Genomic DNA, 41,876 nt, shown 5'->3' with positions numbered 1-41,876 from the left:
CGGCCCCGCCGCCTGCTGTGGCCCCACCGCCCGCCATCGGTTTCGCATTCGCCGCCTCGGCGCCGGCGTACGCGTTGCCCGCGGAGTTCATCGCTTGGACGAACTGCTGATGCAGATTCGCCGCTTGGGCGCTCATCTGCTGGTACTGCTGCGCATGCGAACCGAACACGTTGGCCATGGCGGTCGAAACCTCGTCAGCGCCGGCGGCCAGCACGCTCGTGGTGGGCAGCGCGGCCGCTGAATTGGCCGCTGTCAGCGATGACCCGATACCCGCCAAATTCGTCGCAGCCTCCGCCAGCAACTGGGGCTGTGTAAACACAAATGACACGGCATCACACCTCGGACATACCGGCGTTCGGAACCTACGAACCGTAAAGCAAAAGCGCTGGTTGGTCGGGTGCTTTTATTCGTCCGCAGTCGAAACGTTATAAGAGTGTTATCGACGACGACGCGGCCGTAAAAAAGCTTTACAACCGATATCAATTCATAAGCGCGCCCGAAGGGATTCGAACCCCTAACCTTCTGATCCGTAGTCAGATGCTCTATCCGTTGAGCTACGGGCGCCGGCATTCTTCAGTTGTCGTCAGGCAGTGGTCTAACAGGTGTTGCCTGGCGGAGGCGAGAGGATTTGAACCTCCGGTCCCCTTTGAGGGGGACAACTCATTAGCAGTGAGCCCCATTCGGCCGCTCTGGCACGCCTCCATGGCCTTCCAAAGGTTACCCGACCCCGGAACCCGGAGCCGCCGGAGGCATAGCGTACACAGCTGCGACATATGCTGTCGAAGTGACCGCCCGCCTGCGGCCCGCGCTGGCGGGGCTGCCCGTTTACGTTCCCGGCAAGACCGTGCCGGGTGCGATCAAACTGGCCAGCAACGAGACGGTGTTCGGCCCGCTGCCCAGCGTTCGCGCGGCCATCGAACACGCCACCGATCTGATCAACCGCTACCCCGACAACGGCTGCGTGCAGCTCAAGGCCTCGCTCGCCCGCCATGTCGGGCCGGGCTTCGCCGCCGAGCACATCGCGGTCGGCTGCGGCTCGGTGAGCCTGTGCCAGCAACTCGTGCAAATTACCGCCTCGGTCGGTGACGAGGTGGTCTTCGGCTGGCGCAGCTTCGAGCTGTACCCGCCGCAGGTCCAGGTGGCCGGGGCCCTGCCCGTCCAGGTGCCGTTGCAGGACCACACCTTCGACCTCGACGCGATGCTGGCCGCAATCACCGACCGGACCCGGCTGATCTTCGTCTGCAATCCCAACAACCCGACATCGACCGTCGTCGACCCGGACGCGCTCACTCGCTTCGTCGAAGCGGTGCCATCGGACATCCTGATCGCCATCGACGAGGCCTACGTCGAATACATCCGCGACGGTATGGCACCCGACAGCCTGGGCCTGGTCCGCGCACACGACAACGTGGTGGTGCTGCGCACCTTCTCCAAGGCCTACGGTCTGGCCGGTCTGCGGGTGGGGTATGCGATCGGGCATCCCGAGCTGATCACCGCGCTGGACAAGGTCTACGTCCCGTTCACCGCGACCAGCGTCTCCCAGGCCGCGGCCATTGCCTCGCTGGAAGCAGGTGACGAACTGTTGGCCCGCACCGACGCGGTGGTGGCCGAGCGGGTGCGGGTCAGCGCCGAACTGCGCGCGGCCGGCTTCACCCTGCCGGATTCGCAGGCCAACTTCGTTTGGTTGCCGTTGGGTCCCCGGACGCGGGACTTCGTCGAACAGGCCGCCGACGCGCTGATCGTGGTCCGCCCCTACGGCAGCGACGGTGTGCGCGTCACCGTCACCGCCGCCCCGGAAGAGAACGACGCCATGCTGCGGTTCGCCCGCAAATGGATTTGAGGAGTCTTGCGATGAGCACGGCCCGTGAGAAGTTCACCGAGTTCAAGGAGCGCGACGGGGACATCCCGGACAGCGAGCTCGACGAGTTCTGGGCATCGCTGGCACCGGCCACCATCGACGGCATGCTCGGGGAATGGCGCGGCGGCGAGTTCGTCACCGGCCACAAGATGAACCACCAACTGGAGAAGGCCGGGTGGTTCGGCAAGACCTTCAAGTCCGCCGTCGACGTCCAGCCGCTGGTGTGTGTGGATGCCGACGGCAACAAGTTCTCCAACCTCAAGATGGGCAACGGCGAGGCCAGCCTGTGGTTGGAGGAGTTCCGCGGCGAGGTGACCGCGACGATGGTCTACGACGGCCAGCCGGTCCACGACCACTTCAAGGTGATCGACGAGGACGCGGTGATGGGCATCATGAACGGCAAGGGCGTCGTACACGACGGCCGCTACTTCTACTTCTATCTCGAGCGGGCCTAGGCCGGGTTGCGGCCGGTGAAGGCGACCAGCCGGTCCAGACCCCGCGCATCGTCGGCCACCTCGACGGGATCGTCGAAGCCGGCCCCGCCCCGCCGTTCGGGCCTGATGAGTTGGTGCGCCAACCCCAGCACGTATTCCGCCAGCGAATCGGGGACCTCGACGTCGCGCCCCAACGCGACCGCGTAATCCCAGGCGTGCACCAGAAATTCCAGCGACAGCACGGCCGCCGCGACCTGTGCCGGCATTTCGTTATCGCCGAGCTGCACGGTGCCGTCCAGGCCATGCCGATGCCAGGCGTCCAGGGTCGGCCGGGCCCGCAGGATGATCTGTCGCTCGACCGAGTCTTCGTCGTCGGGCTCCGGAAGTTCGGCGCCCACCATGCCGCCGATCGCCGTGATGGAGTTCAGCAGGTGCTTGGTCAGCGCCGCCACGTCGAACTCCGTGCAGGGGGTCTGTCGGGTCAGGTCCTCCCGGGCAATGGTCTTGACCACTTCTTCCAGGATCCCCAGTGTCAATTCCGCGCTGCGTAGCTCGTCGTTTGGCGGAGAATCGGGTCCGGGGCGCAAGTCTGCGGGCATATTCGCCACGCTACGGTCTCGGGTATGGGCGAGGCATCTGAACAGGCATACGAATCTGTGACCGTCGAGGTCAAAGACCGGGTCGCACAGGTGACGCTGATCGGACCGGGCAAGGGCAATGCGATGGGTCCCGCGTTCTGGGCAGAGTTGCCCGAGCTGTTCGCCGCGCTCGACGCCGACCCCGAGGTCCGCGCCATCGTCCTGACCGGATCGGGCCGCAACTTCAGCTACGGCCTGGACGTGCCGGCCATGGGTGGCTCGTTCACGCCCCTGTTGTCCGGCGAAGCGCTGGCCGGCCCGCGGGCGGTGTTCCATCGCGAGGTCAAGCGCATGCAGGCCGCCATCACCGCGGTCGCCGACTGCCGCACACCCACCATCGCCTCGGTGCACGGCTGGTGCATCGGCGGCGGCGTCGACCTGATCTCGGCCGTCGACATCCGCTACGCCAGCGCCGACGCGAAGTTCTCGGTGCGCGAGGTCAAGCTGGCCATCGTCGCCGACGTCGGGAGCCTCGCCCGCCTGCCGCTGATTCTCAACGACGGACACCTGCGCGAACTGGCTTTGACCGGTAAGGACATCGACGCCGCCCGCGCCGAGAAGATCGGCCTGGTCAACGACGTCTACGACGACGCCGAGGCCACGCTGGCCGCCGCGCACGCCACCGCCGCCGAGATCGCCGCCAATCCCCCGTTGACGGTGCACGGCATCAAGGACGTGCTGGATCAGCAGCGCACCTCGGCGGTGTCGGAGAGCCTGCGCTACGTCGCCGCCTGGAACGCGGCGTTCCTGCCGTCGAAGGACCTCACCGAGGGCATCTCCGCGACGTTCGCCAAACGCCCGCCGCAGTTCACCGGCGAATAGCGCTGAACCACAGCGCAATAGCCAGCCAGCCCGTCGAGATCGCCAGTCCGGCGAATTCCAGCCACCCGACGGTTTGGCCGGCGCGGTGGTTGGTGTCGATGAGGTGGCTGAGGGCGTGCAGCGCCCAGTGCGCCGTCGCGAACGCCAGCGCGGGGACTCGCCAGGACGGCCACCGCAGGGCCGCGAGCAGCATGAGGCCGAGCGGCAACTCGAATGACGCGTTGTCGAAGATGTAGTGGGTGTTGCGGATCCCGAAGGCGCCGAGAGTGTCGAAGAAAGTCTCGGGTGCCAGCCACTGGAATAACCCCAGGCCGACCGAGTAGGCGCCGAACACGAGCAGGATCACCTCGACGTAGCGCAACCGGGCGGCCATGCCTGTAAAGCTAGGCTGTCGGCGATGACGTCAACACCCGATGGCCGGATCCGTGTGCCCGACGACCTGGACGCCGTCACGGCGATCGGCGAAGAAGACCACTCCGAAATCGGCAGCGCCGCCGTCGAACGGATCTGGCAGGCCGCGCGGCACTGGTACCGGGCCGGCATGCACCCCGCCATCCAGCTGTGCCTCCGGCGCAACGGCCGGGTGGTGTTGAACCGGGCCATCGGGCACGGCTGGGGCAACGCCCCCACCGACGAACCCGACGCCGAAAAGATTCCCGTCACCACAGACACCCCGTTCTGCGTGTATTCGGCGTCCAAAGGGATCACCGCGACCGTCGTCCACCTGCTCGTCGAACGCGGGGTCTTCGACCTCGACGACCGGGTCTGCGAATACATCCCGAGCTACACCAGCCACGGCAAGGACCGCACCACGATCCGGCACGTGCTGAACCACAGCGCGGGCGTCCCGTTTCCCACCGGACCCCGTCCGGACCTCAAGCGCGCCGACGACCACGAATACGCCCAGGAACAGCTGGGCAAGCTGCGTCCGCTGTACCGGCCGGGTCTGGTGCACATCTATCACGCGCTCACGTGGGGGCCGCTGATGCGGGAGATCGTCTACGCCAGCACCGGCAAGGACATTCGCGACATCCTGGCCAGCGAAATCCTCGAGCCACTGAACTTCCGGTGGACCAACTTCGGCGTGGCAAAGCAGGACATTCCCCTGGTTGCGCCCAGTCATCCGACCGGCAAGCCGTTGCCACCGGTGATCGCCGCGATCTTCCGCAAGGCGATCGGCGGGACGGTGCACGAAATCATCCCGTACACCAACACCCCGGCGTTCCTGACCACCGTGGTGCCCTCGTCCAACGGCGTTTCGACCGCGGACGAGCTGTCGCGGTTCGCCGAGATCTGGCGCCGCGGCGGCGAACTCGACGGCGTACGGATCATCAGCGCGGAACGCATGTACAACGCCGTGCAGGAGGCCCGACGGCTGCGGCCGGATTTCGCGGTGGGACTGCAGCCGGCCCGGTGGGGCACCGGCTTCATGCTTGGCACTGACCGCTGGGGTCCGTTCGGGCGCAACGCTGCGGCCGCGTTCGGAAACCTCGGGCTGGCCAACATCGCGATCTGGGCGGACCCGGCGCGCGGTCTGGCGGGTGGCGTGATCAGCAGCGGGAAGCCCGGCAAGGACCCCGAGATCAAGCGGTACACCGCGCTGATGGACACCATCGCCGCGTCGATCCCGCGGGTGTGAGCGTTTGTCGGTGGACTAGGCGGGCATCCATCGAAACATGGATTCCGAACGCTTCCGAAAACTGCTGAACACCCCCGGACCCTTTGCCTCCGTCTACTTCGACGACTCACACGACAGCCATGACGCCGCAGCTCAACTCGACCTGAAGTGGCGCGCGGTGCGTGAGGAACTCGAGCGGCAGGGCGCAGACGAATCCGTCGTCGAAGAGATCGAGCGCGCCGTCATGGATCTGCAGCCGCCGATCGGTCGCAGCGGACGGGCGGTCGTGGCCGGCCCTACCGGCGTCCTGATCAACGAGCATTTGGTGCGCCCGCCCGCCGCCACCGTGACACGGGTGTCGCAACTGCCCTACCTGGTCCCGGTCCTCGAACTCGGCATGGACGAGCCGAATTACGTGCTGGCGATCGTCGACCACACCGGCGCCGACCTGACCGTCCGCGACAACAACGGGCTGCGCTCGGAGACGGTCGACGGCGGCGGCTACCCCGTTCACAAGGCCGCCGGCGCCGAGACCGCCGGATACGGCGACCCGCAACCGCGCACCGAGGAGGCCGCCCGCAAGAACATGCGCGCCGTAGCCGACCGCATCGCCGAGCTGACGGACCAAACCGGCTCCGAGGCGGTCTTCCTGGTCGGCGAGGTGCGGTCCCGCAGCGACCTGCTGGCGGAACTGCCCGAGCGGATCGGCGAGCGGGCCGTGCCCCTAGAGGTCGGCGCGCGGCACAGCGGGCACGACTTCGACGAGGTGCAACGCGAGATCGAAACCTGGTTCGCCAAACGGCAATTGCAGATCCTCGAAGACGCCGCCGAGCGATTCACCGCCGAGGTCGGGCGGCAATCCGGACTGGCCGCCGAAGGGTTGGATGCCGTGTGTTCGGCGTTGCGGCAGGGGGCGGTCGAGACGCTGATCGTTGGGGACATCGGCGATGCCACGGTGGTCGCCGACGAGGGATTGACCACCGTAGCGCCGAACGAAAACGTGCTGTCCGAACAGGGCGCCGCACCCGACAAAACGTTGCGCGCCGACGAGGCGCTGCCGCTGTTCGCCATCTCGGTCGGAGCGTCGCTGGTACGCACCGACGAGCGGATCTCGCCGGCCGACGGCATCGCCGCGGTGCTGCGCTACGCGCCGACGCTGCACTAGCTTGGGGCGTCGCTTAGTCGCGAGCGTGCACAAAATGCCGGCCGCGGCGGCGTGTCGCTGTACCGACACGCACGCTCGCGGCCCCAGAAAATTTGCGGTGGCGGAGGGATTTGAACCCCCGGACGGTTTTAGCCGTCTCTCGCTTTCAAGGCGAGTGCATTAGGCCGCTCTGCCACGCCACCCGAACATCGGTAAGGCAAGGGTAGCGGTGCCGGTAGCGTGACCGACATGCGTGCCATCGTCGCCGAATCCGCCGAACAGTTGGTCTGGCAAGAGGTCCCGGATGCGTCCGCCGGGCCGGGAGAGGTGCTGATCAAGGTCGCCGCGGCCGGCGTCAACCGTGCGGACGTGCTGCAGGCAGCGGGCAAGTACCCACCCCCGCCGGGCGCCAGCGAGACCATCGGCATGGAGGTGTCCGGCGTCGTCGCCGACGTCGGTGCGGACGTGACGCAATGGAGCGTCGGACAGCAGGTGTGCGCGCTGCTGGCCGGCGGCGGCTACGCCGAGTACGTCGCCGTCCCGGCCGGCCAGGTCATGCCGATCCCGGCACCCGTCGAGCTGGTGGACGCGGCCGGGATACCTGAGGTGGCGTGCACGGTCTGGTCCAACCTGGTGATGACCGCACACCTGGGCCCCGGCCAGCTGCTGCTGGTGCACGGCGGGGCCAGCGGCATCGGAACCCACGCCATCCAGGTGGCGCGGGCCCTCGGCGCCCGGGTGGCGGTTACCGCCGGATCACCGGAAAAGCTGGAACTGTGCCGTGAGCTGGGCGCTCAGCTCACCATCTCCTATAAGGACGAGGATTTCGTCGCCCGCCTCAGGCAGGAGACCGACGGAGCCGACGTGATCCTCGACATCATGGGCGCGGCCTATCTGGACCGCAATATCGATGCGCTGGCCCCCGACGGACAACTGGTCATCATCGGCATGCAGAGCGGGGTCAAGTCCGAGATCAACTTGGGCAAGCTGCTGGCCAAGCGGGCGCGGGTCATCGGCACCACGCTGCGGGCCCGCCCGGTCAGTGGCCCGAACAGCAAGAGCGCGGTCGTGAGCGCGGTGATCGCCTCGGTATGGCCGATGTTCGCCAGCGAGCAGGTCCGGCCGATCATCGGAAAGCGATTGCCAATCCAGCAGGCCGCGGAGGCGCACCAGCTGCTTCAGTCCGGCGGCACCTTCGGAAAGATTCTGCTGACGGTCTAGTTCCCTGCGCGAGCGGGCTAACGGAACCTAACCGAGCGAGGCGAGCGCGCGCACCAACTGATCGACCTCGGCCATCGTCGAGTAATGCGCCAATCCGATGGTGACCGCGCCACCAATGTCGTTGACGCCGAGCACGTCGAGTACGCGGGAGTTGGCGTTGGCGATCGCCAAAATCCCGTTGTCCGCCAACCGCTGCACCACCCGGTCGGCGGGCACCTCGTTGACGGCGAAGCTGACCACCGGTATCCGCGCCTCCGGACGGCCGAGCAGGATGACCAGCGGCAGCGACCGCAACGACGTCATCAGGTAGTCGTAGATCCGGTTCAGATACGCCGAGGCGGAGTGCATCGACACCGACAGCCGCTCACGCCGGGTCCCGCGCGCAGACTCGTCCAGCGACGCCAGGTATTCGACGCTGGCTACCACACCGGCCAGGAAACCGAACTGATGCACGCCAACTTCCAGGCGCCCGGGGCCGGTGGCATAGGGGTTGGTCGAGACGGAGCTGAACGTGTTGATCAGCGCCGGCTCCCGGAACACCATCGCCCCGATCGGCGGTCCGCCCCAGCCGACCGCGTTCACCGCCACCACGTCGGCGTCGGTCTCCTTGATGTCGATAAGCCGATACGGCGCCGCGGCGGAATGGTCGACGACCACCAGCCCGCCGACGTCGTGTACCAGCTTGGTCATCGCGCGCAGGTCGGTGACCGCCCCCAACGTCCCCGACGCCGACGTGACCGCCACCAGGCGGGTCGCCTTGTTGATCAGGCTTTCCCACTGCCAGGTCGGCAGCTCACCCGTCTCGATATCGACTTCGGCCCACTTGACCTTCGCCCCGTACCGGTGCGCCGCGCGCAGCCACGGGGCGATATTGGCCTCGTCGTCCAAGCGGCTGACGACCACCTCGTAGCCCAGCCCGGACCGCGCGGAAGACGCCTCGGCCAGTGAGGACAGCAGCACCGCCCGGTCCGCACCCAGCACCACGCCGCTCGGGTCGGCGTTGACCAGGTCGGCCACCGCCTCGCGGGCCGCCTCCAGCACCGCCGCGCTGCGCCGGGCCGACGGGTGGGCGCCCACGGTGCTGGCCGCGGACCGGCGGAAGGCAGTCGAGACGGTGGTGGCCACGGAATCGGGGATCAGCATGCCCTCGGGTGCGTCGAAGTGCACCCACCCGTCACCAAGCGACGGGTGCAGTCCACGCACCCGGGCGACGTCGTAGGCCATGCCAGCCACCTTAGAGCTATTGCGTGCTTCGAAAGCTACGGCCATTTTCGAGGATGGGTGCCGGTGGCGGGTGCGCCATGGACGTGCCAGCCGTCACGGCCCTCCGAGTCAGGTCACCCGGCCAGCCATACTAGTCGAGTGAGCTTGTGCTTCGGAACGCTGATCGCATTGGTTCTGCTGATCGCACCGGGTGCCACCATCGCACGTATCGCGCAGTTGAGCTGGCCGATCGCCATTGCGGTCGGCCCGCCGCTGACGTACGGCGTTGTGGCACTGGCGATCATCCCCTACGGCGCACTCGGCATTCCCTGGAACGGTTGGACAGCGCTTGCCGCCTTCGCTGTGGTGTGTGCGCTGGCGACGGCGCTGACGCTGCTACTGGCCCGGTTCCGGGACAAGGACGCGGAGGCGCGCGGGGTCAAACCCGGACCGGCCATCGTGGTCGCGGCCGGCGTGCTGCTGGGTGCCGTCTTGATCGGCTGGGCGGCGGTCACCGGCATCCCGCATTGGCAATCGATCCCGAGCACCTGGGATGCGGTGTGGCACGCCAACACCGTGCGCTGGATCCTCGACGTCGGCCAGGCGTCGCCCACCCATATGGGCGAGTTGCGCAACGTCGAGACGCATGCGCTGCTGTACTACCCGTCGGTCTTCCACGCCCTAGCGGCAGTCCTGTGCCAGCTGACCGGCGCCGCCGCCACCACCGGCTACACCCTCACCTCGGTGGCGGCGGCGATCTGGCTGTTCCCGGTCAGTGCTGCGGTACTTGCCTGGACGGTGTCGCGCAGCCACACCACCGAATGGCGCAGCGCGGCCGTCGCGGCCACCGCGGCCGCGCTCTCCGCCTCGTTCACCGCGGTGCCCTACGTCGAGTTCGACACCGCGGCCATGCCGAACCTGGCGGCCTACGGCGTCGCCATACCGACCATGGCGCTGATCGCCTCGACGTTGGGGCACCGGGACCGTATCCCCGTGGCGGTGCTCGCCCTGGTCGGGGTCTTCTCGGTGCACATCACCGGCGGCGTCATCACCCTCTTGCTACTGGGCGGCTGGTGGCTCTTCGAGGCGCTGTGGCGCCCGGTGCGAGGCCGCATCCGCGACCTGGCGGTGTTGGCCGGCGTCGGGGTGACGGCCGGGCTGATCCTGCTGCCGCAATTTCTGAGCGTCACCAAGCAGGAAGACATCATCGCCGGCCACTCCTTTCTGACGTACCTGAGCATGCGACACGGCCTGTTCGATGCCGTATTCATGCACTCACGGCATCTCAACGACTTCCCGTACCAGGTCGCGCTGAGTTTTCTGTGTGCCGTCGGCGGCTTCATATTGCTGTTGGACGGGATTACCTGGAACCGCACGGTACTGAAGCTTGCCTGGCCACTGGCGCTGCTGAAGGTGCGATGGCCGCTGATGGTCTGGCTGCTGTTCATCGTGATCAACGTCGACGCGGGCACTCCGCTGTGGGGTCCGCTCGGCCGGCTGGCAGGAGCCGTCGGCGAGTTCTTCTACAAAGATCCGCGCCGCATCGCCGCGGCCACGACCCCGTTGTTCAACCTGATGGCCGCCGTCGCGCTGGTCTGGCTGGTAGCGGGGGCGATTGCCCTGGCCAAGAAGTTCACCCAGGGGCACAAACCGCTGCCAAACCGTTTCTGGGCCACGGCCACCGCGGTGCTGCTGGTGGGTGTCAGCGTTGGGCTTGCGGTGCTCTACTTCCCCCGGCACCGGTTTCTGTTCGGCGACAAGTACGACTCGATCATGGTCGACCAACGTGACCTCGACGCCATGGCCTACCTCGCCAAGCTGCCCGGCGCGCGTGACACCCTGATCGGCAACTCCAACGTCGACGGCACCAACTGGATGTACGCCGTGGCGGGCCTGCACCCGCTGTGGACACATTACGACTACCCCGTGCAAATGGGTCCGGGCTATCACCGCTTCATCTTCTGGGCCTACGCCAGGAAGGGCGACACCGACAAGCGGGTCCCGGAGGCGATCAAAGCCCTGAACATCCGCTACGTGTTGGCCAGCGGCCCGACTGTCCGGGGGTTCAAGATTCCCGACGGACTAGTCTCACTGGACAAGTCGCCGTACTGGACGATGATCTACGACAACGGCGGCGCCCAGATTTACGAATGGCACGGCGATACGCCGGTACATCCCTAGCAGCACAAGGACGGTGATTGAGTTGGGTACGGGCAACGACGACCCGAACGATGACGGCATCGAGGTCATCGGCGGCGTCGACCCGCGTCTGATGGCGCTTCGCCAAACCGATGACGACGAGGACTCCGACGACCGCTCCCTGACCGACCTGGTCGAGCAGCCCGCCAAGGTGATGCGCATTGGCACCATGATCAAGCAGCTGCTCGAGGAGGTGCGCGCGGCACCGCTGGACGACGCCAGTCGCAGCCGGTTGCGTGACATCCACGCCACCAGCATCCGCGAGCTGGAGGACGGTCTGGCACCGGAACTGCGTGAGGAGCTCGAACGGCTCACCCTGCCGTTCAACGAGGAGACGCCGCCGTCGGACGCCGAGTTGCGGATCGCCCAGGCCCAGCTGGTCGGCTGGCTGGAGGGGCTCTTCCACGGCATCCAGACCGCGTTGTTCGCCCAGCAGATGGCTGCCCGCGCGCAACTCGAGCAGATGCGTCAGGGTGCGCTGCCGCCGGGGGTGAGTCGGCCGGGCCACCACGGACCCGGCACCGGACAGTACCTCTGAGCCGTGCCGAGCGGTCCGCACATCGAGACCCGTGACGCGTGGGTCGAGTTCCCGATCTTCGACGCCAAGTCGCGGTCGCTGAAGAAGGCGTTCCTGGGTAAGGCCGGCGGCGCGATCGGCCGCAACAGTTCCAACGTGGTGGTCATCGAGGCGTTGCGGGACATCACCATGTCGCTGGAACTCGGTGACCGCGTGGGGCTGGTCGGGCACAACGGCGCCGGAAAATCCACCCTGCTGCGGCTGCTCTCGGGCATCTACGAACCCACGCGTGGGTGGGCGAAGGTCACCGGCCGGGTGGCGCCCGTGTTCGATTTGGGCATCGGCATGGACCCGGAGATCTCCGGCTACGAGAACATCATCATCCGGGGCCTGTTCCTCGGGCAGACCCGCAAACAGATGCTGGCCAAGGTGGACGAGATCGCCGAGTTCACCGAGCTGGGCGATTACCTGTCCATGCCGCTGCGCACCTACTCCACCGGCATGCGGGTGCGGCTGGCGATGGGTGTGGTCACCAGCATCGATCCGGAAATCCTGCTGCTCGACGAAGGCATCGGTGCCGTCGACGCGGAGTTCTTGAAGAAGGCCCAGTCGCGACTGCAGAGCCTGGTGGAGCGCTCCGGGATCCTGGTGTTCGCCAGCCATTCCAACGAATTCCTGGCCCGGCTGTGCAAGACCGCCATGTGGATCGACCACGGCGTCATCAAGCAGAGCGGTGGTATCGAAGACGTGGTGCGCGCCTACGAGGGCGACGACGCGGCCCGGCACGTGCGCGAAGTTCTCGCCGAGACCGCGCGTGAGTGAATCCGTTTTCGCCGTCGTCGTCACCCACCGGCGCCCCGAGGAACTCGCCCGCTCGCTTGACATCCTGTCCACCCAGACCCGCGTGCCGGACAAGCTGATCGTCATCGACAACGACGACTCCGGCGACAGCCGGGTGCACTACCTCGTGGCCGGACAGGAGATTCCGTCCATCTACCTCAACTCGCGCCGCAACCTCGGCGGCGCGGGCGGGTTCGCGCTCGGCATGCTGCTGGCGTTGGCCCATGGTGCCGACTGGATCTGGCTCGCCGACGACGACGGTCATGCGCACGGCACCGAGGTGCTGCAGACGCTGCTGGATTGCGCGGCCAAACACGGCCTGGCCGAGGTGTCCCCGATGGTCTGCGATATCGACGACCCGGAGTCGCTAGCGTTTCCGCTGCGCCGCGGCCTGGTGTGGCGCAGGCGGGTCAGCGAATTACCCACCGAACCAGGACAGGACCTATTACCCGGCATCGCATCGCTGTTCAACGGCGCCCTGTTCAAGGCGTCCACGCTGGAGGCGATCGGGGTCCCGGACCTGCGGCTGTTCATCCGCGGCGACGAGGTGGAGATGCACCGCCGACTGGTCCGTTCCGGCCTGCCGTTCGGCACCTGCCTGGACGCGGTCTACCTGCACCCGTGCGGCTCCGACGAGTTCAAGCCGATCCTGGGCGGCCGTATGCACACGCAGTACCCGGACAACCCGACCAAACGCTTCTTCACCTATCGCAACCGCGGTTACGTGCTGTCCCAGCCCGGCCTGCGCAAGCTGCTGTTTCAAGAATGGGTGCGGTTCGGCTGGTTCTTCCTGGTGACCCGCCGCGACCCCAAGGGTCTGCTGGAATGGTTCCGGTTACGCCGGCTGGGACGCCGGGAGCAATTCGGACGGCCTGGAGGTGCGACATGACATTCATCGATGCGGCGGCGCAGTCCAAGACGTTCGCCCGCGCCCGCGGCGACCTGGTCGACGGGTTCCGGCGGCGCGAACTGTGGCTCCACCTGGGCTGGCAGGACATCAAGCAGCGCTACCGCCGCTCGGTGTTGGGGCCGTTCTGGATCACGATCGCGACGGGCACCACCGCGGTGGCGATGGGCGGGTTGTACTCCAAGCTCTTTCATCTGGACCTGGCCGTGCACCTGCCCTACGTGACGCTGGGGTTGATCATCTGGAACCTGATCAACGCCGCCATCCTGGAGGGCGCCGACGTCTTCGTCGCGAATGAAGGTCTGATCAAGCAGTTGCCGACGCCCCTGAGCGTGCATGTCTACCGGCTGGTGTGGCGGCAGATGATCCTGTTCGCCCACAATATCGTCATCTACGTCGTCGTTGCCCTGATCTTCCCCAAGCCGTGGTCCTGGGCGGACTTGTCCGTGCTGCCGGCGCTGGCACTGATCATGCTCAACGCCGTCTGGGTGTCGCTGTGCTTCGGCATTCTGGCCACCCGCTACCGCGACATCGGTCCGCTGCTCAACTCGCTGGTGCAGCTGCTGTTCTTCATGACGCCGATCATCTGGAACGACGACACGCTGCGGCAGCAGGGTGCGGGGCGCTGGTCGAAGATCGTCGAGCTCAATCCGCTACTGCACTACCTGGATATTGTGCGGGCGCCGCTTTTGGGTGCCCATCAGGAACTACGGCACTGGGCGGTGGTGTTGGGGCTGACGGTTGTCGGATGGGTGCTGGCCGCCATCGCAATGCGCCAGTACCGCGCCCGCGTGCCGTACTGGGTATAGGGACTTTATGAGTCAGCCCGGCCGGGTCGACGCCAGGCTGCTGAGCGGCGTGTCGGAAACAGCACTGTTCACCTTGCGCGGCCGGGCATACCAGGCCGGCCGCCCGGACGCGATCATCGACGACCCGATGGCCGTGCGGCTGGTGGAGTCCATCGATTTCGACTTCGACAAGTTCGGTCGCCGCAAAGGCCAGGAGATGGCGTTGCGCTCACTGGCGGTGGACCGGTGCGCGCTCGCCTATCTGGCCAAGCACCCCCGCGCCACCGTGGTCGCGCTGGCCGAAGGGTTCCAGACCAGCTTCTGGCGGTTGAGCAGCGCGCTGCCCGATCCCCAATTCAGTTGGGTGTCAATCGATCTGGCCCCGATCATCGAGCTGCGGCGCCGGCTGCTGCCGCGCTCGCCGCGGATCACCGAGCTTGCGCAGTCCGCGCTGGACTACGGCTGGATGGACGAGATCGACACCCGCGACGGGGTCTTCCTCACCGCCGAGGGTCTGCTGATGTACCTGCAACCGCACGAGGCGCTGGGACTGATCAGCAAGTGCGCCGAACGTTTCCCGGGGGGCGAGCTGTTCTTCGACGTGCCGCCGACCATCGTCAAGAAGGTGGCGCCCAACGGGATGCGTTCGTCCAAGCACTACCGGGTGCCGCCGATGCCGTTCAGCCTGTCCCCTCGTCGACTGGCTCAGCTGGCCGACACGGTGCCCGGGATCCGTGCGGTGCACGATGTGCCCATGCCCAAGGGCCGGGGCTGGTTCTTCGGTACGGCCTATCCGGCGCTCTGGCAGTTCCCCCCGGTCAAGCCGTTCCGCGGCGCCTACACCCTGCTCGAGTTCGGTTAACGGGTCTCGGCCGTCACCACCATCTGGTCCCCGCCGGTGGCCCAGGCGGCGCGAAAGACGTCGATCGGCACCGTCTCGTCCCGGCCGCGGGGGTTGCCGCTGTCGTTGAGGTGCACCGTGCCGTGGGCCAGGTCGACGCCGGTGACCACCACCGCGTGGTCGCCGGTCGGGTTGCCGCTCTCGTCCCGGTTCTGCACCGGCAGGCCCCACAGCAGCTCCGCGTTCACCCCGGCGATCACTTTGTGCCCCTCGGCCAGGTACCGCTCCAATGCTTCCCTGCCGGAGTCGAGGCCGCCGTGGATGCCGTACTGAGCCAACAGCAGCGGGATGTCGGCGGGTTCGGTGCCATACCCTGCGGCATAGAGCGGCCCGGGACGTACCTGGCTGGGCAGCCGTTGCGCCACGGCGATCACGTCCTGCTCGGCCGGCTCCAGGCCGGTGAGCTGGCCAATCACGTCTGCGGCCGCCATCAACGCGCAGTCGTCAAACGATTGCAACCGCCAGTACGGCGCCGCGGCCGCCGGGTCGCCGTACATACCGGTGGCGTTCGCGGCTTGGCACAGGGCCACCGATCCCGCAGCCGCGGCGGCGATGCCGGCCGCGACAATGACGGTCGCCGCCACTTTCCACCAAGTCCTCATGCTTAGCAGGCTCGGGCGCCAGCCTCTGGGAAAGCTCTACGAAAGCTCGGCGATTTCTTGTCGCGGCGGCGTTGAGAATCCTCCAAGAATCCTTCAAGAATCCGTCAAGGACCCGCCGGGACGCTATGCCGGTGCAAGCAACACTCGTACGCCACTCCGAAATTGTGTTGGTGCGTCCGATCCCATTCCACGGGCTCTGCGAGCAGCACCTGCTGCCGTTCTACGGTGTCGTGCACATCGGTTATGTGCCCGGCGAAAAGCGATTGCGCTACGACGAATTCGCTCAGATAGTGGAGGCCTGCTCGGGCGGAATTCGGGTGCAGCAGAAGATGACGACCCGGATCGGGCTGTGGCTCGATCACCAACTCGGCGCACCCGGGCTGGGCGTACTGCTCGAAGGCGGCTACGCCTGCACACCGGTGCGCGACGGCGCCGCTCTGGCCGGGCCCACGACCACCATGGCCTTCTACGGCTCGATGCGCGACAGCGCCCACCAACAGCGTGAATTCCTGACCCTGACCCGAAAAACAACCGAATCGAAAGACGAGTGACCCTCATGACCACCCTTGCCTTTGAGTTTCCCGATACCGTCCAAAGCGCCACCCTGCATCGCGACGATGCCCCGCCGGGCCGGACGGCGAAGTTTCACCTGCGCAAGCGGTTCAGCGATCTCGCCTGCTGCCATCGCTCGTGGACCGGCGCCGGCAAGAACTTCTTCCTGCACGGTTACGAGCAGCGGTTCGAGATCGAATTCGCCTGCGCGGAACTCGATCCCGATACCGGAATGGTCGTCGACGCCGATTGCCTCGAGCAGGTACGCAACGCGCTGCGCCGCCAGTTCGACCACACCACGCTGATCGCGGCCGAGGACCCGCAGCGCGACCTGTTCGAGCTGCTGGCCGCCCAGGGGGCGATCGATCTTCGGGTCATGCACTGCCCCGGCATGGAAGCCTCAGCCGCCTGGGTGTTCGACACCGTGGAGCGCATCGTCGCGAAGGCCAGCGGGGGCCGAGTCTGGGTGTCGCGGGTCGAAGCCCGAGAGAATCGCAACAATAGGGTCACCCTGATGGCAGACTGACTGGCCGTGAGCCTGTCGGTCGTCGGCTGCGTAGGGACCGTGATCGTACCGACCCGCGGCGCCGCCGGCGCCGGCGAGGTCCTGGTCACCGTGCGCGGATACAAGGAAGCCTTTCTGGCCCGTTCCGATGACCCGCTACCCAAGGGCGCCAAGGTGCTCGTCGTCGCGACGCACGGTCCCCGGACGGTGATTGTCGAACCCTGGCACGACCCCACTGAACTTCTCCGTTAGAAACCGAAAACACAAGGAGTGCAACCATGCTCGGATACCGGGTGCCCGCGCCGGACGAGGCGATGCTCATCTCGGGCGGCAAGGTCAAAGGCAACGTCCCGTTCCGGGTCGTCACCGGCCACGGCGCCTTCGTTATTCCGTTCTTTCGCAAGGCGGCATTCCTGACCCTGGCGATGTGCGAGGCGGAAGTGGCCGAGAAATGCGTCACCCAGCAAGGCATCACGCTCAACGTCCGCGCTGTCATCGCGTTCAAGGTCGGCAACGACCCGGAGAGCATCATCGCGGCGGCGCAACGCTTCCTGTCCGAGCAGGACCAAATGCAGGTGCTGACGGGACGCATCTTCGCCGGCCACCTGCGCTCGATCATCGGCTCGATGACCGTCGAACAAATCATTCGGGAACGGCAGAAACTGGCGACGGAGGTGCTCGACGGGTCCAAGGAGGAAATGGCCCGGATCGGCCTCAACGTCGACGCGCTGCAAATCCAGTCGATCGACGACGACGGACTCGGATATATCAAGGCGATGTCAGCACCGCACAACGCCGCCGTCCAGCAACAGGCGCAGATCGCCCAAGCCCAGGCGAACCAGGCGGCCGCCGAAGCCGAGCAGGAGTCGCAGCGCAAGCAAGCCGAATTCGCCCGGCAGACCGCGATCGTCAAGGCACAGTACAAGGCCGAGGTGGACAAGGCGCAGGCCGAGGCCGCCCAGGCGGGTCCACTGGCCGAGGCGGAGGCACGGCGGGAGGTGCTGGCCATGCGCACCGAACTGGCCCAGCGTGCCGCGGAATTGCGGCAGCAGGAGCTGGTGGCCGAGGTGGTCAAACCCGCCGAGGCCGAAGCCGAACGCGTCCGGATCCTCGCTCTCGCCGACGCCGAGAAGATGAAGATCCAGGCGGAGGCGGCGGCGTCGCACAACCGGGTGGCGCTGGACCGCATGATCATCGATCAGCTGCCCGAGATCGTCGACAAGGCGGCCCGCGGGCTGGCCAACTCCAACCTGACCGTGCTCAACGGAGCCGAAGGGCTCAGCCAGGTGACCAGCGGCCTGGTCTCTCAGGGCCTGGCCATCTTCGACGCGGTACGCAACGGGCTGAACCAGTACGACGACGTCGGCGTCGGGCTCAGCGAAGGGGAAGAGGTGGTGCCATTCACCCCGAAGGATGGTTCCGCCGGCTAGGGGTGTATCACTGATACGCCATACACCAACAGCGGCGAAAGGTCGTGCCAGGTGAGCGAGGAATCTCAGTCAACGGACCTGGCGGCTGCGGCGCGGGAGAATCTCGCCGCCGAGTTGGACCGGCTCAAGCAGCGGCGCGATCGACTCGAAGCTGAGGTGCGCAACGACCGCGGCATGGTCGGAGACCACGGTGACGCGGCCGACGCGATCCAGCGCGCCGAAGAACTGGTGGTGCTCGGCGACCGGATCAACGAACTGGACCGGCGGTTGAAAGCCGGGCCGGCCGATGGGGATCCGTCCGATGTGCTGCCCGGAGGTACCGAGGTCACGTTGCGGTTCGCCGACGGCGAGGTCGTCACCATGCACGTCATCTCCATCGTGGAGGAGACGCCGGTCGGCCACGAAGCGGAGACCCTGACCGCGCGCAGCCCGCTGGGCCAGGCCCTGGCCGGGCACCAGGCCGGTGACACGGTGACCTACTCCACTCCGCAGGGACCCACACAAGTCGAACTGATCTCGGTGAAGTTGCCGTCATAGCGCGGGGAATCGCCACCGTTAGACTCCCCCGATGGCCGATCCCACGCCAGGAGCTGTGCCGCCATCGGTGCCGCAACCGCTGAGCCTGAAAACCCAGGTGCTGCGTTTCGTGGTCACGGGCGGCATGGCCGGCATCGTCGACTTCGGCCTTTACGTCGTGCTTTACAAGGTGCTGGGCGTCCAGGTCGACCTGGCCAAGGCCGTCAGTTTCATCATCGGCACCATCACCGCGTACCTGATCAACCGCCGCTGGACGTTCCAAGCGTCGCCCAGCACGGCCCGGTTCGTCGCGGTCATGGTCCTGTATGCGATCACGTTCACCGCGCAGGTCGGGCTCAACCATCTCTCCCTAGCGCTGCTGCACTACCAGAGCTGGGCGATACCCGTCGCCTTCGTGATCGCGCAGGGCACCGCAACCGTCATCAATTTCATCGTGCAGCGAGCCGTGATCTTCCGCATCCGCTGAGCCCACCCGGCAGGCGGTACCCTCTGTGACGATGTCAAGCACCCCTGAGCCCGCCTCGGGCACCACCCTCACCCGGCTGACCGGGTGGGGACGAACGGCACCCTCGGTGGCGCAGCTGTTGCGCACGCCGGACGCCGAGGTGATCGCCAAGGCCGTCGCCCGAGCCGCCGACTCCGAAGGTCGTGGCGTGATCGCCCGCGGACTGGGCCGCTCGTACGGCGACAACGCGCAAAACGGCGGCGGCCTGGTGATCGACATGAGTGTGCTCAACAAGATCCACTCGCTGAGCGCCGACAGCAGGCTCGCCGACGTCGACGGCGGTGTCAACCTCGACCAGCTGATGCGGGCGGCGCTCCCGTTGGGACTGTGGGTCCCGGTGCTGCCCGGCACCCGCCAGGTGACCATCGGCGGCGCCATCGCATGCGACATCCACGGCAAGAACCATCACAGCGCCGGCAGCTTCGGCAACCACGTGCGCAGCATGGACCTGTTACTGGCCAGCGGCGAAGTCCGGCGCATCACGCCCGACGGCGAGGACGCGGAACTGTTCTGGGCCACCGTCGGAGGCAACGGCCTCACCGGGATCATCCTGCGCGCCACCATCGAGATGACCCCCACCGAAACGGCGTATTTCATCGCCGACGGCGACGTCACCTCGAGCCTGGACGAGACCATCGCCTTCCACAGCGACGGCAGCGAGGCCAACTACACCTACTCCAGTGCCTGGTTCGACGCGATCAGCCCACCCCCGAAGCTGGGCCGGGCGGCGATCTCCCGCGGGTCGCTGGCCACCCTCGACCAGCTACCCGCGAAGTTGCAGCGCAATCCGCTGAAATTCGATGCGCCGCAATTACTTACGTTTCCCGACGTGTTCCCGAACGGGCTGGCCAACAAGTACACGTTCATGCCGATCGGCGAGCTGTGGTACCGCAAGTCGGGAACCTACCGCGGCAAGGCGCAGAATCTGACGCAGTTCTACCACCCGCTCGACATGTTCGGAGAGTGGAACCGCGCGTTCGGCTCCGCCGGGTTCGGCCAGTACCAGTTCGTGGTACCCACCGACGCGGTCGAGGAATTCAAAGGGATCATCCGAGACATCCAAAAGTCCGGGCATTACTCGTTTCTCAATGTGTTCAAGCTGTTCGGCCCGGGCAACCAGGCGCCGCTGAGCTTCCCGATTCCGGGCTGGAACGTGTGCGTCGACTTCCCGATCAAGCCCGGCCTCAACGAGTTCCTCAACGAGCTCGACCGCCGCGTGCTGCAGTTCGGCGGCCGGCTCTATACCGCCAAAGACTCGCGGACCACCGCCGATACCTTTCATGCCATGTACCCGCGCATCGACGAATGGATCGCCGTGCGCCGCAAGGTGGATCCCAACGGAGTGTTCGCCTCCGACATGGCCCGACGTTTGGAGCTGCTCTAGATGGTGCTTGATGCCGTGGGAAACCCGCAATCGATCCTGCTGCTCGGCGGCACGTCCGAGATCGGGCTGGCCATCTGCGAGCGGTACCTGCGCAACGCGGCCGCGCGAATCGTATTAGCCTGCCTGCCCGACGACCCGGGCCGCGAGGACGCGGTCGCGCAGATGAAGGCCGCGGGCGCCCCGTCGGTGGAACTGATCGACTTCGACGCGGTGGACACCGACAGCCATCCCAAGGTGATCGACGAGGCCTTTGGAAACGGTGACATCGATGTCGCTATCGTCGCGTTCGGTCTGCTCGGTGACGCCGAGGAGCTCTGGCAGAACCAGCGCAAGGCCGTGCAGATCGCCGAAATCAACTACACCGCAGCGGTTTCGGTGGGTGTGCTGCTCGGGGAGAAGATGCGCACGCAGGGCTTCGGTCAGATCATCGCGATGAGCACGGTGGCCGGTGAGCGGGTGCGCCGGTCGAACTTCGTCTACGGCTCCACCAAGGCCGGCCTGGACGGCTTTTACCTCGGGCTGTCAGAAGCCCTGCGGGAGTACGGAGTTCGGGTGCTGGTGATCCGGCCCGGCCAGGTGCGCACCCGGATGAGCGCGCACGTCAAGGAAGCCCCGCTGACCGTCGACAAGGAGTACGTCGCCGAACTCGCGGTGACCGCGTCCGCGAAAGGTAAGGAATTGGTTTGGGCGCCAGGAGCGTTTCGCTACGTGATGATGGTGTTGCGGCACATCCCGCGGAGCATCTTCCGCAGGCTGCCCATCTGACCATGCGTAACGCGCTGGCCACCCTGGGCCAGATGGCCGTGGCGGTCCTGGTGGCCATCGTGGTCTCGACGGTTTCGCTGCTCGCCATCTCCCGCGTGCAGTGGCCGGCCTTTCCGTCCTCCAATCAACTCCATGCGCTGACCACCGTCGGGCAGGTCGGCTGCCTGGCGGGCCTGCTCGCCGTGGGACTGGTATGGCGGCACGGGCGCTTCCGCCGACTGGCGCAACTGGGCGCGCTGGTGTTCGTATCGGCGTTCAGCGTGGTGACACTCGGTATGCCGTTGGGTGCCACCAAACTTTATCTGTTCGGCATCTCCGTCGATCAGCAATTCCGTACCGAGTACCTGACCCGGCTCACCGACAGCCCCGCCCTGCGCGACATGACCTACCTCGGGTTGCCGCCGTTCTACCCGCCGGGCTGGTTCTGGCTCGGCGGGCGTGCGGCGGCGCTGACCGGAACACCCGCCTGGGAGATGTTCAAGCCGTGGGCGATCACCTCGATCACCATCGCGGCGGCGGTAGCGCTGGTGCTGTGGTGGCGGCTGGTCCGCTTCGAATACGCGCTGCTGGTCACCACCGCCGGCACCGCGGTGACGCTGGCCTACAGCTCGCCGGAGCCCTACGCCGCGATGATCACCGTGCTGCTGCCGCCGGTGCTGGTGCTGACCTGGTCGGGTCTGCGCGCCGGGGCGCCTATCGTGCCCGCCGAGCGTGACGCTGGCCGCACGCTCGACGCCGAACGTGAAGCTAGCCACACGCTCGGCGGAAGAACGGGCTGGGGCGCCATCGTGGGCGCCGGCCTGTTCCTGGGCTTCGCCGCGACCTGGTACACCCTGCTGGTCGCCTACAGCGCGTTCACGGTCTGCCTGATGGCGCTCGGGCTGGCCGCCTTGCGCTGGCGGGCGCACGGCTTGCGGGCGGCGCTCGATCCCCTGCGCCGCCTGCTCGTCATCGGTGTCATCGCGTTGGCCGTCGCGTCCATCACCTGGCTGCCTTTCCTGCTCCGTACGTTGAGCGCCCCGGTCAGCAACACCGGTAGCGCCCAGCACTACCTACCCGCCGACGGCGCCCAGCTGACCTTCCCGATGTTCCAGTTCTCGCTGCTGGGTGCGATCTGCTTACTCGGCACCCTTTGGCTGATCGTCAAGGCGCGGTCGTCGGTCCGGGCCGGCGGGCTAGCCCTGGGCGTGCTGGCGGTGTATCTGTGGTCGCTGCTGTCGATGCTGACCACGCTGGCTCGCACCACGCTGCTGTCGTTCCGGTTGCAGCCGACCCTGTCGGTGCTGCTGGTGACCGCGGGTGTGTTCGGCTTCGTGGAAGTGACCCAGGCGCTGCGCCGGGACTGGATCGGCAGCCGCGCGGTGCTGCCGGTGGCCGCGGCGATCGGCCTGACCGGCGCCATCGCCTTCAGCCAGGACATCCCCGACGTGCTGCGACCGGACCTGACCATCGCCTACACCGACACCGACGGCGACGGACAACGCGGCGACCGGCGGCCGCCCGGCTCGGAGAAGTACTACCCGGCGGTGGACGCCGCGATCCAGCGGATCACCGGCAAACCGCGCGATGAGATCGTGGTGTTGACCGCCGACTACAGCTTCCTGTCGTTGTATCCCTACTGGGGCTTTCAGGGATTGACGTCGCACTACGCCAACCCGCTGGCCCAGTTCGACAAACGCGCAGCCCAGATCGAGTCGTGGTCCAAGCTCAAGACGGCCGACGAGTTCGTCGGTGCCCTGGACAAGCTGCCGTGGCCACCGCCGACCGTCTTTGTGATGCGCCGCGGCGCGAGCACCACCTACACGCTGCGGCTGGCCGAAGACGTCTACCCCAACCAGCCCAACGTCCGCCGCTACACCGTGGACTTCAAGGCCGCGCTGTTCAATGATCCACGGTTCGCCGTCGAAAACATCGGCCCCTTCGTGGTGGCCGTCCGCAAGCCGGTACCGAGCCCCTGATGGCCACCGAAACCGCACCGGGCGAGACCAGCCAACTAGCATCTACCCCCGTGAGCGACGCGGGAGCCAACTACCGGATCGCTCGCCTCGTGGCGGTGGTCGCCGGTCTGCTCGGAACCCTCCTTGCCCTCGCGACGCCACTGCTGCCCGTCAACCAGACCACCGCCGAGCTGAACTGGCCGCAGAACGGCACGTTCGCCAGTGTCGAGGCGCCGCTGATCAGCTACGTGGCCACCGACCTGAACATCACCGTGCCCTGCCAGGCCGCCGCCGGGCTGGCCGGGCCGCAGAACGCCGGCAAGACGGTGCTGCTGTCCACGGTGCCCAAGCAGGCCCCCAAAGCGATCGACCGCGGGTTGCTGCTGCAGCGGGTCAACGACGATCTGGTGCTGATCGTGCGCAACGTCCCGGTCGTGACCGCGCCGATGAATCAGGTGCTCGGCCCGGACTGCCGGCAACTGACCTTCACCGCCCACGCGGACCGGGTCATCGGCGAATTCGTCGGGCTCAAGCAGGGCCCGACCAGTGAGCATCCTGGCGACCCACTGCGCGGTGAGAAGAGCGGCTACGACTTCCGGCCTCAGATCGTGGGCGTGTTCACCGACCTGTCCGGGCCGGCGCCGCCGGGCCTGACCTTCTCCGCCGTCGTCGACACCCGCTACAGCAGCAGCCCGACGACGCTGAAGATGGCCGCGATGATCCTCGGTCTGGTGCTCACCGCCGCCGCTCTGGTCGCGTTGCACGTCCTGGACACCGCCGACGGCACCCGGCACCGACGGTTCCTGCCGTCGCGGTGGTGGTCGCTCGGCGGGCTGGACGCCCTGGTCCTCGCCGTGCTGGTCTGGTGGCACTTCGTCGGCGCCAACACATCCGACGACGGCTACATCCTCACGATGGCCCGGGTCTCCGAACACGCCGGGTACATGGCCAATTACTACCGTTGGTTCGGCACCCCGGAGGCGCCGTTCGGCTGGTACTACGACCTGCTGGCGGTGTGGGCGCACGTCAGCACCGCCAGCATCTGGATGCGACTGCCCACCCTCGCGATGGCGGTGACCTGTTGGTGGGTGATCAGCCGCGAGGTCATCCCGCGACTCGGTTACGCGGTGAAGCGGAGCCGGGCCGCGGCGTGGACGGCCGCCGGCATGTTCCTGGTGGTCTGGCTGACGCTGGACAACGGATTGCGTCCCGAACCGATCATCGCGTTGGGGATCCTGCTGACGTGGTGCTCGGTGGAGCGCGCGGTGGCGACCAGCCGGTTGCTGCCCGTGGCGATGGCCTGCATCATCGGCGCGCTCACGCTGTTCTCCGGTCCGACCGGCATCGCCTCCATCGGTGCGCTGCTCGTCGCCATCGGGCCGCTGCGGACCATCCTGCACCGACGCTCGAAACAGTTCGGCTTGCTGCCGCTGCTGGCGCCGATCCTGGCCGCAAGCACCGTCACCGCGATCCTGATCTTCCGCGACCAGACCCTGGCAGGCGAGGTCCAGGCCAGTGGATTCAAGAAGGCCGTCGGGCCGAGCCTGAAGTGGTTCGACGAGCACATCCGCTACGAGCGGCTGTTCATGCCCAGCCCGGACGGGTCGGTGGCGCGCCGCTTCGCGGTGCTGGCGCTGCTCGTCGCGCTGGCGGTGGCGGTGGCGATGTCGTTGCGCAAGGGGCGGATTCCGGGGACGGCGGCCGGGCCGAGTCGCCGCATCGTCGGCATCACCGTGATCTCGTTGTTCGCGATGATGTTCACCCCCACCAAGTGGACCCACCACTTCGGGGTTTTCGCGGGGCTGGCCGGCTCGTTAGGGGCGTTGGCCGCTGTCGCGGTCACCGCAGCGGCCATGAAATCGCGGCGTAACCGAACCATGTTCGCCGCCGCGGTGCTGTTCGTCATGGCCATGTCGTTCGCCAGTGTCAACGGCTGGTGGTATGTGTCGAATTTCGGTGTGCCGTGGTCGAATTCGTTCCCCAAGCTGAGGTGGTCGCTGACCACCGCGCTACTGGAACTCACGGTTGTGGTGCTGTTGGTGGCGGCGTGGTTCCACTTCGTGGCCACCGAGGACCGCCCGCCCAAGACCCGCGTCGGCGCCCGGCTGGCCGGGCTGGTCCAATCGCCGCTGGCGATCGCGACGTGGCTGTTGGTGCTCTTTGAGGTCGTGTCGCTGACCCAGGCGATGGTGGCGCAATACCCGGCGTGGTCGGTCGGCCGGTCCAACCTGCAGGCGTTGACCGGTAAGACCTGCGGGCTTGCCGAGGACGTGCTGGTGGAACTGGATCCAGATGCCGGAATGTTGCCACCGGTGTCCGCTCCGGTGGGTGAGGCGCTGGGCGCCGGCCTCTCGGAAGCGTTCACGCCCAACGGAATTCCCGCGGACGTCTCGGCCGACCCGGTGATGGAGCGTCCGGGCGACCGTAACTTCGCCAGCGACGACGGGGTGGTCACCGGCAGCGACCCGGGCACCGAGGGCGGGACCACCGCGGCCCCGGGGATCAACGGCGCCCGCGCCCGGCTGCCGTTCAATCTCGACCCGGCGCGCACGCCGGTGTTGGGCAGCTGGCGTTCGGGAATCCAGGTGCCGGCCATGCTGCGCTCGGGCTGGTACCGGCTGCCGCCCAAGGAACAACGAGGTAAGTCCGCGTTGCTGGTGGTGACCGCCGCCGGCCGCTTCGATCCCCGTGAGGTCCAAGTGCAGTGGGCCACCGACGACGAGGCGGCCGCCGGAAAGCACGGCGGCTCAATGGGATTCGCCGACGTCGGCGCGGTCCCGGCGTGGCGTAACCTGCGTGCGCCGCTGTCCGCCATCCCCGAATCGGCGACCCAGGTACGACTGGTGGCCGATGACGACGACCTGGCACCACAGCACTGGATCGGCCTCACCCCGCCGCGCGTGCCACGGCTGCGCACCCTGCAGGACGTCGTCGGCTCGAAAGACCCGGTGTTCCTGGACTGGCTGGTGGGCCTGGCGTTTCCATGTCAGCGGCCGTTCGGCCACCAGAACGGCGTCGACGAGGCGCCCAAGTGGCGCATCCTGCCCGACCGGTTCGGCGCCGAGGCGAACTCGCCGGTGATGGACAACCTCGGCGGCGGGCCGCTGGGCATCACCGAATTGCTGGCCCACGCGACCACGGTGGCCAGCTACCTCAAGGACGACTGGTTCCGGGACTGGGGTGCGTTGCAACGATTGACCCCTTATTACCCCGACGCGGGTCCCGCCCGCCTCGAGTTGGGCACCGTCACCCGCAGCGGATTGTGGAACCCGGCGCCGCTACGCAAGAGTTGACGCCGGTCAGGCTTGCTGAACCTCGAACCTGAACTCACATCCACCGATACAGATGCGGTCACCGTCGGCTAGCGTGGCGCTGCCCCGGATCGGCTGACCACCCACCTCGACGCCGTTGGTGGACCGCAGATCGGTGATCACGAAAGCCGTTCCGGTGTCGGCGATCACGGCATGGTGCCGGCTGACGTCGGTGTCGTCGAGCACGATGTCGTTGTCAGCCAGCCGGCCGATGCGGGTGACGGCGCCGTTGAGCCGGTATTCGCGCCCGGCGCTGTCGCGTAACGCGGCGACCAACGTCGGCGCGGCCGGAGCGGCGGTGGTGTCCCGGTACGCGCCGCGTTTGCGGGTGCTGGCAACGGCCTGCTTGGTGACGATGGGTTCCTGACGCAGGATGCGCTCATGCAGGGCGGTGACGGTGGGACCGGGATCGATGCCGAGCCCCTCGGCGAGCGCAGTCTTGAGCTGCCGGTAGGCGCCCAGGGCGTCGGATTGACGCTCAGTCACGTAATAGGCGGTGATGAGCTGCGCCCAAAGCGGTTCCCGGTAGGGATGCTCAGCGGCCAGCGACTCCAGTTCACCGATGACGGCATCGGCTCGGCCGCAAGCGATCTCGGCTTCGGCGCGGGCGCTGTGCGCTCCCACCTTGTCCTCGACCAGCTTGGTGGCGAAGGCGTCGACGAATTCGAAGTCCCGCAGGTCGTCGAGCACCGGGCCGCGCCACTGCGCCAGCGCTTCGGACAGGTGCTCGCTGGCCTCTTCGAACCGGCCCGCGGCGGCGGCCTGCACCCCGGCGGTTTTCGCGGCCGCGAACCGGCCCAGGTCGTAGTCGCTGTCGGCGACGGTGAGCTGATAACCCGGCGGCGCGCTGGCCAGCACTCGTGCCGGGTCGACGCCGCCGGTGGTCCGCAAGAGGCGGCGCAGATTGGAGATGTGGGACTGGATGCTGGTGCGTGCCGCCGGAACCGGTGAGCCGTCCCATACCGCGTCGGTCAACGAGTCCACCGATACCGGCCGGTTGCGGTTGATCAGCAGCATCGCCAGCACCGCCCGCTGCTTGGCGGCACCGACCGGCACCGGGGTGCCGTCCACCAGCAGTTGCAGCGGTCCCAGAACACCAAACCCCAGAGGCGTGTTCGTCATCGCGCTGCCAGCCTTCCGATCATCCAGGCCGTTGGCTATATCTATGTACCCATTGTGATCGTTACACGCGGCGGGGCCTCTCCCCGGCCCCGCATCCAATAGTCACTTACTCGCGTCGCCTACGATCGACCATCGTGTCCCCCGACGGTAATGAGCGATCCCACCGGATCGCCCGGCTGGTAGCCGTCGTCTCGGGAATCGCCGGTCTGGTGTTATGCCTGCTGGTTCCGTTGCTACCGGTGCGGCAGACCACCGCCACCATCGTGTGGCCGCAGGGCACCGGCGCCGACGGCAGCATCACCCAGATCACGGCCCCGCTGGTGTCCGGGGCGCCGCAGGCACTGGACATCTCCATCCCCTGTTCTGCGATCGCGACCCTGCCCGCCAACGGCGGCCTGGTGGTCTCGACCCTGCCGACCGACGGCTTCGAGACCGGCAAGCACGGGCTGTTCGTGCGCGCCAACAAGGACACGGTCGTCGTCGCATTCCGCGACACGGTGGCCGCGGTCGCGCCGCGCCCGGCGATCGCGGCGGGCGGCTGCCAGGTGCTGCACATCTGGGCCGACGCCGGCGGCGCGGGCGCCGATTTCATCGGTATCCCCGGTGCCACCGGCAAGCTGGCGCCCGAGAAGAAACCCCAGGTCGGCGGCATCTTCACCGATCTGAAGGTGCGGGCCCAGCCCGGCCTGTCGGCACGCGTCGACGTCGATACCCGGTTCATCCTCGCGCCCACCACGCTGAAGTCGCTGGCCATGGGCCTCGGCGCACTCGCCGTACTGGCTGCCATCCTCGCGCTGGCCGCGCTGGACCGCCTCAGCCGCGGTGACTCGCTGCGCAACTGGCGTTCGCCGATGGCGCTGCTGGCCCGCTACCGGCCGCGATTGCGCAGCGGCCCGCACGCGGGGCTGGCGACGTGGCTCGCCGACGCCGCAGTCATCGCGACGCTGCTGCTCTGGCACGTCATCGGCGCCACCACGTCCGACGACGGTTACAACCTCACCATCGCCCGGGTGGCGCCGAAGGCCGGATACATCGTCGACTACTACCGCTACTTCGGCACCACCAACGCGCCGTTCGACTGGTACTTCAGCGTGCTGGCCAAGCTCGCGGCGGTCAGCAGCGCCGGGGTGTGGATGCGGCTGCCCGCCCTGCTGGCCGGCATCGGCTGCTGGCTGCTGATCAGCCACTGCGTGCTGCGCCGGCTCGGGCCGGGCCGCGGCGGCCTGGCCGGTAACCGGGTCGCCCTGTACACCGCCGGCGCGGTGTTCATCGCCGCGTGGCTGCCGTTCAACAACGGCCTGCGGCCCGAACCGTTGATCGCCCTGGGCGTGCTGCTCACCTGGATCCTGGTGGAGCGGTCGATCGCGCTGGGCAGGCTCGCCCCGGCCACGCTGGCCATCATCGTGGCCGCGCTGACCGCCACGCTCGCACCGCAGGGTCTGATCGCCGTCGCAGCGTTGTTGACGGGTGCCCGCGCGATCGCGCAGATCATCCGGCGGCGGCGGGCCACCGACGGCCTGCTGGCGCCGCTGGTGGTGCTGGCCGCGTCGCTCTCGCTGATCACCGTGGTGGTGTTCCGCTCGCAGACGCTGGCCACCGCGGCCGAATCAGCCCGCATCAAGTACAAGGTCGGCCCGACGATCGCCTGGTATCAGGACTTCCTGCGGTACTACTTCCTCACCGTCGAGAGCAATGCGGACGGTTCGATGGCGCGGCGGTTCGCGGTGCTGGTGCTGCTGCTGTGCATGTTCGGAATGCTGTTCGTGCTGCTGCGCCGCGGCCGGGTGGCCGGCCTGGCCACCGGGCCGGCCTGGCGGCTGTTGGGCACCACCGCGATCGGCCTGCTGCTGCTGCACTTCACCCCGACGAAATGGGCCATCCAGTTCGGCGCGTTCGCCAGCCTGGCCGGCGCCCTGGGCGCCGTCACCGCCTTCACCGTCGCGCGGATCGGCCTGCACAGCCGACGCAACCTCGCCCTGTACGTCACCGCGCTGTTGTTCGTGCTCGCGTGGGCCACTTCCGGCATCAACGGGTGGTTCTACGTCGGCAACTACGGGGTCCCCTGGTACGACATCCAGCCGGTCGTCGCCAGCCATCCGGTCACCTCGATGTTCCTGACGCTGTCGATCCTGACCGGCCTGCTGGCCGCCTGGTACCACTTCCGGATGGACTACGCCGGGCACACCGAGGTGAAGAACAACCGGCGCAACCGTGTGCTGGCCTCGGCGCCGCTGCTGGTGGTGGCGGTGATCATGGTCCTGGGTGAGGTCGGCTCGCTGGCCAAGGGCGCGGTATTCCGCTACCCGCTGTACACCACTGGCAAGGCCAACCTGGCCGCCCTGACGTCAGGCCTGTCGCCGACGAGCTGCGCCATGGCCGACGACGTGCTGGCCGAGCCCGACCCAAACGCCGGCATGCTGCAGCCGGTGCCGGGTCAGCAGTTCGGTCCCGACGGGCCGCTCGGCGGCGTCAACCCGCTCGGCTTCAAGCCCGAGGGCGTCGGCGAGGACCTCAAGTCCGACCCGGTGGTCAGCAAGCCCGGCGTCGTCAATTCCGACGCCTCACCCAATAAGCCCAACGCCGCCATCACCGATTCCGCCGGTACCGCCGGCGGCAAGGGTCCCGCCGGCCTCAACGGGTCCCACGCGTTCCTGCCGTTCGGACTGGATCCCGCCCGCACCCCGGTGATGGGCAGCTACGGCGAGAACAACCTGGCGGCCCGGGCCACCTCTGCCTGGTACCAGCTGCCGCCGCGCCGGCCCGACCGGCCGTTGGTGGTGGTCTCGGCCGCCGGCGCAATCTGGTCCTATAAAGAGGACGGCGACTTCATGTACGGCCAGTCGCTCAAGCTGCAGTGGGGCATCTCCCGACCGGACGGGAAGTTCACCCCGCTCGGCGAGGTGTTCCCGATCGACCTCGGTCCGCAACCGGCCTGGCGCAATCTGCGGTTCCCGCTCACCTGGGCGCCGCCGGAAGCCAACGTGGCCCGCATCGTCGCCTACGACCCGAACCTGAGCTCCGAGCAGTGGTTCGCCTTCACGCCACCGCGGGTGCCCGAGCTGGAATCGCTGCAGCGGTTGATCGGCTCGCAGACCCCGGTGCTGATGGACATCGCGACGGCGGCCAACTTCCCGTGCCAACGCCCGTTCTCCGAGCACCTGGGCATAGCCGAGCTACCCGACTATCGGATCCTGCCCGACCACAAGCAGACCGCGGTGTCGTCGAACCTGTGGCAGGCGGCGTCGACCGGCGGGCCGTTCATGTTCACCCAGGGGTTGCTGTGGACGTCGACGATCTCGACGTATCTGAGCGGGGACTGGTACCGGGACTGGGGTTCGGTGGAGCAGTACCACCGCCTGGTCCCGACTGATCGCGCGCCCGACGCCGTCGTCCAGCAGGGCGTGACCACCGTGCCCGGCTGGAGCCGGCAAGGACCGATTAGGGCCCTCCCATGACAACGAGCGCGAGCAGACGCGAAAGCACCCCGACTCCGGCGAATTCGGGGGCTTTCGCGTCTGCTCGCCGGGAAAAAATCACCCGCTGGGTCGCCACCATCGCCGGGTTGCTCGGATTCGTGTTGTCGGTCGCCACGCCACTGCTGCCGGTGGTCCAGACCACCGCAATGCTGAACTGGCCGCAGAACGGCCAGCTCAACAGCGTCACGTCGCCGCTGATCTCGCTGACACCGGTGGACTTCAAGGCGACCGTGCCATGCAGCATCGTGCGCGAGATGCCGCCGTCGGGTGGAGTGGTGCTGGGCACCGCGCCCAAACAGGGCAAGGACGCCAACCTCAACGCCCTGTTCGTCGTGGTCAGCGCCCAACGCGTGGACGTGACCGACCGCAACGTGGTGATCCTGTCGGTGCCGCGCGACCTGGTGGCTTCCCCGCAGTGTGAGTACATCGACATCAGCTCGACGCACGCGGGCACCTTCGCCAACTTCATCGGTCTCAAGGATCCCGGCGGCGGGCCGCTGCGCAGCGGGTTCCCCGACCCGAACCTGCGTCCGCAAATCGTCGGCGTCTTCACCGACCTCACCGGGCCGGCGCCGCCCAAGCTGAGCATGTCGGCGACCATCGACACCCGGTTCTCCACCACCCCGACCACCCTCAAGTTGCTTGCCATTGTCGGGGCGATCGTCTCCACCCTCGTTGCGCTGATCGCGCTGTGGCGACTCGACCAGCTCGACGGGCATCGAATGCGCCGCTGGATTCCGGCCAACTGGCGCACCTTCACCCTGCTCGACGGCGTGGTGATCTTCGCCTTCCTGCTCTGGCACGTCATCGGTGCAAACTCCTCCGACGACGGCTACATCCTGGGCATGGCCCGCGTCGCCGACCGGGCCGGCTACATGTCCAACTACTTCCGCTGGTTCGGCAGCCCGGAAGACCCGTTCGGCTGGTACTACAACCTGCTCGCGCTGATGACCCACGTCAGCGACTCCAGCATCTGGATGCGCCTGCCCGACCTGTTCGCCGGGCTGGTGTGCTGGCTGTTGCTCTCGCGCGAAGTGCTGCCCCGGCTAGGCCCGGCGGTGACTGCCAGCAAACCCGCCAACTGGGCCGCGGCGATGGTGCTACTGACCGCGTGGATGCCTTTCGACAACGGGCTGCGCCCCGAGGGGATCATCGCGCTCGGGTCGCTGGTCACCTATGTGCTGATCGAACGGTCGATGCGGTACAGCCGCCTGACACCGGCAGCGCTGGCGATCATCACCGCGGCGTTCACCCTCGGTGTGCAGCCCACCGGGCTGATCGCGGTGGCGGCGCTGGTGGCCGCCGGCCGTCCGCTGCTGCGAATTCTGGTGAAACGCCGCCGGATGGTCGGGGGCACGTTGCCGTTGCTGTCGCCGATGCTGGCGGCGGGAACGATCATCCTGACGGTGGTCTTCGCCGACCAGACGCTGTCAAGTGTCTTGGAAGCCACCAGGGTTCGGGGCAAGATCGGACCGAGCCAGGCCTGGTATACCGAGAACCTGCGCTACTACTACCTGATCCTGCCCACCGTCGACGGCTCGTTGTCGCGCCGGTTCGGGTTCCTGATCACCGCGCTGTGCCTGTTCACGGCGGTGTTCATCATGTTGCGGCGCAAGCGAATTCCCGGTGTGGCCCGCGGCCCGGCGTGGCGGCTGATGGGCATCATCTTCGGCACCATGTTCTTCCTGATGTTCACCCCGACCAAATGGGTGCACCACTTCGGTCTGTTCGCCGCGGTGGGCGCCGCGATGGCGGCGCTGACGACCGTGCTGGTGTCGCCATCGGTGCTGCGCTGGTCGCGCAATCGGATGGCCTTTCTGGCCGCGGTATTCTTCATGCTCGCGCTGTGTTTCGCCACCACCAACGGTTGGTGGTACGTATCCAGCTACGGCGTGCCGTTCAACAGCACCATGCCCAAGATTGCCGGGATCTCGGTCAGCGCAATGTTTTTCGCGCTGTTTGCGATCGCTGCGATATATGCGTCCTGGTTGCACTTCGCACCCCGTGGTAGTGGTGAAGGCCGGGTGGTCCGTGCTCTGACGAAGGCGCCCGTCGCGCTGGCCGCCGGGTTCATGGCGTTGGTGTTCGTCGCGTCAATGGGCATTGGGATCGTGCGGCAGTACCCCACCTACTCCAACGGCTGGTCGAACATCCGGGCCTTCGCCGGCGGCTGCGGACTGGCCGACGATGTGCTCGTCGAACCGGACACCAACGCCGGCTTCATGACACCGCTACCCGGTGATTACGGCCCGCTCGGTCCACTGGGCGGCACCGACCCGGTCGGCTTCTCACCCAACGGCGTGCCGGAGCACACCGTCGCCGAGGCGATCGTGATGAAACCCAACCAGCCCGGCACCGATTACGACTGGGATGCCCCAGCCAAAACGGAAACAACGGGCGTCAACGGTTCCAGAGTGCCGCTCCCCTACCAGCTCGACCCGGCGCGGGTGCCGCTGGCCGGCACCTACACCAGCGGCGCACAGCAACAGAGCAAACTCGCCTCGGCGTGGTATCTGTTGCCCAAGCCCGATGACGGGCATCCACTGGTGGTCGTGACGGCGGCCGGCAAGATCGCCGGCAACAGCGTGCTGCACCACTACACGGCCGGGCAGACCGTGGTACTCGAGTACGCCAGGCCCACCCCCGGCGCGCTGGTGCCGGCCGGACGGCTGGTGCCCGACGATCTGTACGGCGAGCAGCCCAAGGCGTGGCGCAATCTGCGGTTCGCCCGGGACAAGATGCCGGCCGATGCCGTCGCGGTCCGGGTGGTCGCCGAAGACCTGTCGCTGACCCCGGAGGATTGGATCGCGATCACCCCGCCACGGGTGCCGGAGTTGCGTTCCCTGCAGGAGTATGTCGGTTCGACGCAGCCGGTCCTGCTGGACTGGGCGGTGGGGCTGGCCTTCCCGTGCCAACGGCCGATGCTGCACACCAACGGAGTAACCGAGATTCCACGGTTCCGCATCACGCCGGACTACTCGGCCAAGAAGCTGGACACCGACACCTGGGAAGACGGCAAGAACGGCGGCCTGCTCGGCATCACCGACCTGTTGCTGCGCGCCCACGTAATGGCCACCTACCTGTCCCGCGACTGGGCCCGCGACTGGGGCTCGCTGCGCAAGTTCGAGACCCTGGTCGACGCGCCGCCCGCGCGGCTGGACCTAGGCGAGGCGACGCGCAGCGGCCTGTGGTCGCCGGGCAAGATCCGCATCGGGCCGTAACACTGGTTGGCATGTCCTCGACACGCCTGGGCGTCGCCCTGCTGGTCGTCGTCGCGTCCGGCGGATGCGCCGCGGCGCCGTCGGCCGGTCCCGGCGCGGCCGCGCGGCCGAATTACGTCGCCATGGGTGACTCTTTCGCCGCCGCCCCGGGCGTGCCGGAGCCGGCGGCGCCGCGCGGCTGCCACCGCTCTACCAACAACTACCCCGCCGTGCTAGCCCGGCGCCTCGACGCGTCGGCATTTCACGACGTCACCTGCAGCGGAGCGACGACCGATGACGTCGTCAACCGCGAGCAGCGGACCGACCACGGGCTGATCCCCCGCCAGCTCGACATGATCGGCCCGCCTACGGACCTGATCACGATCACCATCGGCGCCAACGACGTCGGGCTGGCGGGCGACGCGGAGTCCTGCGAGGCCAAAGGCGCCGACCCGAAGCCGTGCAGCACCAAATTTCTCGCCGACAACGAAGACCGGTTGTCCAGTACCATCGCCGCGCAGTTGCCCGTCTGGGCCACCATGATCGATCAACTCCGCGCCGCGGCCCCCAGGGCAAGGATCATCATGGTGGGCTACGGCACCTTCGTCCGGCCGAACGGCTGTTTCCCCGAGCAACCGCTGCTGCCGCCAGACGCCAACTACTTGCAGGCCAAGGTCGACGAACTCGACGACCGGCAAATACAACTCGCCGCCGAAAAGGGGATCGAGTTTTTCGACACCCGGTCGCTGTCCGAGGGACACGACATGTGCGCCCCGGCGGCCGACAGATATGTCTCGGGCTATGTCACCGACAACGACAGCGTGCCCTTGCATCCCACCGCGTTGGGCGCCATCGCCGTCGGTAATGCCCTGACCGACTATCTGGTGCTATCCGAGAACCGCTAAGCCTCAATGTTGTTGGATTACTTACCCAAAGCAATTGCTGCGATTTTCCGGCGGCTGTTTCAGTTTCGCTAATTCTGTCAATATCTCAGCCCAGGAATTCGGGCGAATAGGAATGGTGGGCAGATGCGGACGCTGACTCGCTTGGGATTTTCCGCTACGGCAATGGTGGTTGTGGCCGCCTCGACGGTGACATTGGAGGCCGGTACCGCTTCGGCGAACTCACCGGTGCCGATCAATTCGGTCTTGCGCAGATGCGATTTCAGCGCCGTCCAGACCTGGACCCAGGTGCTGCGGACCTCGGCCGGGCGCGGCGTGGCCAATATTCACACGTCGGGGTCGACGGTTGTCGCCGACGTGAACATGGTGATCTCGAACAGCCCGGGCGCCCACTACGACATCGGCCTCATACAAATGCCGCGGCCGTCGTCGGAAACCTGCGGTCCGGGCGATCCGGGCACCACGTTCACCGGCTTGGACACCGACGGGGCGGGGGTCGCGAACGTGACCATCACGGCCCCCTTGCGACAGGGCGCGACGGGCGTTTGGGTGTTCGTCGCATCGCCCCATCCCAACAACCAGGCGCCGGCGGAGTTCTATACCTCGGAGTACGTGTCGCCGGTCTGACCCGAAACAGCGCCGATTTGTAATACCGTCGCGGCATGACCGAGTACGACCTGGAGGCCGTCGATCGGCTGCCGTTCTCCACACCGGCGAAGTCGGAACGTTACCGCACCGAAAGCTATTCCGGCGCAACAGGATTGAACTGGTATCTGGCCGACCCCACATTGCAGTTCACCATGGCGTACTACCTGAGGCCCGACGAACTGGCCGTGGTCGAGCCGCAACTGACCGACATCGGTGCCCTGATGGGTGGGCCGGTGGCGCGCTGGGCCGAGGAGACCGACCGAAACCCGCCGCGCCTGGAACGCTACGACCGCTGGGGACACGACATCAGCCGGGTCGTCATGCCGCCGTCGTTCACGCAGTCCAAACGCGCCGTCCTGGATGCGCAGCAGAAGTTGCGCGACGCGGCGCGTTCTGCGGGCTTCCGCTCGTCGCTGTCGGTGTTTGCGTCGAACTATCTGCTGAACCAGGCCGACATCGGGATGGGCTGCGCGCTGGGCACCGGGGGCGGCATGGTCCAGTCGCTGGTGACCGCCTACGCGCCGCCGGACGTGCGCGACTACGTGCTGGCCAAGTTCGACTCCGGTGAGTGGGCCGGTGAAACGGCGCAGCTGCTTACCGAACGGACCGGCGGGTCGGATCTGGGCGCGCTGGAGACGACGGCGCGGCGGGCGGGTGACGCGTGGCTGCTGAACGGCTTCAAGTGGTTCGCGTCCAACTGCGCCGGCGAGGCGTTCGTCGTGCTGGCCAAACCGGAAGGGGCACCCGACTCGAGCCGCGGCGTCGCCAATTTCCTGGTGCTCCGTACCCGCCGCGACGGGTCGCGCAACGGGGTGCGGGTGCGCCGACTCAAGGACAAACTCGGGACCCGATCGGTCGCTTCCGGCGAGGTCGAGTTCGTCGATGCGGAAGCTTTTCTGCTGTCCGGGGAGGCTGCCGCGGACGCCGGTCCGTCGGACGGCAAGGGCCTGGGCCGGATGATGGAGCTGACCAACGCGGCTCGGTTGGGCATCGCGCTGTTCGCGCTCGCCAACGCGCGTCGCGCGCTGGTCGAGTCGTTGTGTTACGCCCGACAGCGGCAGGCGTTCGGCGGTGCGCTGATCGACAAGCCGCTGATGCGACGCAAGCTGGCGGAACTGATCGTCGACGTCGAAGCCGCGCAGGCGCTGGTGTTCGACGGCACCGGCGCGAAGAACCATCGCCAGCCGCGGGGTCTGCGGCAACGCATCGCCGTCCCGGTCACCAAGCTCAAGGTCGCCCGGCTGGGCATTACCGCGGCGTCCGACGCGATCGAGATCCACGGCGGCAATGGCTATATCGAAACCTGGCCGGTGGCAAGGCTATTGCGCGACGGGCAGGTGAACACTATTTGGGAGGGCCCGGACAATATTCTGTGCCTGGATGTGCGCCGCGGCATCATGCAGACCCGGGCCCACGAGGCGCTGCTGGGTCGGATGCGCGACGCGGTGTCCGTCTCCGACGACGACGAGACGACCCGCCTGGTGGCAGATCGGATCGAAGATCTGGACGCGGCCATCACGGCCTGGCAGAAGCTGGACGGCCCGGTGGCCGAGGCGCGGCTTTACCCGCTGGCCCAGTTCATGGGCGACGTGTATGCCGGTGCGCTGCTCACCGAGCAGGCGGCGTGGGAGCGGGAGACGCGCGGTGGTGATCGCAAAGCATTGGTCGCCCGGCTCTATGCGCGGCGGTACCTGGCAGACCATGGGCCGCTGCGCGGTATCGACGCCGATGCCGACGAAGCGTTGGAGCGCTTCGACGACCTGGTGGCCGGGTCGCTATCTCTCGGCGAGCAGACGTGAAAGCACCCGAAACATGATCAAAACAGGGGCTTTCGCGTCTGCTCGCCGGATGATGGTGACGCTGCTACTAGCGGTTTTCGCGCTGGTTTGCATCGCGCCGGGCGAAGCCGCCGCCGACTCACAGCCCGACGAGCAAGTCGTGGTGCAGCTCTGGGATGCCGATCCGGATGCCGCGGTGCGGGTGGCCTTCGGACACCTCGCGGCGATCTACTTCCTGGAACGCGATGAACCGAATTTCATCGCATGGCACGCGATGCTGCGGCAAAGCCTGCAGAACCAGACCCCGGTTCGGTTCACCTACGCGGTCGCGGGACAGCGAATCACCTTTGTGGAACCGGCGGGTTGAGATCGAGTGTGCGTTTGCCGACGGCGCACCGGCGTGTTGCGTCGCCGTTCGCACACTCGCCGCAACTAACCGACCCGCACAAACTCGCGGCTAGATCGGGATCAGGCCGTGCTTACGCGCCAGCCGCGCCCAATTCTGCTTGTCGCGCAGGATATGCAGGGACCGGCGCAGCAGCAGCCGGGTCTCGTGCGGGTCGACCACCGCGTCGATGAACCCGCGCTCGGCGGCCGTCCACGGAATGGCCATGTTCAGGTTGTAACCCTCGATGAAGTCCTTCTTGATCTGCTGCGCCTCGGGCGTGGTGGGGTCGGGGAACCGTTTCATCAGCAGCTGAGCGGCCCCCTCCGCACCGATCACCGCGATCCGCGCGGTGGGCCAGGCGAAGTTGAAGTCGGCGGTCAACTGCCGCGAGCCCATCACCGCGTACGCGCCGCCGTAGGACTTGCGGATGGTGATCGTCACCTTGGGCACGTCGGCCTCGACGACGGAGTACAGGAACCGCCCGCCGCGCTTGATGATGCCCCGCTTCTCCTCCTCGGCGCCGGGCAGGAACCCCGGCGTGTCGACGACGAACACCAGCGGGATCTGGAAGGAATCGCAGAACCTGATGAAGCGCGCCGCCTTGTCGGAAGCCTCGTTGTCGATCGCGCCGGACATGTGCATGGGCTGGTTGGCGATCACGCCCACCGGCCGCCCGTCCACCCGGGCGTACCCGGTGATGATGGCCGGCCCGTGCTGCGGAGCGACGTCCAGGAAGTCCCCGTCGTCGAAGATGCGTAGCAGGATCTCGTGCATGTCGTAGGCCGCATTGTCGGAGTCCGGCACGATCGAATCGAGTTCCAGGTCGGTCGGGGTGATCTCCGGTTCCAGACCGGGGTTGATGACCGGCGGTTTGCCGAAGCAGTTGGACGGCAGGAACGACAGGAATTCGCGTACGTACTGGAACGCTTCGGCTTCGGAGTTCACCACCTGGTGGATGTTGCCGTAGCGGGCCTGCGCATCGGAGCCGCCGAGCTCGTCGAGGGTGACGTCCTCGCCGGTGACCTCACGGATGACGTCGGGGCCGGTGACGAAGAAGTAGCCCTGGTCGCGCACCGAGACCAGCAGGTCGTCCTGGATCGGCGAATACACCGCTCCCCCGGCGCATTTGCCGAAGATCAGCGAGATCTGCGGCACCACCCCGGACAGCGCTTCGTGACGCTGACCCAACTCGGCATACCAGGCGAGCGAGGTGACGGCGTCCTGGATGCGGGCACCGCCGGAGTCCTGGATCCCGATGATCGGGCAGCCGACCATCGCGCACCACTCCATCAGCCGGGCGACCTTGCGGCCGAACATCTCGCCGACGGTGCCCTGGAACACCGTCTGGTCGTGCGAGAACACCCCGACCGGACGGCCGTCGATCAGCGCGTGGCCGGTGACCACGCCGTCGCCGTACAACGCGTTGGGGTCACCGGGGGTCTTGCACAGCGCCCCGATCTCAAAGAACGTGCCGGGGTCGACGAGAGCGTGGACGCGGGCACGGGCGCTGGGGATGCCCTTTTTCTCACGCTTGGCGGCGGCTTTCTCGCCGCCGGGCTCCTTGGCCAGCTCCAGACGAGCACGAAGCTCGGCCAGCTTCTCGGCTGTCGAATGGACGATGGGAGCTGGGTCTGGAGCCAATTCGGTCACTAGTCGCCTACCTCACCTGTTCCACTCTGTCCGGTTCACCCGAGATCTTGTCCAGCGCGCGGCTCATGTGTTCGCCGACCTTGGCGATGATCGGCTCGTCGATGGCCTGGATGTGCTCTCCACCGATCGGCACGACCTCGAGGTCGGAAACGTACTCGCCCCAGCCGCCATCCGGCTTCCGGACGGCATACCGCGGCTCGAACATGATCGCGTCGTCATGGTATCGATCGGCCATATAGAGCGTGACATGCCCATCGAAGGGCTGGATCTGCGCGGTGTCGATCGCCCGGTTGTCCAGGTACGACGTGCGCTGATGCTCGATGATCCCGGCCGGGATCTGCACCCCGCTCTGGCTGACGGCATCCAGCACGAACCGGACCTGGCCCTCGTCGTCGAGGGTCTCGAGGTGCTCGTACGGAATCTCCGGAATGGTGACGTTGAACGTCTTCTCGGCGAACTTCGCGTAACGGTCCCAGCGCTTGCGGATCTCTTCCTTGGTTTGCGGAATCTCCTCGCCGGCACGCACCGCATCGATCAGGCCGACCCACCGGACATCCTTGCCCTCGCGCTTCAGCCCGATCGCGCAGGCGTACGCCAGCACCCCGCCCAGCGACCAACCGGCCAGGATGTAGGGCCCGTCGCCCTGCATCTCGATGAGCTTCGGCACGTATTGGGCAGCCCGCTCTTCGATCGATCCCTCGACCCGTTCGAACCCGTACATCGGCACATCCGGCGGCAGCCGCTTGAGCAACGGCTCGTACACGACGGTCGACCCGCCGGCGGGATGGAAGACGAACACCGGGGGCCGCGAACTGCCCTCCGGGCGCGCCCGCAGGGTGCGGACGAACCCGTCGATGACGCCGGCCTCCAGGTACTGGCGCACCTTGTCGGCCAGCGCCTCGATGTTGGGCGAGCTCAGGACGTCCTCGGCGGTGATCGGTCCCTCGGCGCGCTCGGACAGCCGCTGCGCCATCTTCTCCGCCGTGGCCTCGTCCAGCTTGGGCAGCAGGTTGAAGATCCCGCCGGCGGACTTGCCCGTGACAATCGCCCAGGTCGCAAAAGTGACCCGTTCGGCGGCGTCGCGCGGCGGCACGTCGGAGTTGAGCGCTTGCGCGACAGCCTCCTGGTTGAGCGCCTCGGCGGCACCCTTGAGATCCGGCGCCTTGTCGCCGGTGCCGTTGCCGTTCGCGCCGTTGGCGCCCGACGGGCCCAGCGGGTTGGTCGGCGGCGGCGGAATCGGCACGTCCGAGGGGGGCGGCGGCGCCGACTGGGTCTGTGGCGGTGCCGACTGCTCGGCCTGCGTCTGCGGCTCGGCCTGCGGGTCCGGCGCCGGCGCCACCAGGCTGGCCGGCGATGCGCCGCTGAGCAATTCGGCCTGCGCCCGCGCGATCTCCTCGGTCGTCTGCGTCTTCTGGTACTCGTGCAGCTGCTGCACCTCGTCGCGGTGCTCGATCGCGTACTCGATCAGCTTCTCCACGGCATACAGGTTCGCGTCGCGCACTGCGGTCAGCTGAATCGGCGGCAGGTCGAAGTCGTACTCGACGCGGTTCTTGATCCGCACCGCCATCAGCGAGTCCAGGCCGAGCTCGATCAGCGGGACCTCCCACGGCAGGTCCTCGGGCTCGTAGCCCATGGCCGCGGCCACGATGGTGCCCAGGCGGTCGGCGATGGTCTCTCCCGAATCCGGCGACCACCGACCCACGCTCGAAGGCAGGTACCGGTTGGTCAGGCTGTCCGTGAGGGTCTCGGCGGCATCGTCCTCTTCGACCGGGGGGCCAGCCGTCTCGGTCACCGGGCTGGCCGCCGAAACGGCCACCGCCGTGCCCGCGCCGACCGCCGCCGGCAGCACCGACTCGGTACCGCCGCGGGTCACCAGCGCGTCGTACACCAAAGTGAACGACTCGTCGATGCGCGCATGCACCTGCACCGAGGCACCACCGGGATGACGCGTCAGCGTCGTCACCAACCGCGCGCCGTCGCCGGGCACCGCACGCTGCTCGGCCGCCGTCAACGTGGCGTCCGGCAGCACCTGCGTGGCCGCCGCCTTCACCAAGGCGACCAGGTCGGCCTGGCCGTCCCGCGGGGCGTACTCCC

At 67.4% G+C, this 41,876-nt stretch carries 36 protein-coding genes and 3 tRNA genes (1 of these 39 only partly in view); 28 read left to right on the top strand and 11 right to left on the bottom strand.

All coding sequences use genetic code 11. The features are described 5' to 3' along the window. The 3 genes from BN972_RS27845 to BN972_RS22150 form a co-directional block, all read right to left on the bottom strand. Positions 1 to 328 (bottom strand): PE family protein (locus BN972_RS27845; protein WP_080697082.1); only part of this gene is annotated, 328 nt, incomplete at its 3' end. Between the two features lie 163 nt (positions 329 to 491). Continuing rightward, positions 492 to 564, bottom strand: a tRNA-Arg gene (locus BN972_RS22155). A 46-nt stretch (positions 565 to 610) separates the two neighbouring features. Then, positions 611 to 702, bottom strand: a tRNA-Ser gene (locus BN972_RS22150). An 82-nt stretch (positions 703 to 784) separates the two neighbouring features. On the opposite strand from BN972_RS22150, the gene BN972_RS22145 reads away from it, so the two are divergent. Together BN972_RS22145 and BN972_RS22140 are read left to right on the top strand one after the other, a co-directional pair. Then, the gene (locus BN972_RS22145) at positions 785 to 1,840 is read left to right on the top strand and encodes a pyridoxal phosphate-dependent aminotransferase (RefSeq protein ID WP_036362591.1); all 1,056 of its coding nucleotides are present in this window, start codon (positions 785 to 787) and stop codon (positions 1,838 to 1,840) included. A gap of 11 nt (positions 1,841 to 1,851) precedes the next feature. Beyond that, the gene (locus BN972_RS22140) at positions 1,852 to 2,313 is read left to right on the top strand and encodes a DUF4334 domain-containing protein (protein WP_036362589.1); all 462 of its coding nucleotides are present in this window, start codon (positions 1,852 to 1,854) and stop codon (positions 2,311 to 2,313) included. Here the strand turns inward: BN972_RS22140 and BN972_RS22135 are convergent. Beyond that, positions 2,310 to 2,891 (bottom strand): TIGR03086 family metal-binding protein, encoded by a 582-nt coding sequence (locus tag BN972_RS22135; RefSeq protein WP_036362587.1) that lies wholly within the window; start codon positions 2,889 to 2,891, stop codon positions 2,310 to 2,312. The genes BN972_RS22140 and BN972_RS22135 overlap by 4 nt on opposite strands. A 24-nt stretch (positions 2,892 to 2,915) precedes the next feature. Between BN972_RS22135 and BN972_RS22130 the strand changes: the two genes are divergently transcribed. After that, on the top strand, positions 2,916 to 3,752 hold the full coding sequence (locus tag BN972_RS22130) for a crotonase/enoyl-CoA hydratase family protein (RefSeq protein WP_036362585.1): 837 nt from the start codon (positions 2,916 to 2,918) through the stop codon (positions 3,750 to 3,752). On the opposite strand, the gene BN972_RS22125 is transcribed toward BN972_RS22130, so the two are convergent. Further along, on the bottom strand, positions 3,739 to 4,125 hold the full coding sequence (locus BN972_RS22125) for a hypothetical protein (protein WP_036362583.1): 387 nt from the start codon (positions 4,123 to 4,125) through the stop codon (positions 3,739 to 3,741). The genes BN972_RS22130 and BN972_RS22125 overlap by 14 nt on opposite strands. Before the next feature lie 24 nt (positions 4,126 to 4,149). Here BN972_RS22125 and lipE point away from each other — a divergent pair, with 24 nt between their 5' ends. Both lipE and BN972_RS22115 read left to right on the top strand, forming a co-directional pair. Beyond that, complete coding sequence (gene lipE, locus BN972_RS22120; RefSeq protein WP_036362580.1) at positions 4,150 to 5,391, top strand: lipase LipE; 1,242 nt, start codon at positions 4,150 to 4,152, stop codon at positions 5,389 to 5,391. A 37-nt stretch (positions 5,392 to 5,428) separates the two neighbouring features. Further along, positions 5,429 to 6,535: an Rv2629 family ribosome hibernation factor gene (locus tag BN972_RS22115; protein WP_036362577.1), complete on the top strand. Its 1,107-nt coding sequence runs from the start codon at positions 5,429 to 5,431 to the stop codon at positions 6,533 to 6,535. Between the two features lie 95 nt (positions 6,536 to 6,630). On the opposite strand, the gene BN972_RS22110 is transcribed toward BN972_RS22115, so the two are convergent. Next, positions 6,631 to 6,717 (bottom strand) — tRNA-Ser (locus BN972_RS22110). A 46-nt stretch (positions 6,718 to 6,763) separates the two neighbouring features. Here BN972_RS22110 and BN972_RS22105 point away from each other — a divergent pair. After that, positions 6,764 to 7,735 (top strand): NAD(P)H-quinone oxidoreductase, encoded by a 972-nt coding sequence (locus tag BN972_RS22105; protein ID WP_036363707.1) that lies wholly within the window; start codon positions 6,764 to 6,766, stop codon positions 7,733 to 7,735. 27 nt (positions 7,736 to 7,762) lie between these two features. On the opposite strand, the gene BN972_RS22100 is transcribed toward BN972_RS22105, so the two are convergent. Then, a complete protein-coding gene (locus BN972_RS22100) occupies positions 7,763 to 8,959 on the bottom strand; it encodes a cysteine desulfurase-like protein (RefSeq protein ID WP_036362565.1) in 1,197 nt (398 codons plus the stop codon). A gap of 138 nt (positions 8,960 to 9,097) precedes the next feature. Between BN972_RS22100 and BN972_RS22095 the strand changes: the two genes are divergently transcribed. From BN972_RS22095 to BN972_RS22070, 6 genes are read left to right on the top strand one after another with little or no spacing between them, the layout of a single operon-like run. Next, the gene (locus tag BN972_RS22095) at positions 9,098 to 11,119 is read left to right on the top strand and encodes a DUF6541 family protein (RefSeq protein ID WP_036362563.1); all 2,022 of its coding nucleotides are present in this window, start codon (positions 9,098 to 9,100) and stop codon (positions 11,117 to 11,119) included. A 22-nt stretch (positions 11,120 to 11,141) separates the two neighbouring features. Beyond that, positions 11,142 to 11,675 carry a bacterial proteasome activator family protein gene (locus BN972_RS22090; protein ID WP_036363704.1) on the top strand — a complete coding sequence of 178 codons (534 nt, stop codon included), beginning with the start codon at positions 11,142 to 11,144 and terminating at the stop codon, positions 11,673 to 11,675. Between the two features lie 3 nt (positions 11,676 to 11,678). Continuing rightward, a complete protein-coding gene (wzt, locus tag BN972_RS22085) occupies positions 11,679 to 12,476 on the top strand; it encodes a galactan export ABC transporter ATP-binding subunit Wzt/RfbE (protein ID WP_036362562.1) in 798 nt (265 codons plus the stop codon). Next, the gene (gene glfT1, locus BN972_RS22080) at positions 12,469 to 13,383 is read left to right on the top strand and encodes a galactofuranosyltransferase GlfT1 (RefSeq protein WP_036362560.1); all 915 of its coding nucleotides are present in this window, start codon (positions 12,469 to 12,471) and stop codon (positions 13,381 to 13,383) included. Before wzt ends, glfT1 begins: the two co-directional genes overlap by 8 nt. After that, entirely contained in the window at positions 13,380 to 14,210 is an 831-nt protein-coding gene (wzm, locus tag BN972_RS22075; protein WP_036362559.1) for a galactan export ABC transporter permease subunit Wzm/RfbD, read from the top strand. Before glfT1 ends, wzm begins: the two co-directional genes overlap by 4 nt. 7 nt (positions 14,211 to 14,217) lie before the next feature. Next, entirely contained in the window at positions 14,218 to 15,051 is an 834-nt protein-coding gene (locus BN972_RS22070) for a class I SAM-dependent methyltransferase (protein ID WP_036362558.1), read from the top strand. Here the strand turns inward: BN972_RS22070 and BN972_RS22065 are convergent. After that, positions 15,048 to 15,692: a C39 family peptidase gene (locus tag BN972_RS22065; RefSeq protein ID WP_036362556.1), complete on the bottom strand. Its 645-nt coding sequence runs from the start codon at positions 15,690 to 15,692 to the stop codon at positions 15,048 to 15,050. The genes BN972_RS22070 and BN972_RS22065 overlap by 4 nt on opposite strands. Before the next feature lie 71 nt (positions 15,693 to 15,763). Here BN972_RS22065 and BN972_RS22060 point away from each other — a divergent pair, with 71 nt between their 5' ends. The 10 genes from BN972_RS22060 (at position 15,764) to BN972_RS22015 (ending at position 26,600) form a co-directional block, all read left to right on the top strand. Continuing rightward, positions 15,764 to 16,243, top strand: a complete 480-nt coding sequence (locus tag BN972_RS22060; RefSeq protein ID WP_158086296.1) for a GTP cyclohydrolase I — start codon at positions 15,764 to 15,766, stop codon at positions 16,241 to 16,243. 5 nt (positions 16,244 to 16,248) lie between these two features. Further along, complete coding sequence (locus tag BN972_RS22055) at positions 16,249 to 16,770, top strand: 6-carboxytetrahydropterin synthase (RefSeq protein ID WP_051545719.1); 522 nt, start codon at positions 16,249 to 16,251, stop codon at positions 16,768 to 16,770. Between the two features lie 6 nt (positions 16,771 to 16,776). Continuing rightward, a complete protein-coding gene (locus BN972_RS22050; protein WP_200869755.1) occupies positions 16,777 to 17,001 on the top strand; it encodes a hypothetical protein in 225 nt (74 codons plus the stop codon). A 26-nt stretch (positions 17,002 to 17,027) separates the two neighbouring features. Further along, positions 17,028 to 18,179, top strand: a complete 1,152-nt coding sequence (locus tag BN972_RS22045) for an SPFH domain-containing protein (RefSeq protein ID WP_200869754.1) — start codon at positions 17,028 to 17,030, stop codon at positions 18,177 to 18,179. Positions 18,180 to 18,230: 51 nt separating this feature from the next. Further along, positions 18,231 to 18,716, top strand: a complete 486-nt coding sequence (locus tag BN972_RS22040) for a GreA/GreB family elongation factor (RefSeq protein ID WP_036362552.1) — start codon at positions 18,231 to 18,233, stop codon at positions 18,714 to 18,716. A 100-nt stretch (positions 18,717 to 18,816) separates the two neighbouring features. Next, positions 18,817 to 19,182 carry a GtrA family protein gene (locus tag BN972_RS22035; RefSeq protein WP_099051201.1) on the top strand — a complete coding sequence of 122 codons (366 nt, stop codon included), beginning with the start codon at positions 18,817 to 18,819 and terminating at the stop codon, positions 19,180 to 19,182. 31 nt (positions 19,183 to 19,213) lie between these two features. After that, positions 19,214 to 20,605 carry an FAD-binding oxidoreductase gene (locus tag BN972_RS22030; protein ID WP_036362548.1) on the top strand — a complete coding sequence of 464 codons (1,392 nt, stop codon included), beginning with the start codon at positions 19,214 to 19,216 and terminating at the stop codon, positions 20,603 to 20,605. Further along, positions 20,606 to 21,370 carry a decaprenylphospho-beta-D-erythro-pentofuranosid-2-ulose 2-reductase gene (locus BN972_RS22025; RefSeq protein WP_036362546.1) on the top strand — a complete coding sequence of 255 codons (765 nt, stop codon included), beginning with the start codon at positions 20,606 to 20,608 and terminating at the stop codon, positions 21,368 to 21,370. 2 nt (positions 21,371 to 21,372) lie between these two features. Beyond that, positions 21,373 to 23,328: a galactan 5-O-arabinofuranosyltransferase gene (locus tag BN972_RS22020; protein ID WP_036362541.1), complete on the top strand. Its 1,956-nt coding sequence runs from the start codon at positions 21,373 to 21,375 to the stop codon at positions 23,326 to 23,328. Continuing rightward, positions 23,328 to 26,600 (top strand): arabinosyltransferase domain-containing protein, encoded by a 3,273-nt coding sequence (locus BN972_RS22015; protein WP_036362538.1) that lies wholly within the window; start codon positions 23,328 to 23,330, stop codon positions 26,598 to 26,600. The genes BN972_RS22020 and BN972_RS22015 overlap by 1 nt, the downstream gene beginning before the upstream one ends. Positions 26,601 to 26,606: 6 nt before the next feature. On the opposite strand, the gene BN972_RS22010 is transcribed toward BN972_RS22015, so the two are convergent. Further along, a complete protein-coding gene (locus BN972_RS22010; RefSeq protein WP_036362536.1) occupies positions 26,607 to 27,740 on the bottom strand; it encodes a BTAD domain-containing putative transcriptional regulator in 1,134 nt (377 codons plus the stop codon). Between the two features lie 134 nt (positions 27,741 to 27,874). Between BN972_RS22010 and BN972_RS22005 the strand changes: the two genes are divergently transcribed. The 6 genes from BN972_RS22005 (at position 27,875) to BN972_RS21980 (ending at position 38,111) form a co-directional block, all read left to right on the top strand. After that, positions 27,875 to 31,195, top strand: coding sequence for an arabinosyltransferase domain-containing protein (locus BN972_RS22005; RefSeq protein WP_036362533.1), 3,321 nt, complete (start codon positions 27,875 to 27,877; stop codon positions 31,193 to 31,195). Next, on the top strand, positions 31,192 to 34,437 hold the full coding sequence (gene embB / locus BN972_RS22000) for an arabinosyltransferase EmbB (protein ID WP_051545718.1): 3,246 nt from the start codon (positions 31,192 to 31,194) through the stop codon (positions 34,435 to 34,437). The genes BN972_RS22005 and embB overlap by 4 nt, the downstream gene beginning before the upstream one ends. Before the next feature lie 11 nt (positions 34,438 to 34,448). Continuing rightward, positions 34,449 to 35,321, top strand: a complete 873-nt coding sequence (locus BN972_RS21995; RefSeq protein ID WP_051545717.1) for an SGNH/GDSL hydrolase family protein — start codon at positions 34,449 to 34,451, stop codon at positions 35,319 to 35,321. A gap of 123 nt (positions 35,322 to 35,444) precedes the next feature. After that, a complete protein-coding gene (locus tag BN972_RS21990) occupies positions 35,445 to 35,945 on the top strand; it encodes a hypothetical protein (RefSeq protein WP_036362532.1) in 501 nt (166 codons plus the stop codon). Positions 35,946 to 35,980: 35 nt separating this feature from the next. Next, complete coding sequence (locus BN972_RS21985; protein WP_036362530.1) at positions 35,981 to 37,765, top strand: acyl-CoA dehydrogenase family protein; 1,785 nt, start codon at positions 35,981 to 35,983, stop codon at positions 37,763 to 37,765. A gap of 13 nt (positions 37,766 to 37,778) precedes the next feature. Next, positions 37,779 to 38,111, top strand: a complete 333-nt coding sequence (locus tag BN972_RS21980; protein ID WP_142277176.1) for a hypothetical protein — start codon at positions 37,779 to 37,781, stop codon at positions 38,109 to 38,111. A gap of 90 nt (positions 38,112 to 38,201) precedes the next feature. Here BN972_RS21980 and BN972_RS21975 read toward each other — a convergent pair whose 3' ends face one another. Together BN972_RS21975 and pks13 are read right to left on the bottom strand one after the other, a co-directional pair. After that, the gene (locus BN972_RS21975) at positions 38,202 to 39,782 is read right to left on the bottom strand and encodes an acyl-CoA carboxylase subunit beta (protein WP_036362525.1); all 1,581 of its coding nucleotides are present in this window, start codon (positions 39,780 to 39,782) and stop codon (positions 38,202 to 38,204) included. A 7-nt stretch (positions 39,783 to 39,789) separates the two neighbouring features. After that, positions 39,790 to 41,876, bottom strand: the final stretch of a protein-coding gene (gene pks13 / locus BN972_RS21970) for a polyketide synthase Pks13 (protein ID WP_036362523.1). The gene runs 3,313 nt beyond the window's last position; 2,087 of the gene's 5,400 nt are visible here — the last part of the coding sequence; its start codon lies beyond the right edge, outside the window; it ends in the stop codon at positions 39,790 to 39,792.

The organism is Mycobacterium asiaticum DSM 44297, assembly GCF_000613245.1.
Taxonomy (GTDB): domain Bacteria; phylum Actinomycetota; class Actinomycetes; order Mycobacteriales; family Mycobacteriaceae; genus Mycobacterium; species Mycobacterium asiaticum.
This window is presented reverse-complemented; position numbering and strand designations above follow the sequence as displayed.

Bases quoted from the DNA above. Each gene is read 5' to 3' on its own strand.
- BN972_RS22140 (WP_036362589.1), top strand. From the start codon at position 1,852: ATGAGCACGGCCCGTGAGAAGTTCACCGAGTTCAAGGAGCGCGACGGG.
- BN972_RS22135 (WP_036362587.1), bottom strand. From the start codon at position 2,891: ATGCCCGCAGACTTGCGCCCCGGACCCGATTCTCCGCCAAACGACGAG.
- BN972_RS22130 (WP_036362585.1), top strand. From the start codon at position 2,916: ATGGGCGAGGCATCTGAACAGGCATACGAATCTGTGACCGTCGAGGTC.
- BN972_RS22125 (WP_036362583.1), bottom strand. From the start codon at position 4,125: ATGGCCGCCCGGTTGCGCTACGTCGAGGTGATCCTGCTCGTGTTCGGC.
- lipE (WP_036362580.1), top strand. From the start codon at position 4,150: ATGACGTCAACACCCGATGGCCGGATCCGTGTGCCCGACGACCTGGAC.
- BN972_RS22115 (WP_036362577.1), top strand. From the start codon at position 5,429: ATGGATTCCGAACGCTTCCGAAAACTGCTGAACACCCCCGGACCCTTT.
- BN972_RS22105 (WP_036363707.1), top strand. From the start codon at position 6,764: ATGCGTGCCATCGTCGCCGAATCCGCCGAACAGTTGGTCTGGCAAGAG.
- BN972_RS22100 (WP_036362565.1), bottom strand. From the start codon at position 8,959: ATGGCCTACGACGTCGCCCGGGTGCGTGGACTGCACCCGTCGCTTGGT.
- wzm (WP_036362559.1), top strand. From the start codon at position 13,380: ATGACATTCATCGATGCGGCGGCGCAGTCCAAGACGTTCGCCCGCGCC.
- BN972_RS22070 (WP_036362558.1), top strand. From the start codon at position 14,218: ATGAGTCAGCCCGGCCGGGTCGACGCCAGGCTGCTGAGCGGCGTGTCG.
- BN972_RS22065 (WP_036362556.1), bottom strand. From the start codon at position 15,692: ATGAGGACTTGGTGGAAAGTGGCGGCGACCGTCATTGTCGCGGCCGGC.
- BN972_RS22055 (WP_051545719.1), top strand. From the start codon at position 16,249: ATGACCACCCTTGCCTTTGAGTTTCCCGATACCGTCCAAAGCGCCACC.
- BN972_RS22045 (WP_200869754.1), top strand. From the start codon at position 17,028: ATGCTCGGATACCGGGTGCCCGCGCCGGACGAGGCGATGCTCATCTCG.
- BN972_RS22030 (WP_036362548.1), top strand. From the start codon at position 19,214: ATGTCAAGCACCCCTGAGCCCGCCTCGGGCACCACCCTCACCCGGCTG.
- BN972_RS22025 (WP_036362546.1), top strand. From the start codon at position 20,606: ATGGTGCTTGATGCCGTGGGAAACCCGCAATCGATCCTGCTGCTCGGC.
- BN972_RS22020 (WP_036362541.1), top strand. From the start codon at position 21,373: ATGCGTAACGCGCTGGCCACCCTGGGCCAGATGGCCGTGGCGGTCCTG.
- BN972_RS22015 (WP_036362538.1), top strand. From the start codon at position 23,328: ATGGCCACCGAAACCGCACCGGGCGAGACCAGCCAACTAGCATCTACC.
- BN972_RS22010 (WP_036362536.1), bottom strand. From the start codon at position 27,740: ATGACGAACACGCCTCTGGGGTTTGGTGTTCTGGGACCGCTGCAACTG.
- embB (WP_051545718.1), top strand. From the start codon at position 31,192: ATGACAACGAGCGCGAGCAGACGCGAAAGCACCCCGACTCCGGCGAAT.
- BN972_RS21995 (WP_051545717.1), top strand. From the start codon at position 34,449: ATGTCCTCGACACGCCTGGGCGTCGCCCTGCTGGTCGTCGTCGCGTCC.
- BN972_RS21990 (WP_036362532.1), top strand. From the start codon at position 35,445: ATGCGGACGCTGACTCGCTTGGGATTTTCCGCTACGGCAATGGTGGTT.
- BN972_RS21985 (WP_036362530.1), top strand. From the start codon at position 35,981: ATGACCGAGTACGACCTGGAGGCCGTCGATCGGCTGCCGTTCTCCACA.
- BN972_RS21980 (WP_142277176.1), top strand. From the start codon at position 37,779: ATGATCAAAACAGGGGCTTTCGCGTCTGCTCGCCGGATGATGGTGACG.